The 54,586-nt window shown below is 64.5% G+C and carries 54 protein-coding genes, 1 pseudogene and 1 riboswitch (2 of these 56 only partly in view); of the genes and pseudogenes, 35 read left to right on the top strand and 20 right to left on the bottom strand.

All coding sequences use genetic code 11. From position 1 onward, the window contains the following. Positions 1-993: the 5' portion of a catalase family peroxidase gene (locus ACZ50Q_RS00540; protein WP_464080208.1), read on the bottom strand. 231 nt of this gene lie to the left of the window's left edge; only the first 993 of its 1,224 coding nucleotides appear in the window; it begins with the start codon at positions 991-993; the stop codon falls past the left edge of the window. A 199-nt stretch (positions 994-1,192) separates the two neighbouring features. On the opposite strand from ACZ50Q_RS00540, the gene ACZ50Q_RS00535 reads away from it, so the two are divergent. Next, positions 1,193-1,708, top strand: coding sequence for a sigma-70 family RNA polymerase sigma factor (locus ACZ50Q_RS00535; RefSeq protein WP_464081930.1), 516 nt, complete (start codon positions 1,193-1,195; stop codon positions 1,706-1,708). Then, a complete protein-coding gene (locus ACZ50Q_RS00530) occupies positions 1,705-2,442 on the top strand; it encodes an anti-sigma factor family protein (protein ID WP_464080207.1) in 738 nt (245 codons plus the stop codon). The genes ACZ50Q_RS00535 and ACZ50Q_RS00530 overlap by 4 nt, the downstream gene beginning before the upstream one ends. Positions 2,443-2,542: 100 nt before the next feature. On the opposite strand, the gene ACZ50Q_RS00525 is transcribed toward ACZ50Q_RS00530, so the two are convergent. Further along, a complete protein-coding gene (locus ACZ50Q_RS00525) occupies positions 2,543-2,875 on the bottom strand; it encodes a hypothetical protein (RefSeq protein ID WP_464080206.1) in 333 nt (110 codons plus the stop codon). 462 nt (positions 2,876-3,337) lie between these two features. Here ACZ50Q_RS00525 and ACZ50Q_RS00520 point away from each other — a divergent pair, with 462 nt between their 5' ends. The 5 genes from ACZ50Q_RS00520 (at position 3,338) to ACZ50Q_RS00500 (ending at position 10,219) form a co-directional block, all read left to right on the top strand. Continuing rightward, positions 3,338-4,486 carry a PIN domain-containing protein gene (locus tag ACZ50Q_RS00520; RefSeq protein ID WP_464080205.1) on the top strand — a complete coding sequence of 383 codons (1,149 nt, stop codon included), beginning with the start codon at positions 3,338-3,340 and terminating at the stop codon, positions 4,484-4,486. Between the two features lie 391 nt (positions 4,487-4,877). Next, the gene (locus tag ACZ50Q_RS00515) at positions 4,878-6,311 is read left to right on the top strand and encodes a hypothetical protein (protein ID WP_464080204.1); all 1,434 of its coding nucleotides are present in this window, start codon (positions 4,878-4,880) and stop codon (positions 6,309-6,311) included. Between the two features lie 5 nt (positions 6,312-6,316). After that, entirely contained in the window at positions 6,317-7,267 is a 951-nt protein-coding gene (locus ACZ50Q_RS00510; RefSeq protein WP_464080203.1) for a phosphoribosyltransferase-like protein, read from the top strand. A gap of 3 nt (positions 7,268-7,270) precedes the next feature. Further along, on the top strand, positions 7,271-9,274 hold the full coding sequence (locus tag ACZ50Q_RS00505; protein WP_464080202.1) for an ORC-CDC6 family AAA ATPase: 2,004 nt from the start codon (positions 7,271-7,273) through the stop codon (positions 9,272-9,274). Continuing rightward, the gene (locus ACZ50Q_RS00500) at positions 9,275-10,219 is read left to right on the top strand and encodes a hypothetical protein (RefSeq protein WP_464080201.1); all 945 of its coding nucleotides are present in this window, start codon (positions 9,275-9,277) and stop codon (positions 10,217-10,219) included. Positions 10,220-10,655: 436 nt separating this feature from the next. Here the strand turns inward: ACZ50Q_RS00500 and ACZ50Q_RS00495 are convergent. The 6 genes and pseudogenes from ACZ50Q_RS00495 to ACZ50Q_RS00470 all read right to left on the bottom strand — a co-directional run. Next, a pseudogene (locus ACZ50Q_RS00495) lies at positions 10,656-11,076 on the bottom strand (transposase); the annotation flags it as partial. Between the two features lie 38 nt (positions 11,077-11,114). Then, a complete protein-coding gene (locus ACZ50Q_RS00490) occupies positions 11,115-11,429 on the bottom strand; it encodes a helix-turn-helix domain-containing protein (protein WP_464080200.1) in 315 nt (104 codons plus the stop codon). A 41-nt stretch (positions 11,430-11,470) separates the two neighbouring features. Beyond that, positions 11,471-11,902, bottom strand: coding sequence for a hypothetical protein (locus tag ACZ50Q_RS00485; protein WP_464080199.1), 432 nt, complete (start codon positions 11,900-11,902; stop codon positions 11,471-11,473). A 119-nt stretch (positions 11,903-12,021) separates the two neighbouring features. Further along, positions 12,022-12,660, bottom strand: coding sequence for a class I SAM-dependent DNA methyltransferase (locus ACZ50Q_RS00480; RefSeq protein WP_464080198.1), 639 nt, complete (start codon positions 12,658-12,660; stop codon positions 12,022-12,024). Positions 12,661-12,711: 51 nt separating this feature from the next. Continuing rightward, a complete protein-coding gene (locus ACZ50Q_RS00475; protein WP_464080197.1) occupies positions 12,712-13,038 on the bottom strand; it encodes a hypothetical protein in 327 nt (108 codons plus the stop codon). Positions 13,039-13,160: 122 nt separating this feature from the next. Beyond that, positions 13,161-14,354, bottom strand: coding sequence for an acetylornithine transaminase (locus tag ACZ50Q_RS00470; protein WP_464080196.1), 1,194 nt, complete (start codon positions 14,352-14,354; stop codon positions 13,161-13,163). A gap of 228 nt (positions 14,355-14,582) precedes the next feature. Here ACZ50Q_RS00470 and ACZ50Q_RS00465 point away from each other — a divergent pair, with 228 nt between their 5' ends. From ACZ50Q_RS00465 to ACZ50Q_RS00420, 10 genes are all read left to right on the top strand, one after another. Further along, entirely contained in the window at positions 14,583-15,548 is a 966-nt protein-coding gene (locus ACZ50Q_RS00465) for a Bug family tripartite tricarboxylate transporter substrate binding protein (protein ID WP_464080195.1), read from the top strand. A 207-nt stretch (positions 15,549-15,755) separates the two neighbouring features. Beyond that, positions 15,756-16,529 (top strand): SDR family oxidoreductase, encoded by a 774-nt coding sequence (locus ACZ50Q_RS00460; protein WP_464080194.1) that lies wholly within the window; start codon positions 15,756-15,758, stop codon positions 16,527-16,529. A 25-nt stretch (positions 16,530-16,554) separates the two neighbouring features. After that, positions 16,555-16,818 carry a hypothetical protein gene (locus ACZ50Q_RS00455; protein WP_464080193.1) on the top strand — a complete coding sequence of 88 codons (264 nt, stop codon included), beginning with the start codon at positions 16,555-16,557 and terminating at the stop codon, positions 16,816-16,818. A gap of 100 nt (positions 16,819-16,918) precedes the next feature. Further along, positions 16,919-17,827 carry a LysR family transcriptional regulator gene (locus tag ACZ50Q_RS00450; protein WP_464080192.1) on the top strand — a complete coding sequence of 303 codons (909 nt, stop codon included), beginning with the start codon at positions 16,919-16,921 and terminating at the stop codon, positions 17,825-17,827. Between the two features lie 210 nt (positions 17,828-18,037). After that, a complete protein-coding gene (locus tag ACZ50Q_RS00445; protein ID WP_076518128.1) occupies positions 18,038-18,820 on the top strand; it encodes a transporter substrate-binding domain-containing protein in 783 nt (260 codons plus the stop codon). A 16-nt stretch (positions 18,821-18,836) separates the two neighbouring features. Then, entirely contained in the window at positions 18,837-19,505 is a 669-nt protein-coding gene (locus tag ACZ50Q_RS00440; RefSeq protein ID WP_076518129.1) for an amino acid ABC transporter permease, read from the top strand. Beyond that, positions 19,502-20,158 carry an amino acid ABC transporter permease gene (locus ACZ50Q_RS00435; protein ID WP_076518131.1) on the top strand — a complete coding sequence of 219 codons (657 nt, stop codon included), beginning with the start codon at positions 19,502-19,504 and terminating at the stop codon, positions 20,156-20,158. Before ACZ50Q_RS00440 ends, ACZ50Q_RS00435 begins: the two co-directional genes overlap by 4 nt. After that, positions 20,139-20,870, top strand: coding sequence for an amino acid ABC transporter ATP-binding protein (locus tag ACZ50Q_RS00430; protein WP_076518132.1), 732 nt, complete (start codon positions 20,139-20,141; stop codon positions 20,868-20,870). Before ACZ50Q_RS00435 ends, ACZ50Q_RS00430 begins: the two co-directional genes overlap by 20 nt. Before the next feature lie 146 nt (positions 20,871-21,016). Continuing rightward, complete coding sequence (locus ACZ50Q_RS00425; RefSeq protein ID WP_076518134.1) at positions 21,017-21,199, top strand: CsbD family protein; 183 nt, start codon at positions 21,017-21,019, stop codon at positions 21,197-21,199. Between the two features lie 58 nt (positions 21,200-21,257). Next, positions 21,258-21,386: an entericidin A/B family lipoprotein gene (locus ACZ50Q_RS00420; protein ID WP_076518136.1), complete on the top strand. Its 129-nt coding sequence runs from the start codon at positions 21,258-21,260 to the stop codon at positions 21,384-21,386. Between the two features lie 79 nt (positions 21,387-21,465). On the opposite strand, the gene ACZ50Q_RS00415 is transcribed toward ACZ50Q_RS00420, so the two are convergent. Then, a complete protein-coding gene (locus ACZ50Q_RS00415) occupies positions 21,466-22,605 on the bottom strand; it encodes a DSD1 family PLP-dependent enzyme (RefSeq protein WP_464080191.1) in 1,140 nt (379 codons plus the stop codon). A gap of 264 nt (positions 22,606-22,869) precedes the next feature. On the opposite strand from ACZ50Q_RS00415, the gene ACZ50Q_RS00410 reads away from it, so the two are divergent. The 4 genes from ACZ50Q_RS00410 to gluQRS all read left to right on the top strand — a co-directional run bounded on the left by ACZ50Q_RS00410 (position 22,870) and on the right by gluQRS (position 27,759). Continuing rightward, positions 22,870-23,832 carry a TAXI family TRAP transporter solute-binding subunit gene (locus ACZ50Q_RS00410; RefSeq protein ID WP_076518139.1) on the top strand — a complete coding sequence of 321 codons (963 nt, stop codon included), beginning with the start codon at positions 22,870-22,872 and terminating at the stop codon, positions 23,830-23,832. 234 nt (positions 23,833-24,066) lie between these two features. After that, entirely contained in the window at positions 24,067-26,091 is a 2,025-nt protein-coding gene (locus ACZ50Q_RS00405) for a TRAP transporter permease (RefSeq protein ID WP_464080190.1), read from the top strand. Positions 26,092-26,337: 246 nt separating this feature from the next. Then, complete coding sequence (locus tag ACZ50Q_RS00400) at positions 26,338-26,796, top strand: Smg family protein (protein ID WP_076518142.1); 459 nt, start codon at positions 26,338-26,340, stop codon at positions 26,794-26,796. Positions 26,797-26,880: 84 nt separating this feature from the next. Next, complete coding sequence (gene gluQRS / locus ACZ50Q_RS00395; protein ID WP_464080189.1) at positions 26,881-27,759, top strand: tRNA glutamyl-Q(34) synthetase GluQRS; 879 nt, start codon at positions 26,881-26,883, stop codon at positions 27,757-27,759. Between the two features lie 75 nt (positions 27,760-27,834). Here the strand turns inward: gluQRS and ACZ50Q_RS00390 are convergent, their stop codons facing one another. Then, on the bottom strand, positions 27,835-30,459 hold the full coding sequence (locus ACZ50Q_RS00390) for a GDYXXLXY domain-containing protein (protein ID WP_464080188.1): 2,625 nt from the start codon (positions 30,457-30,459) through the stop codon (positions 27,835-27,837). 62 nt (positions 30,460-30,521) lie between these two features. On the opposite strand from ACZ50Q_RS00390, the gene ACZ50Q_RS00385 reads away from it, so the two are divergent. The 5 genes from ACZ50Q_RS00385 (at position 30,522) to ACZ50Q_RS00365 (ending at position 36,819) form a co-directional block, all read left to right on the top strand. Continuing rightward, positions 30,522-33,182: a DNA topoisomerase III gene (locus ACZ50Q_RS00385; RefSeq protein ID WP_464080187.1), complete on the top strand. Its 2,661-nt coding sequence runs from the start codon at positions 30,522-30,524 to the stop codon at positions 33,180-33,182. 130 nt (positions 33,183-33,312) lie between these two features. Further along, positions 33,313-34,371 carry an ABC transporter substrate-binding protein gene (locus ACZ50Q_RS00380; RefSeq protein ID WP_464080186.1) on the top strand — a complete coding sequence of 353 codons (1,059 nt, stop codon included), beginning with the start codon at positions 33,313-33,315 and terminating at the stop codon, positions 34,369-34,371. Further along, complete coding sequence (locus ACZ50Q_RS00375; RefSeq protein ID WP_464080185.1) at positions 34,371-35,141, top strand: ABC transporter ATP-binding protein; 771 nt, start codon at positions 34,371-34,373, stop codon at positions 35,139-35,141. The genes ACZ50Q_RS00380 and ACZ50Q_RS00375 overlap by 1 nt, the downstream gene beginning before the upstream one ends. Positions 35,142-35,170: 29 nt before the next feature. Next, the gene (locus ACZ50Q_RS00370; protein ID WP_092577125.1) at positions 35,171-36,025 is read left to right on the top strand and encodes an ABC transporter permease; all 855 of its coding nucleotides are present in this window, start codon (positions 35,171-35,173) and stop codon (positions 36,023-36,025) included. A gap of 14 nt (positions 36,026-36,039) precedes the next feature. Next, positions 36,040-36,819, top strand: a complete 780-nt coding sequence (locus ACZ50Q_RS00365; protein WP_464081929.1) for an SDR family oxidoreductase — start codon at positions 36,040-36,042, stop codon at positions 36,817-36,819. Positions 36,820-36,843: 24 nt separating this feature from the next. Here ACZ50Q_RS00365 and ilvB read toward each other — a convergent pair whose 3' ends face one another. Next, the gene (ilvB, locus tag ACZ50Q_RS00360; RefSeq protein WP_464080184.1) at positions 36,844-38,667 is read right to left on the bottom strand and encodes a biosynthetic-type acetolactate synthase large subunit; all 1,824 of its coding nucleotides are present in this window, start codon (positions 38,665-38,667) and stop codon (positions 36,844-36,846) included. A 93-nt stretch (positions 38,668-38,760) separates the two neighbouring features. Here ilvB and ACZ50Q_RS00355 point away from each other — a divergent pair, with 93 nt between their 5' ends. Continuing rightward, entirely contained in the window at positions 38,761-39,231 is a 471-nt protein-coding gene (locus ACZ50Q_RS00355; RefSeq protein WP_076518156.1) for an Lrp/AsnC family transcriptional regulator, read from the top strand. A gap of 22 nt (positions 39,232-39,253) precedes the next feature. Here the strand turns inward: ACZ50Q_RS00355 and ACZ50Q_RS00350 are convergent, their stop codons facing one another. Next, positions 39,254-40,174 (bottom strand): bestrophin family protein, encoded by a 921-nt coding sequence (locus ACZ50Q_RS00350; RefSeq protein ID WP_092577129.1) that lies wholly within the window; start codon positions 40,172-40,174, stop codon positions 39,254-39,256. A 106-nt stretch (positions 40,175-40,280) separates the two neighbouring features. Between ACZ50Q_RS00350 and ACZ50Q_RS00345 the strand changes: the two genes are divergently transcribed. From ACZ50Q_RS00345 to ACZ50Q_RS00335, 3 genes are all read left to right on the top strand, one after another. After that, positions 40,281-40,880, top strand: a complete 600-nt coding sequence (locus tag ACZ50Q_RS00345) for an SET domain-containing protein (protein ID WP_464080183.1) — start codon at positions 40,281-40,283, stop codon at positions 40,878-40,880. A 111-nt stretch (positions 40,881-40,991) separates the two neighbouring features. Next, a riboswitch (FMN riboswitch) is annotated at positions 40,992-41,145 on the top strand. Positions 41,146-41,257: 112 nt separating this feature from the next. Next, a complete protein-coding gene (gene ribB / locus ACZ50Q_RS00340; RefSeq protein ID WP_464080182.1) occupies positions 41,258-41,977 on the top strand; it encodes a 3,4-dihydroxy-2-butanone-4-phosphate synthase in 720 nt (239 codons plus the stop codon). Between the two features lie 139 nt (positions 41,978-42,116). Beyond that, the gene (locus tag ACZ50Q_RS00335; RefSeq protein ID WP_464080181.1) at positions 42,117-42,809 is read left to right on the top strand and encodes a TetR/AcrR family transcriptional regulator; all 693 of its coding nucleotides are present in this window, start codon (positions 42,117-42,119) and stop codon (positions 42,807-42,809) included. Positions 42,810-42,818: 9 nt separating this feature from the next. On the opposite strand, the gene ACZ50Q_RS00330 is transcribed toward ACZ50Q_RS00335, so the two are convergent. From ACZ50Q_RS00330 to ACZ50Q_RS00305, 6 genes are all read right to left on the bottom strand, one after another. Beyond that, the gene (locus tag ACZ50Q_RS00330) at positions 42,819-43,325 is read right to left on the bottom strand and encodes a nucleoside 2-deoxyribosyltransferase (RefSeq protein WP_464080180.1); all 507 of its coding nucleotides are present in this window, start codon (positions 43,323-43,325) and stop codon (positions 42,819-42,821) included. A 5-nt stretch (positions 43,326-43,330) separates the two neighbouring features. Next, the gene (locus ACZ50Q_RS00325; protein WP_464080179.1) at positions 43,331-43,894 is read right to left on the bottom strand and encodes a flavin reductase family protein; all 564 of its coding nucleotides are present in this window, start codon (positions 43,892-43,894) and stop codon (positions 43,331-43,333) included. Between the two features lie 7 nt (positions 43,895-43,901). Beyond that, positions 43,902-44,360, bottom strand: a complete 459-nt coding sequence (locus ACZ50Q_RS00320) for a nuclear transport factor 2 family protein (RefSeq protein ID WP_076518175.1) — start codon at positions 44,358-44,360, stop codon at positions 43,902-43,904. Positions 44,361-44,423: 63 nt separating this feature from the next. Beyond that, the gene (locus ACZ50Q_RS00315) at positions 44,424-45,035 is read right to left on the bottom strand and encodes an NAD(P)-dependent oxidoreductase (RefSeq protein ID WP_464080178.1); all 612 of its coding nucleotides are present in this window, start codon (positions 45,033-45,035) and stop codon (positions 44,424-44,426) included. Positions 45,036-45,290: 255 nt separating this feature from the next. Continuing rightward, a complete protein-coding gene (panE, locus tag ACZ50Q_RS00310; RefSeq protein WP_464080177.1) occupies positions 45,291-46,217 on the bottom strand; it encodes a 2-dehydropantoate 2-reductase in 927 nt (308 codons plus the stop codon). Between the two features lie 102 nt (positions 46,218-46,319). Next, positions 46,320-47,234: a DedA family protein/thiosulfate sulfurtransferase GlpE gene (locus ACZ50Q_RS00305; protein WP_464080176.1), complete on the bottom strand. Its 915-nt coding sequence runs from the start codon at positions 47,232-47,234 to the stop codon at positions 46,320-46,322. A gap of 464 nt (positions 47,235-47,698) precedes the next feature. On the opposite strand from ACZ50Q_RS00305, the gene ACZ50Q_RS00300 reads away from it, so the two are divergent. The 5 genes from ACZ50Q_RS00300 (at position 47,699) to ACZ50Q_RS00280 (ending at position 53,763) form a co-directional block, all read left to right on the top strand. After that, positions 47,699-48,730, top strand: coding sequence for a BMP family protein (locus ACZ50Q_RS00300; protein ID WP_464080175.1), 1,032 nt, complete (start codon positions 47,699-47,701; stop codon positions 48,728-48,730). Beyond that, positions 48,727-50,256 carry an ABC transporter ATP-binding protein gene (locus tag ACZ50Q_RS00295; protein ID WP_464080174.1) on the top strand — a complete coding sequence of 510 codons (1,530 nt, stop codon included), beginning with the start codon at positions 48,727-48,729 and terminating at the stop codon, positions 50,254-50,256. The genes ACZ50Q_RS00300 and ACZ50Q_RS00295 overlap by 4 nt, the downstream gene beginning before the upstream one ends. A 49-nt stretch (positions 50,257-50,305) precedes the next feature. Next, a complete protein-coding gene (locus tag ACZ50Q_RS00290) occupies positions 50,306-51,379 on the top strand; it encodes an ABC transporter permease (RefSeq protein WP_076518183.1) in 1,074 nt (357 codons plus the stop codon). Positions 51,380-51,389: 10 nt separating this feature from the next. Beyond that, complete coding sequence (locus ACZ50Q_RS00285; protein ID WP_076518185.1) at positions 51,390-52,340, top strand: ABC transporter permease; 951 nt, start codon at positions 51,390-51,392, stop codon at positions 52,338-52,340. A 142-nt stretch (positions 52,341-52,482) separates the two neighbouring features. Further along, complete coding sequence (locus ACZ50Q_RS00280; RefSeq protein ID WP_464080173.1) at positions 52,483-53,763, top strand: amidohydrolase family protein; 1,281 nt, start codon at positions 52,483-52,485, stop codon at positions 53,761-53,763. Here the strand turns inward: ACZ50Q_RS00280 and ACZ50Q_RS00275 are convergent. Both ACZ50Q_RS00275 and ACZ50Q_RS00270 read right to left on the bottom strand, forming a co-directional pair. After that, positions 53,738-54,124, bottom strand: a complete 387-nt coding sequence (locus tag ACZ50Q_RS00275) for a RidA family protein (RefSeq protein WP_464080172.1) — start codon at positions 54,122-54,124, stop codon at positions 53,738-53,740. The two genes, ACZ50Q_RS00280 and ACZ50Q_RS00275, sit on opposite strands and share 26 nt — an antisense overlap. Then, positions 54,121-54,586, bottom strand: partial view of an NAD(P)/FAD-dependent oxidoreductase gene (locus ACZ50Q_RS00270; RefSeq protein WP_464080171.1) — the 3' end only. 698 nt of this gene lie beyond the right edge of the window; 466 of the gene's 1,164 nt are visible here — the last part of the coding sequence; its start codon lies beyond the right edge, outside the window; its stop codon occupies positions 54,121-54,123. Before ACZ50Q_RS00270 ends, ACZ50Q_RS00275 begins: the two co-directional genes overlap by 4 nt.

The following is a 54,586-nucleotide window of genomic DNA, read 5'->3' as shown; positions in this document are numbered from 1 at the left end:
GACAGTCGGCCGGTCCGCCGGCCACTGGCGCGTTGCGTCGTTAGTGGAATCGCCGGGTTGTCCCAACGTGAGCAACAGACGCCAGCGCAACGGCCCTTGCGTCAGGCGCTGTTGCAAATCGCTTTGCAAATAGTCGGCATCGTGCCCCGGCTGCGCCACAGGCGCCGCCGCCGCGTCCAACGGCACCAACTGCCAACGCACCGGCTGCCGCTTTCCGTTTCCATCGATCAGGTAGAACGCGTTCAGGCCGTAATAGTTTTCGGTGGCGTAACTAGCCGAAGGCTTGGCGGTCTTGGCCCACGCGCGGAATGCCCCCGTTTCCGGATGCGCTGCGAAAAACGCCTGCATGCGCTGCGGATCAGGCTTGCCCGTCTTGGGATCGGGCCGGCCGGCAAGCTGCTGATCGTAGAACGCCTGCGGTGTCGACAGCGGAAACACCGGCATGCTGTTCATGCCGGTTCGCCACTGCTCGCCATTAGCCGACGTGAACATCAAGGCAAAGCTGCGGATCGGCACGCTGGAGTCCGACGCGTAAGGATTGCCGCCGGGCAGTGCCAGCCGTCCCACCACCGGCGTGCTGCCCGGCGCGAACACCGAGGCGGTGGATAAGTCGTGTGCCGCACCGCTGCTTTCAAAGCGGCCGATTACACAGACGCCTTTGGCGTGGTTACGCCGGAAGCCCTCGTGGATGCCGCTGTTGGCTTCCAGGGCGTTCACGATGCGATCGGGCGTCAGGCGCTGCGGGTCGAGCCAGCCGCCCACGTAGGCGAACGCGGCGCCAGAAGCGAGCACGATGGCGCCGATTGCGGAGAGACGAAGGAGGGTTTGGGGGGTGGAGAGCGGCCGGGGCTTCTGGGGCCGGTCTTCCGAGGGCTGGCCACCTGCTTGCCGCGCACCCGGTGGTTGGCTATTCGGTGGCAGGCGGCCCGGTGGCTGGCTTCCCGGTGGCGTTTGACCCGGCGGCGGGCCGTTGCGGTCAGATCCTGGTTGCATAAGGCTCCTTGCCCGTGGGGCGATGAATACCCCTGTAGGACGCCGCGCAAAAAAAGTTATTCCCCGATGGAATAAACCCGCCGGCTCGGCGTCTTAATGGATTGACCTGTAAGCTGGTTGCGCAGGCCTGTCCCAGGAACCCGCCATGATTCAACCGGTCCGCGTGCCGCCCGACGCGCCGGCATCCCTCGACGACGAGATGCCAGCGGAAGAACTCTCCGACGCCGTGCTGCGCCAACTACTGCCGCGCCTGCGGCGTTTTGCGCTGCGCCTTACGCGCGATGGGGTTGCGGCCGACGACCTGGTGCAATCCACCTTGGAAAGAGCGCTCACCCGCTGGCGAGGCCGCCGTCCGCAAGGCGACGTGCGCGCGTGGCTCTTCACCATCCTGTACCGCCAATTCCTGGATTCCCAACGCCGCTCGCGCCGCTATGCGCGGCTGCTGTCATGGTTTGCCGGCTCCGACGCCGCCGCGCCGTCGGCCGAGCGCGAGGTCATCGCGCGATCTTCCCTGGATGTCTTCGAACGCCTGCCCGAGGCGCAGCGCACGCTGCTGTGGCTCGTCAGCGTGGAAGGCATGAGCTACAAGGCCGTCGCCGATGTTTTGGACGTACCGCTGGGCACCGTCATGTCGCGCCTGTCCCGCGCGCGGAGTGCCTTGCGTGAATTGCATGAGGGACAGGCCGGCGAGGCTCGTCTGAGGATATTGAAATGAAAGAACGCGCTATTGATGATCTGACGCGTAATGCGTATGTGGACGGGCAGTTGGATCCGTCGCAGTTGCAGGAACTGCAGGCGTATTTGCGGGCGCATCCTGATGAGGCGCAGGAGCTGGAGGCGTGGCGTCGGGATGCGCAGCGGCTGCGGGAAGGGGCTGGCGGGGAGAGTTTGCCGGGTAATCCTGCGTTGGATCCTGTTGCGGTGCGTGCGGGGCTAAGGGTTCGCACGCGGCGGCGGATGGCGATGGTGGCTAGTTTCGTTGTGGCGGTGGCGATTGGCGGCGTCACAGGATGGAGTGCTCGCGATACGGCCTTGGCGAATCGGGTGCTGCCGATGCAGGATGCGATGCAGGCTTATCGGTTGTTTGCGTCAGCGGATGCGCCGCAGCCGGATGTGCGTGCGGATGCTGGGGATTTGCAGGGGTGGTTGGATGAGTATTTTGCGCATGCGGAGCGGTTGCCTAATTTGAGCGACAGCGGGTTCAGGCCTGTTGCTGCGAGATTGTTGGCTACCGATCAGGGGCCGGCGGCGCTAGTCATCTATGAGAACGCGGGGCAGCGCGCTACGTTCTATATCCGGCCGCCTGGGCCGGGGGGGCAGTTTCTGGCGCAAGGCAGTCGGAGGGATGGCGAGCTGGTGGCGCGGTATTGGTCGGGGCAAGGGTACAACTATGCGTTGGTGACGGCGGGGGATGCTCGCGGTCAGAAGGTGCAAATGGGTGAATCGTGACGCGTCGGAAAGGTTGACGCCTTAGATCGCGCACGTTTTCGTCGAAATCTAACGGCTCGGGCCTGTCGCACATCGCGGCAGGCCCGAGTCGCTTCTGCACTTATTGAATCGACGCGGGTGCGTCATGCGTGGGATCGGTGCAATCGGCGTCTTGTGCGCAGGCTCGTACCGATTCCAGCATGGCGTCGGTCATGGCCCCCAGGTGGTCACACAGGCCTTCGACGCCGCCCATCAATGCGGCCACGGTCCACGCGTCCAGCGGCTGCGCGCCGGTCGCTTCCGGTTCAGATGCGCTGTTGCCGATGAGGCGAGCGATCGACGCGATGGCGTAGCGAGCGCGGTCGATGTTGTAGAGGTGGGATAGAGGCACCAACCCGAGTTCGGGATTAGTGTCGACGGACCACGGGTTTTCGGTGAGGGGGTGGGATTGCATGGGCTTCCTCCGACGATATGGAAATCCCGCTGCCCCACTTCCAAATGGGGCGGGCGGGCACAGGACAAGGTTGGAAGACCGGATCGTCGGAACCGGCGTGCGACTAGCGCACCCCTGCCGAGGCCCGCCCATTGGGGCGTGCAAAGGCGTGCTGACTTGGAGGTCAACACCGACGAATTCACCGGCTTCCACACCGGGCTACCGTTGGTGGCGGTAGTCGGGGGAGTATACGGCGCGAAACAGGTCCTTTCGTGAATAGAGATAAATTCGCGACGGGCTGATCGAGCGGGTGTGAGCGTAAGGCCATTTTGTGCCCGCTGAGATCACCGACGCGGGTCCCAGGATGAACGATTTTTGCGCGCCCTGGAGCCATTGCGACCTACTTTCTGCGTCGCTTACCCATTGGGCTCATTCGTTTGGTAGCATATCGCGCGAACGACGACTCCTTTGCCGAGATAGATAATGCCGACCGGACATCCAAAAGCTTCAGAAATTTGGGACGGAACTGTCTCGTTTTTTTCGATCGACACCGATCTAATTCAAGCAGCCGGATACCGATTCAGTGAAGGAATACTTGGGCTGTTGCCTAAAGTAACGCCCGCGACGATAAAATTACTTATTACTGAGATCGTCGCAAGGGAGATCATTGCCCATCTACTCAAACCGGTCGCGGAAGCGCATGAGAAAGTTCTAGGTGCTGTCGCTGTACTGAAGAGAGCTGGCGATATACCGACGGGTGAAATTGCAAACCTATTCGCCCAACTTGATGTAGTAGCGTCAGCCCAAACCACGTTCCGCAATCGCATTGAGAAATACGTTGCGGAGATTCGCGGCGGTATCCTCCCCATTGAAGGAAATGATCTCGCCGCTCGCTTGTTCGAGCTTTATTTTAATATCAGCCCGCCTTTTGAAGAAAAAAAGGATAAGAAAGCTGAGTTTCCGGACGCAGCCTCGCTATTATTGCTCGAGCAGTACGCAGACAACGAAAGCACCTTGGGGATAGTGGCGTCGAAAGACGGCGGGGCGAAGCGATTCGCTGAACATTCTCTGAACCTTTATCACGTCGAATCGCTTGACGAATTAAGCGAGCTATTCCAGGCAACCGGCGCTCACGCGGAAGCAATAACCGCGCATCTTCGTAAATCCGTAGACAATCTAGATTCTGAACTCTATGAAACATTGCACAATGCGCTAATTGAGCATGTGCAAGAAGCGGAATGGGACGTTGAAGATGCGACCTGCTCGATTGTGTCGCGCGTGGAAACGGATTTCATTTCGGCGAACCTCCATAGTTTCAAACTGGATGCTGGATCTACAAAAGTTTGGAATGACATTTCAAACCGCGCGACATGGGTAGTCGAACTATCTGCTCATCTAACTGTCGACGTTGATGTGGACGTGACATTTTATGTGTGGGACTCCGTCGACAAAGAGGAACTAACGCTGACATCAAGTACCGTCAATGTCATGCACGAGGTTCAAGTTAACGCATTTGTAACGTGTTCAGACGCGCTGGACGACACGGATCCAGCCAAGTGGAGTTTTAATGTCGATATCGCGCGCGGAGACTACCGGGTAAAGGTGGGAGAGGTAAATCCGGATATGGGTTAACTAAAATAATCCTGCAGTGGTTCGGCGTCTGCCCCACAGCAGTAATAGTCCTTTGATCCCCTAGAGGCCCGAACGTCCGGAATATGGGATTGGCCCGACGGAGCCACTGAAAAGCTAGTAACACTTCCGAGGCTAGCAATTGACAAGTAGGTCCGTCCGACCGTCTACCGGACCGGACTTTCGACTGCTCTTCTTCCCGGCGATTTTTTCTGCAATGCCACCGGCCCAGCGTACTTTGTCGCGGTATGCCCACTGTCTCTCGCGGAACGGTTGTTGTAGCATCCTAACGTCTTCAAAAGTTCTAGAAATTCAGTGACCAACTTCGCCCCCCCCCACTTGGGAATTGGGCTGCAAAGCCAAATCTTTTCGCCCGATACGGTTGAGCGCGCACATGCGATCTGCTGATCGTCGCCGCTCGCCCGTATGCGCCAGAGAGATTGGGTGTTCGACGATCCCGGAGGCGGCATCGCAACGCCCGGATTCGATCGATACAACCCTTCTTTTGGAAGATCTAAAGCGACGATATCGCACCTCGGGGGCGCCGGTAGCCGTCACCTTCCGCGACCTAGCGTCTTGGGTACGCCCGGGAGATCAGCTTACCCATCAAATTCATCCGTATCCCGCAAAGCTACTTCCGCATATCGCGAATTTCTTTGTCCGTGCTAGTTCCCTTTGCACACCGGGACAAAGAGTCCTCGACCCTTTTTGTGGTTCAGGAACTGTCGGACTCGAAGCGTCGTTGGCGGGGATGAGCCCAATTGTCGCGGACGCGAATCCATTCGCCCTCCTACTGACAAAGGTCAAAACCACGCCATACGCGACCGTTGACCTGACAGAGGCGGCGCGACTTCTCCGGAAGAGGATTTCTAGATTACGTACCGCTAAGCCTGTTCCCGTCGTAAATGAGAACTTATGGTACTCACCTTCTAAAAAGGCTGGCCTCGAGAGGATCTTACGCGCGGTGATGGAGGTGGAAGACGAGGATCTGCGCGATTTTTTTAGAGTTTGTTTTTCCGTGGTTGCGCGCCGGCTAAGCTATGCCGATCCCGCTGTTAACGTACCCGTCCGAATAAAGGAAAAACCTTCCCTTTCCGTGTCAGCGAACGGCAAAGTCCGCGAGCATCTTGCGTGGCTTGAATCTGTGTCGCCAGTTGAAGAGTTCAACAGGGTCGTACAGCTCAACATTGGGCGCGTACGGGCAGCCAATTTTGCCCTACCTGGCAGGATGCGCGCGGGAGTGGTTGGCACTGATGCGCGGCAGTTAGTCGACGCTCACTCCCACCGATTGCCTGCGGCGTCAGTTCCACTGACTGTCACCTCCCCACCCTATGGGAGTGCGCAGAAGTATATAAGGGCGTCGAGTTTGGCTCTTAATTGGCTCTCCTTGTGTTCGCCCGGTGAGCTTGCCTCTCTCGAAGGCAGATCAATCGGTAGGGAACACCTATCGACGAGAAGTGGAATGAGGGCAGATCATAGGACAAACGATCTCTCGCCAGATTTTCAAAAACTCATTGAACGCATACGCGCCAAGAATAGTATTCGAGGGGCGATCACAGAGACCTATTTTAAAGAACTAGGCGATGCTTTGTGCGAGATATGGAGAGTGACGGAACCCAACGGGCACGCAGTGCTAGTAATAGGGAATAACACCGTAGCAGGTTATCAGGTGGATAATGACTGTTTCGTGACAGAGATTATGCTCGAGCTCGGATTTTCCTTAGAACTTGCCCTCGTAGATCGCATCCATTCAAGAGGATTGATGACTGCACGCAATACAAGTGCCGCTATGATTGCGGGAGAAACTATCTTGATGTTCCGGAAATAAAGATAATGAATTCGGATATTGATCGTATGTTGCAAACCCTCGTCGAACACGCGTGGGACCGTGAAGTGACGTGGAGTCAAGTCCAAGCCTGGATGGCGAACTTTACAGGCCAGACCGCTACGGTTGATGATGAACGAGAACATGGTCTGATTGCACTTACTCGCTTCATCTATTTTGGAAAGCGGCTGGTTCGGGAGATGCTTCGTTCCGTGTACCGGGACCAATTTGAGGCCCCCCTTATTCAGCGCCTCCGTCGAAACAGTAATGACACCCGGGATGCTACGTTACTCTTTTCCCAATTTGAGCAGGAGCTGAAGTCCACCCGTTTTATTGGTGTAGGCAACCCTTCTGAGAGCGGCTCGCATCTCTTATATTATTTTCGTCAAATTAACCGCCTTTCAAAAGAGCTCTTTGTTGATCTCGCGGCGGCGTTCAATGAGGTTCGGCCGGGAGGGCGAACTGCCGCATTGCAGGCGAACGACTTATCTGCGTCTCGATACGTATTCTTTGACGACGTGGTAGGGTCCGCCGAGCAATCGACACTCTACTTGTCCGCAAAGCTCCGTCGAATCAGGAAAGCTAATCCACATCTTGACCTGCGATTTATGTGTCTGTTTGCGACTACTCAAGGGTTGCGGACGTTAAATGATCAAAATATGTTTGATGGTAAGGCAAGTTGTCTATTCGAATTGGATGATACATACAAAGTATTCAATGATACACAGCGCTATTTTCCCCGCGAACTTCTGAGGACCTTCAATAATCGTACCTTCGAACGAATGGTTCGGCATTACGGCCAGGTTCTATTTCCGAACCATTCCGCAGGGTATAAAGAGGGGCAGCTTATGCTTGGGTTTACGCACAACACTCCGGATAACACCCTGCCAATTTATTGGAACGAAGGGCGCCATACTCCCTGGAGCCCAATCTTCGTTCGCTACGACAAGGTCTATTAAGCCATGTACCCAGTAGACGACTCCAATCCTTTCGCCCTAACGCGCGCGTCGGAATACACAGACAAACAAATAAATGAACTTTGGGTCGACGTTGGCGGGAGCCGAATGACCACTATTTTGGAGCCGCGCTCACTCGAATCAAAATATATTCTTGGGGGCAAAGGAACAGGGAAGACACATTTACTCCGCTATCAAAGCTATCAGGTATCTCGCCAGCGACAGCCAAAAAAGACCGGCCTTTCTATCGTGGAAGAATCAGGGTGTCTAGCGGTCTTCCTTCGAACTACGAATATTGACGCACCGCGGTTTGAAATGGCGAGTGGCGCTGCTCCCGCCTGGCAGCAGTTGTTTTCGACTCATCTTGAGCTTCGTTTGGCGGAATTGGCTTTTGACGCCCTATTAGATGTCAAACGAAGCAGTTCAAACGATCGCTTTGACGATAAAGCGCTAATCGATTTACTCGCGAAGAACATCGGAAGCTCAGACGAGGGATTTCGAAAAGTTGGCAACATTGACGACCTCCTGGAATGGACACAGGATTGGTTGCGAAGAATTGACGATGCGATCAACGCTGCCGCATTTTCTGAAAAAGTGGATCTTCATCTTCCGTTTTCTATGGGCGGCCTCAGCCTACCACTTGGTGCGGCGCTGAAGCAGTGGCATCCGAAATTTCGGAGTTTGCACCTCATTTATGTTCTCGATGAAATTGAAAATTTCACCGTTCGGCAGCAAGAGGTTGTCAACACATTAGTTCGATATGCGGAGGGACGAGCCTCTTTTCGTCTCACCGGACGGTTATATGCTAGAAAGACGTTGGCGACAGTGTCCGAAGGGGAGGAGAATCGAGAGGGCTCAGAATTCTCTGTCATCCGATTAGACGAGATTCTGCGATCTTGGAAGAATTATTCAGAATTTGCCAAAAAATTCATCGCGAAGCGTATCGGGGGCAGCCACGGAGTATCCGCCGCATTCGATCCTCGAGAGGCTTTTGAAGAGACTGATTTTGAGGAATATGTCGAGCGCCATTCCATGGCGCTAGCCGACTCTAGGTTTATTAAGCAGTTCCGCGAGGCTGCAGCCAAGAGTGCGATTCCCCAATTGTTAGATTCGTCGGTAGTGGATAATGTCATTGAAATATTGACGGCGGAGTTGCCGCCACTTTTCCAACGTCTGAATGTGCTGCTCTTCTGCAAAAAGCTCCGGCGTACCGGAAGTCCTGTAGCTGTCGCTAAAGGCATCAGAGAAGATTACCTCGAATTTCGCGACAGAGGACCCACTGATAAGTCGTCGTATCGCACAGCACTTGGGCATTGGAAACTGGACATATTCGCGCAGATTTGCAGGGAATCCAAGAGACGTGACGCAATGATTCCCTATGCCGGATTTAATTCATTAGTTGAGATCTCGTCACACAACCCCCGAAACCTTTTAGTGTTGCTAGCCAAGGTTTATGAAATAGCTAGCTTTAAAGAAATTGACATCCGAGCCGGCAATAAAATTCCCGTCGAAATTCAGTCGGACGCAGCTATCGAGGCAGCAAGATTCGTGTTTGAGAGCGATTCGAACTATGGACAGGCTTCTATTTTCGCCAGGGAGGCCACGATTCGACTTGCTGAAGTTCTCAGAACGGCAAGATATGCTCTCAACATCCCCGAAGTTTCTCCCCTTGCTGTTAGCTTTAACAACGACGAGCTGACTACGGCAGGCCGAAGAATGCTCGAATTTGCGATCAACTATTCCCTGATTCAAGAAATTTCGGAGGGAAGGATCGATAGAAATAACCAGTTAATTCGTCGCAAGATACAACTTAGTCCGATGCTTTCTGCTCGGTGGGGGCTCCCCACTGCGCGTAGAGGCGACATCAGTCTAAGCGGCGAAGTTGTCAACGCGATTTTTGATCAAAATTCAAAGGATTCTTTTGAACACTTGCTGAAGAACCTCCAAAACAGATGGAATTTGCCTTTTACACCAGCATCGACGGATTTAAGGCAGGAGGCTTTGTTTTAAATGGAATACTCGCTGTTCTATCGCAGAAGCATTCAGGTTGACCGATTAAGAAAGGAGTTAGGACGATTTGACGTTCTCATTTCGGCGTACAATTCTAGTGATAGGGTTAAGACGGCATTCGATCATATTGAAGCAAGAGAGAAAGTTTGGCTCGTTCACCCTGAGTATCAATACACGCCAATCGAGTATCCGCTGGGACACGCCGTCGTCTCGCCGACAATGGGAGACGAAGTCGCTCAAATTAACCAGCTGCTAAACGCCACCCCCGATCTGCAAACGCGTTCTCTATGTATAGACATAACCGGATTTATGAGGAACTCGCTCGCGTTCCTGATTCCGAAATTGGCCCATGTCGGAGTCAAATCTTTCACGGCTATTTACTCAGAGCCCATTCATTATTCAAAACAGGAGGAAACTCAGTTCGCCACGACTACCTCAGACGTCGTTCGCCCTATAAGGGGTATGTACGGATCTCCTGGCAGCGGGAAAAACCATCTTCTCCTAGGCGTCGGCTATGACCACCAGCTGATCAGCCAAGTTTTTTCATATAAGAACAACGTAATAACACATCCTCTCTTTGCTTTCCCGTCTCTCAGCGCAGATATGTATCAGCAAAGTGCACTTCGTGCGGAAAAGAGCGGTGAAATAGTGCTGAAGGACGATTGGATTAACAACCGCTTCTTCGCACCAGCGAACGATCCTTTTGCAACCGCAGCTATGATTAGCGAGCGCGTGCGGCACATAGACCGACAAGGTAGTGGGGAGAACATTTTCTTGTCGCCTCTCTCGACAAAAGCTCAAGTGCTCGGTATGAGCCTCTATTGGCTGTTGGAAGGAAGAGCGCGCGGTAGGTGCGCAATTCTGCTACCCGAATGCTTAACCTACTCCCGTGAAACGAGTAGTGGACTTAAACGCCTTTGGTCGTACGAAGTGGAGTTAACCTAACGGGACATTCCTCTCAGCGCGAGAATGCCTCATGTTCAGGGGTCGCGGACAAGCGCTTCAGCCCGGAACGGCTCGATGTTGGCGTGGAAGTGGAGACGGAGGGGCTCATGAATCACATCACCTCCGGCATTTCCCACATATCCGGCGAGCCAGGAGAATGGCCTCAATGCGACCATGGCGCACTAATCTCTCCCGTCGGCCTTGAAGCTAAGCCAATCCGGGGAATCCGGAAATCCATGCTAGGTGTTTTGAACTAGGATTAGATCTTCAACATCAAACATTGCGTAGAAGGCGATGTCATTTGAGATAAACCAGTCGCGGTCATGACCAAAGATGCCTGACAGGGGAACTCTTTCTACGTAACCCGCATCCAGGAAATCGGCCTAATAGCCCTTTAACCTGTCTGTATTTTTTGGGCGATGCGTTTTAAAGGTTGTTATCCCCGCGCCCCAGCAAACCGTTCGCCGTACAGCGTAGCAAGCGGGTTTATAGGCGGCTTTCCAGTCGAAGGCGCCCTAACGGACTTGGCCAGTACATTGCGTAGCGCCTGCCATAGGAGCTTGATGGAGGCCTCATCGTTGGGAAAGTGCCCCCGTGTCTTGATGAACTTGCGTAACTGCGTGTTCAAACTTCCTATGGCGTTTGTTGTGTAAATCACGCGCCTGATGTCAGGGGGGGGGAGACGAAGAACGGTGTGACGTTCTCCCAGGCCCGCAGCCAGGCTTGGACGATCGTTGGGTATTTGATGATCCCAGGGCCCATCGGCGAACGTTTGCAGCGTGCTCGGCCGTTTGTTCGATGGCGGCGGCCAAAGCCTTGCGGTCCCTCCCCCCGTAATCCGGCCTGTTGCGGATCAGACGCGCTCGCGGATTCCAGTAAGGTCCCTTATGGCGCCCTAGACTTCCGCCAACCGCTCTACCGTATCCGGAAACTTCTCAACTAGGCGAATCAGAAGCGCCGCCTGCGCATTCGGCTTTGCCCGTCCTTGCTCCCAATTCTCGACCGTCCGAGGATTGGTCCGGAGATAGTGCGCAAACACCTGCCTCGACAGCTTCAACCGTTCACGCAACGCCAACAAATCTTCTGCCGTCACTTCGGGTGCAGGCTTCAGTTCAACCTTATGCGTGCGCAGCGTCCGCTTGCCTTCCCGCGCCTCCGCTAGCGCCTCAAACCCTTCAGCGATCTCCAAGTACAAGTCACGCTTCTTCATACCCTAATCTTCCTTTCGTATTCGAGCATGCCCTTGAGCGCCTATTTCGCTCTGGCGGACAGATCCTTCATTTCGTCCTTGTCGAACAGGGTAAACAGCCAAAACTGCGACCCGCCGTCCCACCAGTAGTAGATGACTCTGAGACCGCCGCGCTTGCCTTTGCCACGGCGGGGATCGCCGTGGCGCAGCTTGCGCAGCCCCCCTGTGCCCTCAATGACGTCACCCGCTGCGGGGTGCTTCATCATTGCGTGTTGCAGGTCAAGAAAAGCGTCGTCATCCAGGTACTCGGCCCGATAGCGCGAGAACGCGAGAACGCGGGCAATTCTATGAACAGAGCTTTCATCAATATACGTAAGTTGCGTATAAATAGCAACTGCATGGAGGTTGGCCACCATGCCTGGACACGCTGAGTGCTCGCGAGCCACGGCCGGCGAACGTGCTCGGCGTCCAGGCAGCGGCAGGGAGCCGCTCATTCTGGCGAACCATCCTTCATTGATGAATTCTGCAGGCGCCAATATCAGACGATGGAGCAGTGCTTTCCGCTCAACCCATTCATTCCTGATGCGCCTGCCTGCTTGATGTAGACCTCGCCTCAGCGTTCCAGGCGAGTCATTTCCCTAGCTCCAACTCGTTTCGCCAACCACACCGTCGCCCCTCCACACCCGGCATCCTCCACCACATGCCGCACAACCTCGAACCCATTTGCGGCCAGCAAGCCACGGTACTCCGCCCCCTCCAAACTCCCGTGATACAGCGGCCTCCCTTCAAACTCCCCAATCACCTCACCCAACCCCGGCCCACTCGTAAACATCAACACCGCCCCCGGCGCAGCCAGCCGCCCGAACTCCCCGAACATCCCCCGTTGATCCTCTGGCGACAAATGAAAGAAGCTATGCCAAGCGATCAACCCATCAAACGGTCCCGCAATGGGCATCTTGCGCATATCCGCAGCAACCCACTCATGCCCAGGAAACGCCGCCTTCGCCCGGTTCAATAGCGGCACCGACGTATCCACACCCGTAACCCGGCGCCCACGCTCAATCAGATACTGAGCAATCGGCACCCCAAACCCGCACCCAATATCCAGCACCCGCGGACTCGCTCCCGGCAGCAGCGCCAGAAACGCATCCAGCCACGCGCGCTCGATCAGCCCCGTCCCACGCTGCCGCACAAACGCGTCGGCATGATCCCGATAGATCGACACCACATCATCAGCAGGCGACTTGGACATCTTCAAACTCCCGTAACGTCGACCGAAAAACTCAGACCCTCGGCGAGCGCATCAACCGCAAACGCCAGAATCCCCACGGAAGCACTCCCAAGCCTCCGCTTCAATATCCTCAATCACCACCCCATCCTCACCCGCGATGGTGAACTGCTCCTGGCTATCGCCAATACTCCCCGCCCCATCCAACCCCAGCAGCAGCGCATACATCGTGTCCCGCAGCGCCAGATCCAAAACGCCACGCACACCGTCAAGCTGCGCCGCCGACAACCCCAGCCCCCGCACCTTGGCCGCGACGGCACTCCCGCCATCCGCCGCCATGAACGTCTCCAACAGCTCACCGCGCAGCGCATTCCAGTTGCCGACAAATTCCTTCGCGTCCATTCGATTCCCTTAACGTGTCCCAACCCGCAGCCGCAAAACCAACCCCAACCGCGATCCAATCAACCAGAAAAAACAAGGGCCGCATAATCGCGGCCCCTGCGTTCACTACGTTCTAACCTTCATCAAGCCTTACGCACCTGCGCAATCAGCGCGTCCAGTTGCTTCAGCATCGAATCCACTTCCTCGGCCGTCACATTCAGCGCGGGCATGAAGCGCAGCAGATTCGGACGCGGCGCGTTCAGCAGCAGACCTTCCGGCGCCTGATTACGCGCAGCCTCGACAATCGCGGGACCATCATCACGATCCATGACCAGCGCGCGCAGCAGACCCATGCCGCGTTCGCCCTTCATGCCGTACTTGGCGGACAGGGCCAGCAGGCCTTCGGAGAGTTGCTTGGCGCGGGCATTGACCGAGTCCATGAAGCCCGGCGCGACCAGCGCGTCGAACACGGCAACGCCAACGGCGGTGGTCAGGGGGTTGCCGTTGTACGTGCCGCCTTGGTCGCCGTGCTGGAACACGCAGACGTCCTGGCGGGCCAGGAGAGCCGCCAGCGGCACGCCGCCGCCGATGCCCTTGGCCAGCGTCATGATGTCGGGGATGACGTCGGAGTGCTGGTAGGCGAACATCTTGCCGGTGCGGCCCATGCCGGTTTGGACTTCGTCGACGATCAGCAGCAGCTGGTTTTCATCGGCCAGCTTGCGCAGGCCCTGCATGAATTCCTTGGTGGCGGGCAGCACGCCGCCTTCGCCTTGGACGGGTTCCAGCATGATGGCGACGGTTTTGTCGTCGATCAGCTTGCGCACGGATTCCAGGTCGTTCAGTTCGGCCTTGGGGAAGCCTTCGACCTGCGGGGCGAACATCTTGTCCCAGCCCGGCTTGCCCGACGCGGACATGGTGGCCAGGGTGCGGCCGTGGAAGCCGTGGTTCATGGTGATGATCTTGTAGGCGCCGTTCTTCTTGACCTGGCCCCACTTGCGCGCCAGCTTGATGGCGCCTTCGTTGGCTTCGCCGCCGCTGTTGGCGAAGAAGACGCGGTCAAAGTCCGACGCGCCGGTCAGGCGCTTGGCCAGCTCGATGGACGGGATGTTGTAGAACGCCGGCGACGGGTTCATCAGCTTTTGCGACTGTTCGACCAGCGCGCGCTGCATTTCGGGCGCGGAGTGGCCCAGGGTGTTCACCGCCCAGCCCTGCACGAAGTCCAGGTATCGCTTGCCCGCGTGATCCTCCAGCCAGGATCCCTTGCCGCTGACGAACACGAGGTCCGGGCGGGAGGTGATCTCCATGAGGGTGTCGACGTTGAACTGGCTGAATTCCATGGCGGTTCCTGCGGGATGTAAGGACAGGGGATGAGGGAAATTTCGGGGAATTCCCCGGGGGGAAGCGCGAAAAGGCAAATGTAGCACCGACGGGGGGATGCTATCGTGACGCTACCCCCCCAATCTGCCCCGGGCCGGCCTCATAAGGGCTGCCAGCGCGGGCGCTCTATTTTATGCAGGCGATGCGCCCCTCGCGCGCAGTCCGCCGTCGCTTTTTACTGACCAATCATGAAACGTATTCTTTCCAGTCTTGCCGCTGGCCTGGCGTTGGCCGCCGCCATGGCCCCCGCCCACGCGGAATTTCCCGACCGTCCCATTCGCCTGATCGTGCCGTTCCCGCCCGGGCAGGCGACCGACATCTTCGCCCGCGCGCTGGCCGAGAAGCTGGGCGCGGCAGTCAAGCAGCCTATCGTGGTGGAGAACCGCGCGGGTGCGGGCAGCAATATCGGGATGGAGCAGGCGTCGCGCGCCGCGCCCGATGGCTACACGCTGGTGATCGCGGGCAGCGCCGCGGCGGTGAACCAGACGCTGTACAAGAACATCAATTACAGCCTGACCAAGGATTTCGCGCCGGTGTCGGGCGTGTTCTCGGTGCCGCTGATGTTCCTGGCGACGCCGGCGTCAGGCATTACGTCGCTGCAAGAGCTGGTGAAGCAGGCCCGTGCCAATCCGGGCGAGCTGGCTTATGCCAGCGCGGGTATCGGCGGCACGCAGCATTTGTCGGCCGAGATGTTCAAGGCGGCGGCGGATATCGACATTCGCCATATTCCGTACAAGGGCAGCGGTCCGGCGCAGGCGGATTTCCTGGGGCACCAGGTCCCGCTGATGGTGGATTCGGTGACGGCGGGCCTGCCGCACGTGCAGAGCAAGAAGGCGGTGGCGCTGGCGGTGACGACGGCCAAGCGGCTGCCGCAGTTGCCGAATGTGCCGACGGTGGCGGAGTCGGGTTATCCGGGCTTTGAGGCGATTGGCTGGGCGGCGGTGCTGGCGCCCAAGGACACGCCTGCGGAGATCACCAACGCGCTCAGCAAGCAGATCGGGCAGGTGTTGAATACGCCGGAGATGCAGAAGTTCTTCCGGGATCGTGGTGCGGAACCGATGCCGCTGACGCCTGAGGCGACGGGGAAGTTTATTGCCTCGGAAGTGGATAAGTGGGGCAAGGCGGTCAAACAGTCGGGCGCGCAGGTGGATTGAGCGCGGGTTGCGATTGACGTTGCTGGAAGCCGTCCCTGGATAAGGGACGGCTTTTTTATTGCCGGTTATTGGACACCGCCAACCCCGCGCGCCGCGATTGGGCGGTTTTTCTGGATGATCCATCCAGCCCTAGCCGGTTTATCGCCCCACCACGCTTGCCTAAGCTCGAATCTCCATCGACACGTGAAACACATGAAGGAGATTTCCATGGCGGACCATACGATCAAGGGCAAGGTCGCGATCATTGCGGGCGGGGCGAAGAACCTGGGCGGGCTGATTGCGCGCGACCTGGCCGAGCAGGGCGCCCGCGCGGTGGCGATCCACTACAACAGCGCGGCGTCCAAGGCCGATGCCGACGCGACGGTGGCGGCGGTCCAGGCGGCGGGCGCGAAGGCCGTGGCGCTGCAGGGCGATCTGACGACGGCCGCGGCGGTGGAGAAGCTGTTTGCCGATGCGGTGGCCGCGGTGGGCCGGCCGGATATCGCGATCAATACGGTGGGCAAGGTGCTCAAGAAGCCCTTCACCGAGATCAGCGAGGACGAATACGACGAGATGACGGCGGTAAATTCCAAGACGGCGTTCTTCTTTCTGCGCGAGGCGGGCCGGCACGTGAATGACAATGGCAAGGTGTGCACGCTGGTGACGTCGCTGCTGGGCGCGTTTACGCCGTTCTATGCGGCGTATGCGGGCACCAAGGCGCCGGTGGAGCATTACACGCGCGCGGCGGCCAAGGAGTTCGGGGCGCGGGGGATTTCGGTGACGGCGGTGGGGCCGGGTCCGATGGATACGCCGTTCTTCTACCCGGCCGAGGGCGATGATGCCGTGGCGTATCACAAGACCGCGGCGGCGCTGTCGCCGTTCAGCAAGACGGGGCTGACGGATATCGAGGACGTGGTGCCGTTCATCCGGCATCTGGTGAGCGACGGCTGGTGGATCACGGGGCAGACTATCCTCATCAACGGCGGCTATACGACCAAGTAGGCGACATAGGACGAAGGAGAACGGCATGCATGTGGCGATGGTCATCGGAGGCGGGGCGGTGCTGCTGGGCGTGTTCCTGCTCTTCGGCAAGCTGTGGGGCAGCGACGCGGCGGCCCTGGCCCTGGCAGCAAAGGCGTTCATCCCCGTATGGCTGGTGGTGGCGCTCATCAATATGTGGGTGGGCGTTACGCACGCCGGCTATAGCGTGCGCGAGGAATTGCCGATCCTGGTGATCGTGTTCCTGGTTCCGGCGGCGCTGGCCGCATTGGCGATCTGGCGCAACGGCTGACAAGGGCCGATGTGAATGCGGCTATGCTTTTGATGCCTTGCGTGCGCGCCCGGGCAACGGGATGGCGCACGCTTTCCTTTTGCATTTGCACAGGCCGCCCATGGACCGATTCGATCAGTACCGCGTGTTCGCGCAGGTTGCCGCGATGGGCAGTTTCATCAAGGCGGCCCACGCGCTGGACGCGCCTCGCGCCTCGGTGTCCGCCGCCATCCAGCAACTGGAATCCCAGCTGGGCGTGCGGCTGCTGCATCGGACGACTCGGCAGGTGCGGCTGACGGCCGATGGCGAACAACTGCTGGAGCGGGTGCTGCCGCTGCTGGCCGACGTTGAAGACATCGATCAATTGTTCCAGGCCAGCGAGCGCCAGGCGTCCGGCCGGCTGACCATCGACGTGCCCAGCCGCGTGGCGCGGCGGCTGATCGCGCCGCAGTTGCCCGGGCTGCTGCGCCGCCATCCGCGCCTGCAGGTGGTTCTCAGCGCCACCGACCGGGCCATCGATCTGGTGCAGGAAGGCGTGGATTGCGCGGTGCGTATTGGCGCCTTGCACGACAGCAGCCTGGTGGTGCGGCCGTTGGGCAGCATTTCGCTGATCAATTGCGCCAGTCCGGGGTACCTGCGCGAGCACGGCGAACCGCAGCGGCCGGAAGACCTGCTTAATGGTCACTGGGCGGTGGGCTATGCGTCGCCCAAGACCGGACGCGAGCTGCCCTGGGAAACCCGGTTGCCCGACGGCGGCGTGCGCGAGGACCCGGTGCGCAGCCGGGTGATCGTGAACAATGCCGAAAGCTATATCGCGTGCTGCCTCGCCGGGCTGGGCCTGATCCAGATTCCGCGCTTCGACGTCCAGCATCTGCTGGATGCGGGCGAATTGGTGGAGGTCATGCCCACGGCGCGCGCGGCGTCCATGCCGGTGTCGTTGCTGTATCCCCATCGCCGCCAGCGGTCGCGGCGTCTGACCGCGTTTCAGGAGTGGTTCGAAGGCTTGATGGCGGCCTACGTGGACGCCTGAGCAGCGCGGACGGCAGAGCCGGTCCAAACCGGTGCGAAGGCGCCCGTCCGCGGCGCATCGGCTGCACCAAAAGTGGGCATTCAAGGGACCGCCCGGCGCCGCCTCCCCACGTTTGAACATGGCATGGAACTTGCGTTGACTCTCTTTGTATACCGACTTGGTGTGCAACGCAGTGCCCGCCCGGGCATTGTGGGCCCTGGAGAGTTCCTCATGAAACGCAGAACCCTGTTGCTGTCCCTTTGCGCCGCCGCCAGCATCCTGGCCGCGCCCCTGTCGCACGCCGACGCGCTGGACGATATCGTCAAGGCGGGCGTGATCAAGATCGCCGTGCCGCAGGATTTCCCGCCGTTCGGTTCGGTGGGCGCCGACATGAAGCCGCTGGGCTATGACATCGACACCGCGCAGCTGATCGCCAAGCAGCTGGGCGTGAAGCTGGAACTGGTGCCGGTCACCAGCGCCAACCGGATCCCCTATCTGCAGACCAAGAAGGTGGACCTGGTGATCTCCAGCCTGGGCAAGAACGCCGAGCGCGAGAAGGCCATCGACTTCTCGGACGCCTACGCGCCGTTTTTCAATGGCGTGTTCGGCCCGGCCGACCTGAAGGTGGCGTCGGCCGCCGACCTGGCGGGCAAGACCATTGGCGTCACGCGCGGCGCGGTGGAAGACATCGAGCTGACCAAGATCGCGCCCGAGTCCGCCACGCTCAAGCGGTATGAGGACAACAACGGCACCATCACCGCCTTCCTGTCGGGCCAGGTGCCGCTGATCGCGACCGGCAACGTGGTCGCCGCCGCCATCCTGGCGCGCAATCCGCCCAAGAAGCCGGAGACGAAGTTCCTGATCAAGAATTCGCCGTGCTACATCGGCCTGAACAAGGACGAGCCCAAGCTGCGCGCCCGCGTGAACGACATCCTGGCCGCCGCCAAGCGCGACGGTTCGCTGTCGACGATCTCGCAGAAGTGGCTGGGCGCAGCGCTGCCCAAGGACCTGTAGGCTGGGCGCGGCCGTCATGGCTTACCAGTACGACTTTTCCTCGGTGTTCGAGTACACGCCGGTGCTGCTGAAAGGCATCGGCGTGACGATCGAACTGATCGCGTTCGGCGCGGTGGCGGGCGTGGCGCTCGGCATCGCCTGCGCATGGGTGCGCACGCAAGGCCCCGTGTGGCTGCGCGCGCCGGTCACCGCCTATATCGAGCTGATCCGGAACACGCCGTTCCTGATCCAGCTTTTCTTCGTGTTCTTCGGCCTGCCGTCGCTGGGTATCCAGCTTGGGGAAATGCAGGCCGCCTGCCTGGCGATGGCGCTGAACCTGGGCGCCTACAGCGCCGAGATCATCCGCGCCGGGATCGACGCCACGCCGCGCGGGCAGTACGAGGCCGGCGCCAGCCTCGCGCTGTCGCGCCTGCAGGTGTTCCGGCACATCGTGCTCAAGCCGGCGCTGATGCGCATCTGGCCCGCGCTGTCCTCGCAGATCGTCATCGTGATGCTGGGGTCGGCGGTGTGTTCGCAGATCGCGGCGGAGGACCTGACGTTTGCCGCGAACTTCATCCAGTCGCGCAACTTCCGCGCGTTCGAAGTCTATTTCGTGACCACCGGAATCTATCTGGCGCTGGCGGTGCTGTTGCGCCAGGTGCTGCGCATGACGGGCCGGCGCCTTTTCCGCAGGGCGGCAAGATGATCGAGTTCTCTACCTGGGACATCGTGCGCAACCTGCTGCTGGCGGCGCGCTGGACCATCGTGCTGTCGCTGGCGGCCTTTGCGGGCGGGGCGCTGATGGGATTGCTGGCCCTGATGATGCGTACCTCGCGCGTGGCGCTGATGCGCCGCGCAAGCTGGGCCTATATCGAACTCTTCCAGGGCACGCCGCTGCTCATGCAGCTATTCCTGGCGTTTTTCGGGCTGTCGCTGATTGGTGTGGAGGTGCCGCCGTGGCTGGCCGCGGGAGCGGCGCTGACGTTGTGGTCGGGCGCTTTCCTGGCGGAGATCTGGCGCGGCTGCGTAGAAGCCGTGCCCAAGGGGCAGTGGGAGGCGTCGGCGAGCCTGGCGCTGGGCTATGTCCAGCAGATGCGCTACGTGGTGCTGCCGCAGGCGCTGCGCATCGCCGTCGCGCCGACCGTGGGCTTTGCGGTGCAGATCGTCAAGAGCACCGCGCTCACCTCCATCATCGGCTTCACCGAACTGTCGAAGGCGGCCACGGTGATCACCAACGCCACCTTCAGTCCCTTCACCGTCTATGCCTGCGCGGCGCTGATCTACTTCGCGCTGTGCTGGCCCCTGTCGCGCCTTAGCCTCCGGCTGGAAAGGAAGTTGCATGCCCCTCATCGCCCTTGAAGACGTCCGCAAGAAATTCGGCGACAACGAAGTCCTGAAAGGGGTGACCCTGCGCGTCGATCCCGGCGAGGTCATCGCCATCATCGGCAAGAGCGGGTCGGGCAAGAGCACGCTGTTGCGATGCATCAACGGGCTGGAGCAGATCGACGGCGGGGCGATCATGGTGGCCGATGCGCAACTGGGCAATGACGAACTGCGGCTGCGCGCGCTGCGGCTGAAGGTCGGCATGATCTTCCAGCAGTTCAACCTGTTTCCGCACCTGACCGTGGGACGCAACGTGATGCTGTCGCCCATGGTGGCCAAGCGCATGCCCGAGCGCGAGGCCGCGGACATGGCCCGCGCCATGCTGACCCGGGTGGGGCTGGACCACAAGTTCGACGCCTGGCCGGACGAGCTGTCCGGCGGGCAGCAGCAGCGGGTGGCAATCGCCCGCGCGCTGGCGATGCAGCCGCTGGCGCTGCTGTGCGATGAAATCACGTCGGCGCTGGACCCGGAGCTGGTCAACGAGGTGCTGGCGGTGGTGCGCGAGCTGGCGGCCGACGGGATGACGCTGTTGATGGTGACGCACGAAATGCGGTTTGCGCGCGAGGTCTGCGACCGCGTGGTGTTCATGCACCAGGGACGGGTTCATGAGATCGGTCCCCCGGAAACGCTCTTTACCGCGCCCGCCACGCCTGAATTGCGCCAATTCCTCGGAATGACGAATCTTTAAGCCGGCAGGTAAAAATGCACCACATGTCCTGGTGCGCATGGCTCTATCGCGGGTGCGGTGCGGTTTCTATATTCAGGTTGTCCGCCGCCGGACTTCGGGTTTCCCCGGCGCGGGTTCACCCCACCTGAGACCTGAGGAGCGATGACATGGACAAGGACCGCATCAAGGGCGCCGCCAAGGAAGTCAAGGGCGCGATCAAGGAAACCGCGGGCAAAGTGACGGGCAGCACCCGCACCGAGGCCGAGGGCAAAGTGGAAAAAGCCGAGGGCAAGGTGCAGCGGAATGTGGGCGAGGCCAAGGATCAGGCACGGGACTTGCTGGACAAGTAATTGCGGCTGCCAGTCGGCATGAACCGCACTGTCCAATGAACGCCCGAAGGAGAAGAACATGACCCACCGAATTTGGCTTGCACTGATGCTGGCGATCACCGCCGTGACGGCCGGCTGCAACACGATGGAAGGTGCCGGCAAAGACATCGAACGAGGCGGGGAGAAGATCCAGGAGCAGGCCAAGTAGGCGCGGCCAGCTGCACACGAGGCCGGCGCGATGCATTCGCGCCGGCTTTTTCTCGTCTGTAAAAAGGGGACGCGCCCCCTCAGCGCGAAAAGCCGCGCGCCGCGATCTCCCAGATGTCCTCCACCACGCCGTCGCGCACGACCACCAGCCCGTCATGCAGGTTGAAGGTCGGATCGACGTGCGAGGGCACCAGGCGCAGCACGGCCCCCAGCGCGGGCGCCTGCGCCCCCGGCTCGACCCGCACGACGCCGTGCTCGTCGTTGATGGCGGTGTAGGTCAGGCCCGGCCCGCCAAAGATGGCGGGCGGCCCGCATTCCGCCGTGGTCGACTTCAGGCCGGCATCCAGGATCACCCGGTCCGGCGCGGGCACGCTCATGACCGTGGACAGCACGAACAGGCTGTTCTGGAACGCCAGCGGGCCGTCCCATTCGTTGGCGCCGTAGTCGCCATCCATGAAGGCATAGGAGCCCGCCTGCAATTCGGTGTAGACGCCGCTGGCCGCATCGAACTCCACGCTGCCGGTGCCGCCGCCGGTGATCGTGTCGCACGCGATGCCGCTTTCACGCAGCAGTTGCGCGTAGGACGCCGCGATGCGGGCCGCCTGGCGGCACACCTGGGCGCGCTCTTCGCGCGTGCGCAGGTGCTGGACCGAGCCGTGATAGGCCTGCAGGCCCGCGAAGTTCACGCCCGGCAGGTCGCGCGCCTGCTGCGCCAGCGCCAGCACCAGGGCGTCGTCCGACACCCCGCAACGGCCCTGGCCGACGTCCACCTCGACCAGCACATCGACCTGGGCGCCCGCCTGGGTCACCGCCTGCGACACCTGCGCCAGGTTCTGCGCGTTGTCCACGCACACGCTGATCTTGGCCACGCGCGCAAGCTGCCCCAGCAGCGCCAGCTTGGCCGCGCCGACGACTTCATTGCTGATGTGGATGTCGCGCACGCCCGCCGCGACGAAGGGCAGGGCTTCGCTGACCTTCTGGCAGCAGATGCCGCGCGCGCCCAGCGCAAGCTGGCGCAGCGCGATTTCCGGGCACTTGTGCGCCTTGGCATGCGGCCGCAGCGCCACGTCGTGGCGGTCGGCCCAGGCCTGCATGGCGCGCAGGTTGGCCTCGAACGTGGCCAGGTCCAGCACCAGGCTGGGCGTGTCGACGCGGTCCAGCGGATCGCCCGGCTGCGCGGGTGGGGGCAGCGCAATGCCGCGTATGACTTCCTGGGACATCCTGATGACTCCGTAGTCTGACTGCTTGAGATGTAACGCACGCATAACCAAAGCGGGACCACCCATAACCAAACGGGCGATGCACCCCCAGGTAAACGATAGCCCCGTAACCATTGGCTACCAGTGGCCTACATGACAGAATTTCATCATGAAAACGGCCCCCAAGGGGAGGCCCATTTCCGGCGCGCCAGCCAGGTGCGCCGGCGATGACAAGACGAACCACGTCACCCGATTGACCTGTCAACAAATTCCGGAGAAGCACGCATGAAACTCAAGCAATGGATCACCGCCCTGACCGTCGCGGTCGCCGCCGTGGGCGCCACCGGCGCCGCGCAGGCCCAGCAGTTCTTCCGCATCGGCACGGGCGGCACCGCCGGCACGTACTACCCCATCGGCGGCATCATCGCCAACGCCGTGTCGCAGCCCGGCAAGCTCGTGGCGACCGCTGTCGCCTCCAACGGCTCGGTGGCCAACATCAACGGCATCCTGGGCGGCTCCTTCGAAGCGGGCTTCACGCAGTCGGACGTGGCGTACTGGGCCTATAGCGGCACGGGCACCTTCGAAGGCAAGCCCAAGGCCCAGGACCTGCGCCTGATCGCCACCCTGTATCCGGAAAGCATCCACCTGGTGACGCGCAAGGGCGCGGGCATCAAGAGCGTGGCCGACCTGAAGGGCAAGCGCGTATCCATGGACGAGCCGGGCTCCGGCACGCTGGTCGACGTGCGCCTGATCCTGGGCGCCTATGGCATGACTGACAAGGACATCAAGGCCGAATACCTCAAGCCCAACCAGGCTGGCGACAAGCTCAAGGACGGCGGCCTGGACGCGTTCTTCTTCGTGGGCGGCGCCCCCGCCGGCGCCATCGCGGAACTGGCGTCCAGCGGCGCCGGCATCGAGATCGTGCCGCTGGTCGGCCCGGAGATCGACGCCCTGCGCGCCAAGCAGGAGTTCTTCACGCCCGACACCATTGCCGCCAACACCTACCAGAACGTCGGTGAAGTGAAGACCATCTCGGTCAACGCACAGATGGTCACGTCGGCCAAGCTGCCGGAACAGGTCGTGTATGACGTGACCAAGGCGCTGTACAGCGACGCCACGCGCAAGACGCTGGACAACGGCCACGCCAAGGGCAAGCTGATCACGCGCGAAAACGCCATCAAGGGCGCAGGCATCCCGTTCCACCCGGGCGCCGAGAAGTTCTACAAGGAAATCGGCCTAATGAAGTAGTCCCCCCCCGAGCGCCTGCGGCGCTTCCCCCCAGGGGGCGCCGGTGGCGGACCGGCGGAGCCGGATCCGCGCGGCCTGGCTTGGGCGGCCAACGTGCTTTTTGGGTGTTGGCTGTTTTTGTGGGTGGGCGGATCGTTGCAAGTCTTTATGTGGCGGCGTTGGCTTTTGCGCCGCCTTTGAGCAGGGCCGCCGATGCGCGGCCCTGCTTGTTGAGTCATCTTGAGAATCACCGCGATGCAAATCGACCACGAAAAAACCCAGCAACTGGCGGAGAAGTACGATTCGGAGATCCGCTTCCGGCCGCTGGACAAGACCGCCACCTGGATCGTGTCGGGCCTGCTGGTCACGCTTTCGATCTTTCATTACTACACCGCCGGATTCGGCCTGCTGCGTGAAGCCACGCACCGCGGCGTGCACCTGGCTTTCGTGCTGAGCCTGATCTTCCTGGTGTTCGGCTTTTCCAAATCGCACTACCAGCGCGAGCCCAAGTCGACCTGGTACGCGCCGGGCGGCATTCCGCTGTACGACTGGATCATCGCCATCGCGCTGGCGCTGTCGGTGATGTACATCCCGTACATCTTCGAAGACCTGGCGTTTCGCGTGGGCAACCCGCTGCCCATCGACGTCTTCATGGGATCGATCCTGCTGATCGGCCTGCTGGAGGCCACGCGCCGCGCCATGGGTTGGCCGCTGCCCATCATCGCGCTGGTCTTCATGGCCTATGCCATGTTCGGTCCGTACTTCCCCGGGCTGCTGCAGCATGCGGGCAACACCTGGTCCCAGATCGTCAACCACATGTACCTGACGAGCCAGGGCGTGTACGGGGTGGCGGTGGGCGTGGTGGCGACCTACGTGTTCCATTTCGTGCTGTTCGGGGTGCTTGCGACGCGCATCGGCCTGGGGCAGCTGTTCCTGGATGTGGCCTCCACGATCGCGGGACGCTACGCCGGCGGCCCCGCCAAGGTGTCGGTGTTCGGCTCGGCCATGTTCGGCATGTTGTCCGGTTCGTCGGTGGCCAATGCCGTCACGGTCGGCTCGCTGACCATTCCCGCCATGATCCGCATCGGTTATCCGCGGCACTTCGCCGCGGGCGTCGAAGCCGCCAGCAGCACCGGCGGCCAGATCACGCCCCCGATCATGGGCGCGGCAGCCTTCCTGATGATCGAGTTCCTGGGCATCCCCTACCAGCAGATCGCGATCGCGGGCATCTTCCCGGCGTTCCTGTATTTCTTCGGCATGTTCATGCAGGTGCATTTCGAGGCCAAGCGTGAAGGCCTGCGCGGCCTGACCCCCGAGGAAATGCCCAAGCTCAAGCAGTCTTTCAAGATGCGCTGGCCGACGCTGATCCCGCTTGCCCTGCTGATCGGCGTGCTGGCCAGCGGACGCACGCCGTATCTGGCCGCGTTCGCCGGCATCACGGGCTGCATCGTGGTGGGCCTCTTGAACCCGTCGCAGCGCCTGCGCCTGCGCGACCTGTACGAGGCCTTCGAAACGGGCGCGAAGTACGCCCTGGCCGTGGGCGCGGCCGCCGGCACGGTCGGCATCGTGATCGGCGTGGTGACCCTGACCGGCGTGGGATTCAAGATTTCCTTCATCGTGATTTCCGCGGCCCAGGCGATCGCCGGCGGCGCGGCCATGGTGATTCCCGACGCGCTGGCCAACGTGCAGACGCTGACGCTGATCGCCGCCCTCGTCATGACGGGCCTGGTGTGCATCCTGATGGGTTGCGGCATTCCCACCACCGCCAACTACCTCATCATGGTGGCCGTTGCCGCGCCCACGCTGGTGCAGCTGGGGGTGCAGCCCATCGCCGCGCACTTCTTCGTGTTCTATTTCGGCATCCTCGCGGACATCACGCCTCCAGTGGCGCTGGCGGCCTACGCGGCGGCGGGCATGGCGGGCAGCGATCCCTTCAAGACCGGCAACACGGCGTTCAGGCTGGGCATCACCAAGCTGATCGTGCCGTTCGTCTTCGTGTTCTCGCCGTCGCTGCTGATCTCGGTGCAGGGCTTCACGTGGTACGACTTCTTCGTGACCCTGTTTGGCTGCATGATCGGCCTGGTGCTGCTGTCGGCCGCCTTCTCGCGCTACATGCTGGTGACCATGAAAAGCTGGGAGCGGTGGCTGTGCACCGTGGGCGCGCTCCTGTCGATTGTGCCGGGACTGTTCAGCGGCCTGATCGGTCTGGCGATCTGCATTCCGGTGTTCATCCGGCAACTGGCGGAACACAAACTGGAGAACGCCCCGAAGTCGGCCTGAGGTCGCGGCTACACGCTGCGGGATAAAAAAGGGGCGCACCCTTGCGGTGCCGCCCCTGTCTGCTGAATTGACTATTTTGTCAGCATTTGGCGGGAAAATGCGCCCGCTTTGTGGCAAGGTGACGTCCTACAACATTCCGCCTTTTGCCCGGTTGCCCGGCAAATTAAATCGGCGTAAAGTAAAATTCATGTTTGCTGGTCTGCCGATATGCGGGCCGACTGTGCAAACAGGCACAAACTGCGCCATATGTTCGATATCCTGGTCTATCTGTTCGAGAATTACTACACGCCCCAGGCCTGTCCTGCTGCCGATGTGCTCGCCAAGCGGCTTGCTGCCGCCGGATTCGAGCACGAAGACATCGACGACGCGCTCGGTTGGCTGTACGGGCTTGCCGAGACCACCGAACGGTGCGTCGACCTGGCCCAAGCGCCCTCGTCCGGCACCCGGATCTACACCGACAACGAATACCAGCAGCTCGGCACCGAATCCATCGGCTTCATCGCCTTCCTGGAATCGGCTGGCGTGCTGCCCGCGCCGCTGCGCGAAATCGTCATCGACCGGGGCCTGGCATCGCCGGAGACGCCCGTGCCGCTCTCCAAGATTAAGATCATCGCCCTCATGGTTCTCTGGAGCCAGGAAGCCGAGATCGACAATCTGGTCCTGGAAGAGCTGCTCGACGAAGACGGCGGACGTCTGCTGCATTGAGCACGCCCCGGCTGCCCGGGCGCTGCTTTCCGCATTTCCTCCCCGCGCGCTTGGCCGCGCGGGCTTAGCCATGTACCCATTCCATTGAATTACGTCGGCCGCTTCGCTCCCAGCCCCAGCGGCCCGCTGCACGCGGGTTCGCTGGCGACCGCGCTGGCAAGCTGGCTGGACGCGCGCGCCCAGGGCGGGCGCTGGCTGCTGCGGATCGAAGACGTCGATACCCCGCGCACGGTGCCGGGCGCGGCAGAGGTCATCATGGGCCAGCTGCACGCGCTGGGCCTGGACTGGGATGGCGACATCATGTGGCAGTCCCGCCGGGGCGACGCGTACCAGGCCGCTTTCGACGCGCTGGCCGCGCAAGGGCTCATCTATGGCTGCGGTTGCACGCGACGCGAAATCGCCGATTCGGCGTTGCGCGGCCAGACCGCGCCCGGCGCCGACGGCGAGCGGCCCTATCCGGGCACCTGCCGCCACGGCCTGCCGCAAGGACGGCAGGCCCGCGCCTGGCGGCTGCGGGTGCCGGACGGCGTGGAACGCTTCGAGGACCGCTGGCTTGGGCCGCAGGAGCAGGACGTCGCGCAAGCGGTCGGAGACTTCGCGCTGCGGCGGGCGGACGGATTATGGGCGTATCAACTGGCGGTGGTGGTGGACGACGGCGCGCAGGGCGTAACGGACGTGGTGCGCGGCGCGGACCTGCTCAGATCCACCGCGCGCCAGCGCGTGCTGGGGCGTCTGCTGGGCCTGCCTGCCCTGCGCTACCTGCATGTGCCGCTGATCCTCGACCCCGCCAGCGGCCTCAAGCTGTCCAAGCAGAATGGCGCCCCGGCCATCGACGTCAGCGCGCCGCTGGCGGCCTTGCAGGACGCCTGGCGGGCCTTGGACTTTGCCCCGCTGCCGGCCGCGGGCGTTGCGCCGTTCCTGCGAGAGGCCACGGCGCGCTGGGCCGCGAGATTTCCGGGCTGAACGGCCGGACCGCGCCGAGTCCCGTGCGGGCGCGCGTACCGGCGCAATGTCGCGAACGGGCCGCGCCGGCCCCGTCTACAGGGGCTGCAGGTCAGCGCCCAGCATCCTCACCAGCAAGGCTTCCCCGTCGTCGGCCACGCGAAGCTCGCCGTAGCGGGCGACCTCATAGCGCGCGGCCTGGCCTTCGGGGAAGAAGTACGCGTTGGTGACGATGCGCACGCCGTTGTCGCGCACCCGGTAGCGCAGCGGCACTTCGGTCTCCGCGTGCGGATGAACCTCGGGCTGGATGCGCACCGCCTGCGCCACGCCGCGCGCGTCGGGCGTCAGCATCACATAGCCGTCCGGCTCATAGCCCATGACGGTGTCCGGGTCTTCCTGTTTTCCCCCGAGCCGCAGCCGCGTCACCTCGCGCCCCGCCGCAAAATTGAGGGCCATGTAGTCGCCCTGCATGAGCGAGCGCGGATCCACCGGGACCAGTTCCAGGATGACGACCTTGCCGGACGACAGCAGCTTTTCCCGCTGCCAGATGCCGAGGTTGGCCGCCAGGAGCACCAGGGCAAGCCCCCCCAGGATGCCCGCCGTGCGCCAGCGCAGCGCGCGGGACACGGGCGGCATCTGACGGGCATGGGCCGGCTGCTGCGTGCGCATCAGGCGCGGCACCAGCCACACCGCGACGCGCAGCACGAAGAGCAGCAGCGCCGCGCCGCCCAGCCACAGCGCCTTCTGCAGCAGCGGCAGCTCCAATTGGTAGTAATAGACGCCCAGGTAGACCAGCAGGCTGGCGGCGCCGAAGATCATGACGCGCGACTGGTTCAGGCCAAAGCCCAGCAGCAGCCACGCCAGCGCGAATCCCACGCCGGGACTGGGCAGCCAGAACAGCGCCAGCAGCAACAGGCCGATCGGAACGCCCCAGGTGACGCCTTTGGTCAGGAGATGACGGCGCGGCCACAGCACGGCCAGCGCGGCGGCCATCGGCAGCAGCGCGCCCGCGACGATCAGGATGGCGGTGCGCGGGGCAAGGTGCCAGATGGCCGGCAGCTCGGTGACGGCAACGCCGCTTGCCAGCCAGACCATGCCCTGCACCGACAGCAGAAAGGCCCAGGCCAGCGGCTGCAGCGCATGGCCGCGCCGGGCGCCCACGCGGTGGCTGACGGTGATGATGACCGCCGTGGCCCAGGCGCCGATCACACCGATGGGCAGCCACAGAAAGGTGGCCCCGGCCGCCTCGAAGTGGATCCAGGCGTCGGTCAGGTCCTCATGCATGAGATCGGGCGCCAGCCCGCGCCAGATGAGGGCCGCGCTGGCCAGGGCGATCAGCAGGCCGCTCAGGAAGCGCAGGATCACATCGGGACCCAGCGCATAGACCGCTGCCGCCATCAGCAGCACGAAGAAGCTGGCGCTGCCGAATGACGTGGAACTGGAGAGGCCGAAGATGATGAGGATCTGCCCCGCGAAGGCCATGGCCGTGCCGCACTGCCGCCAGAAGGGACCGGCCTCGCTGCGCAGCACCGCCACGCCCCCCGCGCACAGCACCAGTCCGGCCACCAGGGCGCCGCCTTCGGAGTTGATCAGGCCGGAGAACGCAACGAAGACCAGCAGCAGCCAGGTGGCAAGCCAGGCGCTCAGGCCCAGCAGGCACTGCACGTACCAGGGCGGTTCCGCGCGCGGCACAGCGGCCGGCGCAAGCTGCGCCACCGGCGCGCTGGAATCGGCGGGGTCCACCGCATTGCCCGCCGAGGCGGCCGAAGGCTCGGCATCGGCGGCGGGCAGGGCGGCCGCCGGTTCGTTGCTCAGGCCGCGCAGCCAGCGCGCGGCCACGACGGCCTCGGCCATGAGCAGCGCGGCAAGCGGCAGCGCGGCCCACACGCCCGGCTCCAGCCGCCACAGCCATTCGCCCACCACCCGCAGCGACACACAGATGACGCCGGCGGCCAGCATGGCCAGGATGACGAGGTCGCGCCTGCCGCGCTGATAGTACAGGCCCAGTCCCAGGGTGGCGGCCACCCAGGCGATGCCGTTGTAGGTACCGAGCCCGTCGACGATGGCGTCGCCGAACATCAGGGCCAGCACCAGCACGCCGATGGCGATCGCGGCCAGGATGCGCGGCCCGAAGAACGTGCTCGCGCGCCAGCGGCGCGCGGCCATTTCCCAGCCAAACAGCAGCAGCATGTTCAGGCCGGCCATGAAAAGGCTGGGCAGGCCCGGCCCGCCGAAGATCATCAGCCAGGTGAACACCCGTTCGCCCAGCCACAGCGCCGCCGCCAGATTCAGCACCAGGGCCCACAGCAGCCACACGGACTGGCTGCCCGCGGCAAGCGCCCAGGGCAGCAGCAACACCGCCCACCACGCGAACAGTTCCCAGGTGTCGGCCCCGGTCTGGTAAGTTTGGCCTAGCAGCGCAAGCAGGGCGCCGAGCAGGATGCCGGCCAACGCCAGCAGCGCACCAGGTATGCTGCGGCGCACGCCGGGCCGGGCGCGCAGGCGCAATCCGGACCACGCCGCGGCCAGTGCGCTAACGGCCAGAAGGCCTTGCGCGCCGGCGAAACGCTGCATTTTTGTCATGTCCTGCCAGTTCGCCGCAACCCAGCAAACCGCTGCGCTGCCCAGCAGCAAAACGCCCAGCCACAAGGTGCTTTGCGCCAGAAAATGACGCCAAGCGTGCAGTTCGGATCCCGCTTGCCTTTCAGTGCCGACTTGCATCTGGCGAATCTCCGATCTTATTATCCGCGCTGATACGGCGGGACTACCGCCACTGGAAACACATGAATAAAACGCTGATTATTGCCGAGAAGCCCTCGGTGGCCCTTGATATATCACGCGCCTTGGGAGGCTTCGCGCGCGAGGGCGACTATTTTGAAAGCGAACGTTACGTTCTCGCTTCCAGCATCGGCCATTTGCTCAGCTTGGTCGCGCCCAACGATCCGGTCAAGGGGAAGTGGAGCTTCACGCACCTGCCCGTGATTCCGCCTGCCTTCGAACTGGGCCCGACCGACAAGAAGTCCGCCGAACGTCTCAAGCTGCTGGTCCGCCTGGCCAAGCGCAAGGACGTGGACGCCATCATCAACGCCTGTGACGCGGGGCGCGAAGGCGAACTGATCTTCCGCTACATCATTCAGTACGCGGGCGTGAAAAAGCCCATCCAGCGCCTGTGGCTCCAGTCGATGACGCAGGCCGCCATCCGCGAAGCCTTTGCCAACCTGCGCGACGATTCGCAGCTCAAGCCCCTGGAAGCGGCCGCGCGGTCGCGCGCCGAGGCCGACTGGCTGGTGGGCATCAACGGCACGCGCGCCATGACCGCCTTCAACAGCAAGGACGGCGGCTTCTTCAAGACGCCGGTCGGCCGGGTGCAGACGCCCACGCTGGCCATCGTGGCCGAGCGCGAAGAACGCATCCGCCGCTTCGTGCCGCGCGACTACTGGGAAGTGCGCGCCACCTTCGTCGCGGCCGCCGGCCTCTATGAAGGCCGCTGGATCGATCCGCAATTCAAGAAAGACGAACGCGACCCCGAAAAGCGCGAATCGCGCCTGTGGTCGGCCGCCGCCGCGCAAAGCGTGGTGGCCGCCTGCCGTGAACAGCCCGGCAGCGTGACCGAGGAATCCAAGCCGTCGAGCCAGGCGTCGCCGGCCCTGTACGACCTGACGTCGCTGCAGCGCGAGGCCAACGGCCGCTTCGGCTTTTCGGCCAAGACCACGCTGGCGCTGGCGCAGACCCTGTACGAACGCCACAAGGCGCTGACGTATCCGCGTACCGATTCGCGCTATCTGCCCGAGGACTACATCGCCACGGTGCAGGAAACGATGCGCGCGCTGGCGCAAGGCGGCTCCAACACCGTGGGCGGCCTGTCGCGCCATGCGCAGACCGTCGTCAGCCAGCAGTGGGTCAAGCCGAACCGCCGCATCTTCGACAACAAGAAGGTGTCGGATCACTTTGCCATCATCCCCACGCTGCAGATCCCGCACGACCTGAGCGAAGCCGAGGCCAAGCTCTACGACCTGGTGCTCAAGCGCTTCCTGGCGGTGTTCTTCCCCGCCGCGGAATACCGCGTCACGACCCGCCTGACCGAAGTGCAGGGACACCGCTTCCGCACGGACGGCAAGGTGCTGGTCAACCCGGGCTGGCTCGCCGTGTACGGCAAGGAAGCTCAGGGCGAGGACGCCAACCTCGTGCCCGTCGGAGACGGCGAGACCGTGCGCACCGAGGAAGTCGAAGCCGTCGGCCTGTCGACCAAGCCGCCCGCGCGTTTCAACGAAGGCACGCTGCTGTCGGCCATGGAAGGCGCCGGCAAGCTGGTGGACGACGAAGAGCTGCGCGAAGCCATGTCCGAGCGCGGCCTGGGCACGCCGGCCACGCGCGCGGCCATCATCGAAGGCCTGCTCAACGAAAGCTACCTGCGTCGCGAAGGCCGCGACCTGGTGCCTACCGCCAAGGCGCGTCAGCTCATGACGCTGCTGTCGGGCCTGGACGTCGCCGAACTGACCTCGCCCGAACTCACCGGCGAATGGGAGCACAAGCTCAAGCAGATCGAGCAGGGCGGCCTGGGCCGCGAGGCCTTCATGCGCGAGATCGCGCAAATGACCCAGGTGATCGTCAAGCGCGCCAAGGAATACGAGCGCGACACGGTGCCGGGCGACTACGCCACGCTGCAGACGCCGTGCCCCAAGTGCGGCGCGGTGGTCAAGGAAAACTACCGCCGCTTCGCCTGCACGGCCTGCGACTTCTCCATCGGCAAGCATCCGGGCGGCCGCACGTTCGAGCTGCCGGAAGTCGAGGAACTGCTGGCCAAGCGCGAGATCGGTCCGCTGCAGGGCTTCATCAGCAAGATGGGCCGGCCGTTCGCCGCCATCCTGCGCATCAGCGACGAGTACAAGCTGGAATTCGACTTCGGCCAGAACGACGAGGACGACAGCGAAGCCGTGGACTTCTCCGGCCACACGCCGGTCGGCGCCTGCCCGAAGTGCCAGTCGCGCGTGTTCGAGCACGGCATGAGCTACGTCTGCGAAAAATCGGTCGGTCCCGAAAAGACCTGCGATTTCCGGTCGGGCAAGGTCATCCTGCAGCAGGAAATCTCGCGCGAGCAGATGGAAAAGCTGTTGACCAACGGCCGCACCGACCTGCTCGACGGCTTTGTCTCCAGCCGCACGAACCGCAAGTTCAAGGCCTTCCTGGTGCGCCAGCCCGACGGCAAGATCGGTTTCGAATTCGAGCCCCGTCCTGAAAAGCCCGGCCGCGCGCCGGCCAAGACGGCGGCAAAGACCGCGACCAAGACCGCCGCGAAGAAAGCGCCGGCCAAGAAGGCGGCCGTGAAGAAGACGGCCACCAAGACAGCCACCAAAACCGCAACCAAGACGGCAACCAAAACGGCGACGAAAACCGCCGCCAAGAAGGCCGTGAAAAAGGCCGCGCCCAAGAAGACCGCGGCCTAGCCTGATTGCTGCGGCCCGTTCGCCGCCATGCTCAACGCCCGGGAAACCGGGCGTTTTCCATTGTTGGGCAGCAATCGCTAAGGTATTGTTGACGCCAAACAGCTGCATCCCAGACACATCCGAGGACGACATGACCCGTAGTTCCGCCTTCACCTCCCGCCGCCGCGTACTGGCCGCGGCGTCCGCCCTGGCCGGCATCGGCCTGCTCCATGGACGCGTCGTGCTCGCCCAGCCCAAGCTGGGCAAGGTCGTGTATGGCCAGGGCAGCATCGACCCATTTTTCGCGGCCGGCTACGTCGCGCTGAAGCAGGGCTTCTTTGGCGAGGGCGGCCTGGACGTCGAGTACCTGAATTCGCAGAGCGGCCCGCGCACGAACCAGCTCCTGGCTGCCGGACAGATCGCCTTCGGCGCCACCGCCGCCACCGCCGCGCCGGCGCTGACCATCGCGGGCAAGCCCGCGGCGCTGGTGTTCGGCTTTGACCGCAAGCTCACGTACGCCAACGTCATCGTGCGCCGCGAAGACTTCGAAAGCGGCAAGATCACGTCGCTCAAGGACCTGGCGGGCAAGCGCGTTGGCGCGACGCAGCCGCAGTCCAGCACCTGGCTGATGGCGCTGTACCTGATGCAGAAGGCCGGCGTGGCCGACAAGGTCGACATCCGCCCCCTGGGCGACCTGGCGACGATGCTGGGCGCGCTCAAGACCGGATCGGTCGCCGCCAGCATGGCCACCATGTCGATGATGGAGCAGGCCCGCCAGGAAGGCTGGGGCGTGCCCATCTTCGACGCCACCACCGAAGCCTCATGGAACGAGTTCATGGGCGGCGACGTGCCCGGCATCGCGGCCCTGACGCTTGAAAGCACCATCCAGAAGCGGCCCGAGGTCGTGCAGGCCTTCGTCACCGCCATGGTCAAGGCGCAGGACTTCATCACGGCCAACAGCGCGGCCGCCGTCACGGACGCCATCTACGACGATTTCTTGAGCGCCTTCCCGCGCGCCGCCATCGAGAAGACGCTGGGCGTCTACAAGGAAACGGTGTTCCTCAAGGACAACATCATCACCGAAGACGCGTACAACCGCATGACGGCCATCATGGGCGACGGGCGCCAGTTCTCGAACGATGAGATCAAGACCGTGCCGTATTCCCGCTGCGTGAACATGAGCTTCGTGCGAAAGGCCCGGGGCCTCTGATGATCACGCTGGACAAGGTGGGCAAGGCGTACCAGTCGCGCCAGGGCACCACGCACGCCGTCGGCGAGGTCAGCCTGACCATCGAGCAAGGCGAATTCGTCTCCATCGTGGGCCCCTCGGGCTGCGGCAAGAGCACGCTGCTCAACATGATCGCGGGCTTTCTGCGTCCCACCACGGGCGCCATCCGGGTGGACGGGCGCCTGGTGGACGGGCAGGTGCCGCCCGCGCTGGGCTACATCTTCCAGAAGGACACGCTGCTGCCGTGGTTCAGCGTCAGGAAGAACGTGGCGCTGGGCCTGAAGTTCCAGGGCGTGCCGGCCGACCGGATCGAACGCCGCGTCGCCGAACTGCTGGAGCTCGGCCACCTGAGCGCCTTCGCGGATGCCTATCCGCACCAGTTGTCCGGCGGCATGCGCCGGCGCGTGGCGCTCTTGATGAGCCTGGCGGTCGAGCCGCGCATCCTGCTGCTGGACGAGCCCTTCGGCGCGCTGGACACGCACACCAAGACGCACCTGCACCGCGAGCTGATGGAGATCTGGCGCAAGCTGGGCCAGACCATCGTGATGGTCACGCACGACCTGGACGAAGCCATCCTGCTGTCCGACCGCGTGGTGGTGCTGTCCGGGCCGCCCAGCCGCGTGCTGCTGGACGAGCGCATCCGGATCCCGCATCCGCGCGACGTCTTCACGCTGCGCGAGACGCCGCAGTTCGTCTCCCACGTGCAAAGCCTCTGGAGCGTGCTGGGCCAGCAGTTCCGCGCCGCCGCTTGACCCGACACGCCGATACGCCGATACGCGCCATGAATTCGATAGACTCCGCCGACACCCTGCAGGACCAGCTACGCCTGGACCGCCGCGCCAGCGCCGCGCGCCGGGTGCGCATCACCCTGTGGCAGGTTCTCATCCTGGCCATCATCCTGGGCTCCTGGGAAACGCTCACGCGCATCCCCTGGTTCACCCAGAACACGCTCTTTGACCCCTTCTTCATCAGCCAGCCCTCGCGCGTGGCCGTGCGTCTGTGGGAATGGCTGCAGCCCGGCCCGCGCTCGGTCTGGCCGCACCTGTGGCTGACGCTGCAGGCCACGCTGGTGGGCCTGGTGGTGGGCGTGGGCAGCGGCTTCGTGGTGGGCATGACGCTCAGCCGCAGCCGGTTCCTGGCCGACGTGTTCAACCCCTTCATCGTGGCGTTCAACTCCATGCCGCGGATCGCCTTCGTGCCGCTCATCACCATGTTCTTCGGGCTGGGCCTGGCGTCCAAGGTGGTCACGTCATGGTTCGTGGTGTTCTTCCTGGTGTTCTTCAACACCTACAAGGGCGGGCGCAGCGTGGAACGGGAACTCGTCGACTTCTGCCGCACGCTGGGCGGCTCGCCGCGCCAGATCCTGTGGCGCGTGCGGATTCCCACCGCCGCCGCCTGGACCTTCGCGGCGCTGCCCAATGCCATCAGCTTCGCGCTGATCGGCGTGGTGCTGGCCGAATTCGTGGGCTCCACCACGGGCATGGGCTACCTGATGATCACCGCGCTGGCGACCTTGAACGCCACCGACATGTTCGCGGCCGTGACGCTGCTGTCCATCGTCGGCATCGCGCTGGTTTATTGTGTGACCTGGATCGAACGCCGGCTCTTGCACTGGGCGCCGGAGTTCAGGGAATGAACGAGACGCGAACGATGAAGACACTGCCTTATCTGCGCAATTTCGACCTGACGGGACAAGTCGCGCTGGTGACCGGCTCGGCCCGCGGGCTGGGCTTTTGCATCGCGCGCGCGCTGGCGGGATGCGGCGCACGCGTGCTGATCAACGGCCGCAACGTCGAGGCGGTCGACGCCGCGGTGGCGGAGCTGACCGGCGCCGGCCTGGACGCGCACCCGCTCCCCTTCGACGTGGCCGACGATGCGGCAATGGCGCAGGCCTTCCAGCGCATCGACAGCGAGCACGAACGCCTGGACATCCTGGTCAACAACGTGGGCGCGCGCAACCGCAAAACGCTGCGCGACACCAGCCCCGCCGAAATCCGCGAACTCATCGACACCGATCTGGTGGCGGGCATGCTGCTGGCCAAGTACGCGGCCGAGCGCATGATGCGCCAGGGCGGCGGGCGGCTGATCGCGATCACGTCGGTGGTGGGCGAACTGGCGCGTTCGGGCGACGCGGTGTATCCCGCGGCCAAGCAGGGCCTGACCGGCATGGTGCGCGCGCTGGCGGCCGAATTCGGCGGGCACTACATCACCAGCAACGCCATCGCGCCGGGCACGTTCGCCACCGAGACCAATGCGGACATGGTCGCCGACCCGAAGTTCGGCCCGCGCATCGCCGCGCGCAATCCGACGGGACGCTGGGGCGAGCCCGAAGAAATCGCGGGCGCCGCCGTGTTCCTGGCGTCGCCCGCGGCCTCCTATGTGAACGGTCACGTGCTGGTGGTGGACGGCGGGCTGTCGATCCAGTTCTGAGGGCCGCGAAAGCGGGGCAACCGCTCAGGTCGTCTCGTCCTGATACCAGACGCCTTCGGCCAGCATCATCTTCTGATGGCCATGCCCGGCCGGCATCATCGGGAAGCAGTTTTCCTGCGCCGTGACCGCGACGTCCAGGAAATACGGACCGTCATGCGCCAGGCATTCGGCCAGCGCGGCGTCGAGCTGGGCGGGGTCGTCCACGCGCGCCGCGCCCCAGCCGAAGGCACGCGCCAGTGCCACGAAATCCGGCAGCGACGCGTTGTAGCTGTGGCTGTAGCGCCCGCCGTGGATCAGTTCCTGCCACTGGCGCACCATGCCCATGTAGCCGTTGTTGCACAGCACGACCTTCACGGGCGTCTCGTGCTGCATGGCGGTGGACAGCTCCTGGATGTTCATCAGCACCGACGCATCGCCGCTGACGCAGACCACCGTCTTGTCCGGATGCGCCACCTGCGCGCCGATGGCGGCGGGCACGCCGTAGCCCATGGTGCCCGCACCGCCCGAGGTCAGCCAGCGGTTGGGGCGGTCAAAGCGCAGATACTGCGCGGCCCACATCTGGTGCTGGCCCACGTCCGTGGAGACGATGGCATCGCGGCCCGAAAGCGCGGCGTTCAGGCGCGACATCAGGTGCTGCGGCAGGATGGCGTCCGGCGCGGGCTCATAGCCCAGGCAGTCCTGCGCGCGCCAGGCGTCGATGCGCTTGAACCAGGGCGCCAGGCGCGCTGGCTCCAGCGGCGCATCGCCCAGCTCGGCGCGCAGCGCGCGCACCAGCGGCAGGCAATCGCCCACCAGCGCCACGTCCACGCGCACCACCTTGTTGATCGAGGCGGGGTCGATGTCGATATGGATCTTGCGGGCGTGCGGGCAAAACTCGGACAGCTTGCCGGTGATGCGGTCATCGAACCGCGCGCCGATGCAGACCACGAGATCGGCGTTGTGCATGGCGAGGTTGGCCTCGACCGTGCCGTGCATGCCCAGCATGCCCACGAACTGGGGATCGGACGCGGGAAAGGCGCCCAGGCCCATCAGCGTCAGCGTGCAGGGCGCGCCGGTGTGGCGCACCAGGTCCGTGAACGCGGCGCAGGCCTCGGGGCCGGCGTTCACCAGCCCGCCGCCGCCATAGAAGATGGGACGCTTGGCCTGCGCGATCAGCGCGGCGGCGCGGCGCACGGCCGACTGCGGCAGCTTGGGCGCCAGCTTGCCGGACTGGCGGCGCGCGCGCAGCGCGGCCAGCTTGTGCTGCGAGGGCAGGTCCAGGCCGTCATCCGCGTCGCGCGGCACGGCAAGCTGCACGTCCTTGGGAAAATCCACCAGCACCGGGCCGGGCCGGCCCTGGCGGGTCAGTTCAAAGGCGCGGGCCACCACGTTCGCCACGTCGTCGACGGCGCGGATCTGGGTGTTCCACTTGGTGACGGAACGCGAGATGCCGATGGCGTCGCATTCCTGGAAGGCGTCGGTGCCGATGGCGGCCGTGGCGACCTGGCCGCTGATGCACAGCACCGGGATCGAATCGCACATGGCATCCAGCAGGCCAGAGGTGGTGTTGGCCATGCCGGGGCCCGAGGTGACGAACACCACGCCAGGGCGGCCGGTGGTGCGGGCGTAGCCCTCCGCGGCATGCACGGCGGCCTGCTCGTGGCGCACCAGCACGTGGCGCAGGCGCGGTTCGGCGTACAGGGCGTCGTATAGGGGAAGGACCGCCCCGCCGGGATAGCCGAAGACCGTATCGACGCCGTGCGCAATCAGCGTGTCGAGCAGGATCTTCGCCCCATTGGCAGGGGCGGTTTCGGTGGCGGCAAGCGCGGCGGCGGCGGTGGGGTGCAGGCGATCGTTCATGCTATCCATCTTATTCGTAGACCCGGAGAATTTTTATCTTCTTTTCCACGGATAACCGCCGGACGGAGTAAATTCATCTTTGATTTGGAGGAATCAAAGAAAATGAACCTGGACAAGTTCGATCTGGCCATTTTGAAGGTGCTGCAGGACAACGCGCGCGCCAGCCTGAACGACATCGGCGCGGCGGTGGGCCTGTCATCCACGCCCTGCTGGAACCGCATCAAGCGCATGGAGAGCGCCGGGGTGATCCGCGGCTACACGGTAGACATCGACCCGGCGAGCCTGGGTTTCATGGACACCGTCATCGTCCACGTCACGCTCGAAAGCCACAGCGAAGAGACCCTGTACGAATTCGGCCGCGCGCTGGCGCAGATTCCGGAGGTGCTGGAGGCGTTCCTGGTGTCGGGCGACTACGACTATTACATCCGCATCGCCGTGCGCGACACCCGCGACTACGAGCGCCTGCTGCGCGAACAGCTCTACCGCATCCCGGGCATCCGGCACAGCAAGTCCTGCTTCGTGCTGCGCCGGCTCAAGGAAACCAAGCTGCCGCTGACAGGGCCGGCGGCGTAGGCCGCCCCCCGGCACGACGTCCCTAGCGCAGCACGTAGTCCACCGGCACCGCGGGCTCGGGCAGCGGCCGCACGCCCAGGCCTTCGAGCAGGTCGATCTCGATTACGCGGGCCAGCGCCGACAGCGGCAGGTCGTTTTCGTCCGCGCCGAAGGGGTCTTCCAGCTCGTCGCCCAGCGCGTCCAGGCCGAAGAAGGTGTAGGCGACGATGGTGACCGCGAGCGGCGTCAGGAATTCCAGCGTGCCCACCAGGCCGAAAGGCAGCAGCAGGCAAAAGAGCCACGCCGTGCGGTGCAGCAGCAGGGAATAGGCGAACGGACAGGGCGTGAACTTGATGCGCTCGCACGCCGCCTGGATCGCGGCGCATTGCGCCACGCGCTGGGTCAGGGCCTGGTACAGGATGTCGGTGAGTTCGCCCCGCCGCAGGCAGGCCGCGAGGTCGCGGTTGATCGACATGAGCAGGGCGTCAGGCACGTTGCGGCATCCGGCCAGCGTATCCAGTTCGTCCTGCTGCACCCACGGGCGCACCGCCTCGACCATGTCCTGGCCGCGCAGCCGCGCCGCCAGTCCGTAGCCGAAACCGATGCAGCGCCGCACCAGCCGCTCCTGCACGGGATTGGCGGTGCTGGCCGCCAGCAACACCGCGCTTTCGCGCGCCAGGCTGCGCGCCTGCACGACGAGGTCGCCCCATTGCTTGCGGGCTTCCCACCAGCGGTCGTAGCAGACGTTGTTGCGAAAGCCCATGAAGACCGACAGCGCCAGCCCGAAGAGCGAGAAGGGCACCGCGGTCAGGTGCGCCGGAGAGAAGAACTGGCGGTGATACATCCACACCACCACGCAGGAGAGCAACGTGATGACGATGATCCTGCTGAGAATGCGGGGGATGATGGAACCGCGCAACACAAAGAACAAGGCCAGCGCGGAAGGCCGCGGACGGACGATCATGATGAATATCAAGCAAGGGACAAGGCGGCGCTCACTATACGCCTGTCCTCGCGCAAGAATGCCACCGATATAATTCTGTTTCGTCTCACCGCCCCCGCCCAATCCAATGACCAACGAAGACACCCCGATCAAGCCCTGGTACGTGGTCCGCCGCTCCAAGCTGCACGGCAACGGCGTCTTCGCCGCCCGCAAGATTCCCGCAGGCACGCGCATCATCGAATACGGCGGTGAACGCATCAGCGCCAAGGAAGCCGACCGCCGCCACCCCACCAACCCGGACGATCCCTTCCACACGTTCTTCTTCGCGCTCAGCTCCGGCCGCGTCATCGACGGCGGGGACAACGGCAACGACGCCCGCTGGATCAACCATTCGTGCCAGCCCAACTGCGAGGCGCAGGAAGGCAAGCACGGCAAGCGCGTCTACATCGTGGCGCTGGACGACATCCCTCGCGGCACGGAACTGTCCTACGACTATGGCCTGGTGCTGGACGGGCGCATCACCAAGGCGTTGAAGGAAGGCTACCGCTGCCTGTGCGGCACGCCCCCGTGCCGCGGCACGATGCTGGCCCTGCCGGCCAAGAAGGCCGGCAAAGCCGCCAAACGGACGACCAAGAAGACGGCCGAAAAGACGGCCGAGAAATCGGGCAAGAAGGCGCCCGAGAAAGCGGCCACGAAGGCCAAGCCGCCCGCGCCCGCGTCCGCCTGAACGGCGCCCCGGGCCAGTCTCCCGTTTTCCGAAGACCACAACTGCAATAAGCATATTCAATCCCGCTCCGCGGACAGGCGTACAATCGACCGGTCGTTAACACGACATGCAGTACGTCTTCAGGGCGGGGTGCAATTCCCCACCGGCGGTATGCCATGCAATGTGGCGAGCCCGCGAGCGCCCGGCCTCCTTCAAGCGGCCGGGGTCAGCAGACCTGGTGAGATGCCAGGGCCGACGGTCATAGTCCGGATGAGAGAAGATGTGCCGGCACACACTCGGCTGCCCCGGGCGCGATGGCGTCCGCCTGGCCGTATTGCGTTCGGCTGTCGATTAGCCCTGAAACGTTTTTCGCCCCATCCTTTTGCGAGAGCGTTTCAATGTCCCACGTTGCCTTTACCCAGCAGTCTCCCCTCCCCAGTCTTGCGTCGCAGCCCTTTGCCGCCCGTTTGCAGCGCGCGCTGCACCATCTGCGCCTGGGCCGTCCCGTCATCCTCATGGACGACTTCGACCGCGAAAACGAGGCCGACCTGATCGTCGCGGCCGACAAGCTGACCGTGCCCGTCATGGCCCAGCTCATCCGCGACGGCAGCGGCATCGTCTGCCTCTGCCTGCCCGGCGACACGCTGGACCGCCTGGCGTTGCCGCCAATGGTCCCGCGCAACCAGAGCCGCTTTGCCACGGCGTTCACCGTGTCGATCGAAGCCCGCGAAGGCGTGAGCACCGGCGTGTCGGCCGCGGACCGCGTCACGACCATCCGCGCCGCCATCGCGCCGACGGCGCAGGCCGACGACATCGTCAGCCCCGGCCACGTGTTCCCGCTGCGCGCGCAGCCGGGCGGCGTGCTGACGCGCCGCGGCCACACCGAAGGGTCGGTCGACCTGGCCGTGCTGGCCGGCCTGCGCCCGGCCGGCGTGCTGTGCGAGCTGATGAACGCCGACGGCACGATGATGCGCGGCGCGGCGCTGGAGCGCTACGCCGCGCAGCACGGCCTGGTCGCGCTGACCATCGCGGAACTGGCCGACCATCTGCAAAAGCAGAAAGACGGCCAGGCCGAATTCCTCGATGACGAGGTCCTGGAGATGGCGGCCACCGTCTGACCGGCAGCACAGGGCGTGCGCGAAAGCGCGGGCGAGCGATGGCATAATCCGCCCAACGCGGCAGGGAAACGATACGGATCGCCTGCCGCGACGTTTATGAGCCATTGCTCACGTTTGATACTCGCCTTTCGCCGCACCCATGACCGCCATCCCCCAGCCCCGGAAATCGCCGCGCCAGCTCAGATCCCAGCACACCGTCGACACCATCCTGCAGGCCACGGCTCGCGTTTTGGCCGCGCACGGCTATGCCGGCACCAATACCAACCTGATCGCGGAAACGGCGGGCGTCAGCGTGGGCTCGCTCTACCAGTACTTTCCCAACAAGAACGCGCTGATCGCCGCGCTGCACGACCGGCACGACAACCAGATGCTGGACGTGATCGACGACGTGCTGAACGGCAATCCGGCGGCCACCCTGCGCGAACGCGTGGGCGCGATTGTCCAGGCGATGCTGCATGCGCATCTGCTGGAGCCGGCGCTGCACCGGGTGCTGGAAAGGGAGTTCCCGCTCTTTGATCTGCCGCGCGAGCACAGCCGCGCCGACCAGGACATCCACCGCCGCATGCGGCACCTGCTTGAACTGCACCGCGCCGAAATCGCGCAATCGGACCGCGATCTGGCGACCTATGTGGTGCTGCGCATCATGGAATCGCTGGTGCACGCGGCGGCGCTGGAGCCGCCGGCGGGCTTCACGCCCAAGCAGCTGGAAGGCGCCGTGGTGGACGCGGTGATGGGATACCTGGGTGCGCCGCCCGCTGCGGCGCCGCGCAAGGCCGCCAAGACGCCGCGGACCGCGAGCCCGGCAAAGAAGGCAACGCCTCCCCGCGCCTAGGCCGCGGGCTCAAGCGCGCGCGCGGGCCATGCTGGCCAGGCAGTCGGCGGGGCCGCCCGTCACGACGTGCGCGCTGCACGCCAGCATCAGATTCAGGTTCAGGCCGAAGTCCTCGACGGTGTGGCCCTGGGCGTCGACCATGCGCGAGACGCCGTCGTCGGCCGCCGCCCCCACGGCCACCTGGTCGATGAGCGAGCCCGCCTGGCTGGTGTAGGCCCAGACGGGCTTGCCGCAGGCGATGGCGTAGCCGACCTCGAAGGCCGTGCCCGAGTCGGGCTCGGCGCCGCGAAAGGGATTGAGGTTCGCCATCACCATGTCGGCGCGGCGTATCAGCGCGATATTCGCCTGGTAGATCCACTGCGCCAGCGCCGGGCCCGACAGCCCGGCCGGCGCGGCGTTGTCCAGCGGGAACAGGCCCTCGAAGCCGTACGTCGCGCACAGGGTCTTGAGGCGTTCGCCGTGCGCCACGGCATCGGGCAGAAAGACATCGAACCCCGCCAGATAAACGCTGCGCATGGCCCTTACTCCGGTTCGGCGACGTTGAAGGCTTCGCCGGTGGCGAAGAACGAGCCGCCGGCCACGTAGTGCACCGAACGGCGCGCGTCGTCCGGGAAGTGCCAGCGGTTGCCCGAGAACGCTTCCGGCGCCGCCCACGCGGCCACGACCTCGCCGATGAAGAGGTCATAGGCCTGCTGGTTGTGCGGCTCGGGGATGACCTTGCATTCCAGCCATCCGAGGCAGTCGCTGATGAGCGGCGCGCCGATCTTGCTGGCCGCGAAGGTCGTCAGGCCGCTGGCCTGGAACTTGTCTTCGTCGCGGCCCGACTGCGAGCCCACCCGCAGCGTGGCGCTTGCCTGCGCCCGCGACGGGATGCACAGCGCAAATTCGCCCGAGGCCTCGATCAGTTCGCGGGTATAGGTGCTTTTGTCGACCACGACCAGCATCTTGGGCGGGCTGAAATCCAGCGGCATGGCCCATGCCGCGGCCATCACGTTGCGCGCATCGCCATGCGCGCTGGTGACCAGCACGGTCGGGCCGTGGTTCAGGAGGAGGTAGGCGCGGGGCAGGTCGACGGGTTCGATCATGGGCGGCCTAGAACATGCCGTTCTTGTTGGCGGGGTTTTCGGGGATCTCCTGGCTCACGTCCCAGTGCTCCACGATCTTGCCGTCTTGGACGCGGAAGATGTCGACCACGGCCTGGCCGCGGTCTTCCGGCGAATCGCGCCACAGGTTGTGGATCATGACGAGATCGCCTTCGGCGATGACGCGCTTGATCTCGACGATGGCCTGCGGGTGCTGTTCGAAATAGCGCGGAAAGAAATCCACCATCGGCCCGACGCCGTCCTGCATGTACGGATTGTGCTGGGTGTAGGTCGGGCCGACGTACCGGCGCACGGCTTCGTCGATGTCGCGGTCCTGGAACATCATGCGGAAGAACGCGACGGCGATGTCCTTGTTCGACTGCGGCTCGGCCGCAAGCGCCGGCGCGGCCGCCACGCAACTGGAGGCGACCAGCAGGCAGGCGGCCAACGATTTCCACTTCATACGCATACAGGACTACTCAGGTGACGCCGACTGGCGGCCTGCCAGTTTACAAACAAACGCGGCCGATCATCAGTACCCGACGGTGTAACGGCGGCGCGAATGCCGGGGCGTCTCGACTTCGTCGGCCAGGGCGATCGCGTAGTCTTCCATCGAAATCCAGCTCTTGCCTTCCTCGTCCGCGAGCAGGTGGTCGTCGCCCACGCGGAAGGTGGCGGTGCGCTCGCCCGGTTCAAAGATCGCCGACGGCGACAGGAACGTCCAGTTCAGCACCTTTTCCTGGCGCAACGCATCCAGGAACACCACGCCGGCGCGCGCTTCGGGCTTGTAGGCGTCCGGGAATTCCGGGGTGTCGATCAGCATCTTGCCGGGCGCCACCAGCAGGCTGCCCGCGCCGCCCACCACCAGCAGGCGCGGCACGCCCGCGTTCTTGACGGCGGCCAGCAGCGGCTTGGCGTCGGTGGACACAAAGCGCGTGGCGCTGATTACGGCATCGTGACCCGCCAGGATCGGCGTCAGGCCTTCGGGGTCGGTGGCATCGCCCTGGCGGACGGTGAGGCCCGGCTGTTCGTTGACCTCGGCGGGATTGCGGGCGATGCCCGTCACCTCGTGGCCGCGCTTGAGCAGTTCGTCCGCCACGCGCGAACCCACGCGGCCGGTAATTCCGATCAATGCGATTTTCATGGTCTTGCTCCTTGCAGGAATGGGCCGGTCGCGGCCGCCACGGGATGGGGCGGAACAGGCGCCGGCGCAGGCAAAGCCATACTATTCGGCGCAATCCGATCAAAAAACCCTCAAACCGGGAAGAGTTTTTTGCATTTCATGCACCAATACCCGGGAGATCGGCCGTCAGGCGCGGGCGGGCGGCGCGCGCCCGGCGCTCCCCGCAATCCAGTGTGCGCCCGGCGGCCCCGCTTGAACAGGGGCCGCCCGCCCCGGTCAGCGCGCGGCGCGCTGCGCCTGGTACACCTGCAGATGCGAATACGCCACGCGCAGATAGGTGGCGTCCACGCCCAGCGTGCGGGCGCGGCGGACCATGTCGCCCACGATGTGGTCGGCCTCGACCGGCAGGCCCTGGCGCAGGTCGCGGAACATGGAAGCGGTCATGGGCTGGCTGCGGTCGGACAACAGCTTCTGCACGGCGGCGTCGGCCTCGGGCCGCACCGCATGGCCGGAGGCGGCCGCGACCGCCTGCGATTCCTGCAGCAGGCTGAGCAGGATGTCCACGCCGTCGTCCGTGGACGCGATCTCGCCGACCGAGCCGCGCATCAGGCAGGTGGCGGCGGCCAGCGTCGTCAGCATGACGTATTTTTCCCAGATGTCCTGGTAGATGTTTTCGCTGAGGCGGCTGACGTATTCGCCGCCCGCCAGCGCCTGCTCCAGCGCGATGCAGCGCTCGCTGCGGGCGGGGCCGGCGCGTTCGCCGAACACGAGGTTGGCATGCTTGCCCAGGTGGACGACTTCGCCGTCGGGGCCGAGCGTGGCATTGATCTGGCACAGGCCGCCCAGCACGCGATGCGGTTCGAATTCGCGGTCCAGCACGTCATACTGCAGCACGCCGTTCATGATGGGCAGCACCGCGGTATCGGGGCCCACCGCGGGGCGGATGGCCTCGATGGCGCTGTCCAGGTCGTAAGCCTTGCAGGACAGCACCACCACGTCGTAGCTGTCCTGCAGCGTCTGCTGCGTGACCAGCTTGGGGTGCAGCGTGGCATCTCCCAGCGGACTCTGGATGCGCAATCCCTGCTCGCGGATCCGCGCGGCGCGCGGCTCGCGCACCAGGAACGTCACGTCCGCGCCCGCTTGCGCCGCGCGCCCGCCGAAGTATCCGCCGGTGCCGCCGGCGCCCAAGAACAACAACCGCATGCCTGTCTCCTGTTGGCTGCCCGCGTCGGACGCGGGCCGATGAAAGAATTATGCGCCCGGACCGCCGCGCGGCCCATCGGCCGCGCCCACGCGCCGGACGGTTCAGGCCTGCTGCTGGCGTTCGGTCCAGGCCTCGTATCCGCCGCGCAGGGCCCAGATCTTGCGGTAGCCGGCGGCGCGCAGGCGCGAGGCGAGCAGCGCGGCCGAGACCTCGTTCGGGCATGCGCAATAGACCACGATGTCGGCGTCGAGCGCGCCCGGATCCAGCGCGGGCAGCGGCTGCTTCAGATCCACGGCCACGGCGCCAGGGATGCGCGCCCCGTCGCGCTGGGCCTCGGGCCGCACGTCGAAGACCAGCGCATCGCGCCCGTCCTGGCGCCACTGCATCAGCTCGTCGACCGACAGCCGCGGAATGACGCGCAGGCTGCGCAGTAGCAGCCGGCGGCGCAGAAAGCGCGCCATGATGTAGAGGGCCAGCACGGCCGCCAGCACCGCCAGTCCCACCGGGCCATAGGTGCCCAGGACGTCCAGCACGTCGTTGACCACGCTGTGGAAGAGGCCGCCCAGCAGCAGCGCCGAGCCTACCCAGACCAGCGCGCCGGCCAGGTCATAGACGAAGAAGCGGCGATAGGGCGTGCGGGTCAGGCCCGCCATGACGGTGGACAGGGCGCCCGCGCCCGGCAGGAACTTGCACACCAGCAGCGCGCGCACGCCGATGCGCAGGTACAGGCGCTGCGTCTGCCGGATGCACGAGTCCTGCGACAAGGACAGCTTGCAGACCACGCCCAGCAGCCGCGACCCGTAGCGCCGCCCGGCCCAATACCAGAGGCTGTCGGCGATGAGGCAGGCGGCCGTGGCGGCCAGCAGGGGCACGATCCATCCGGCCGCGCCCGCCAGCGCGCCGGCCGCGATGATCATGGGGTAGGCGGGCACCGGCAGCCCGGCCTGCTCGATCAGGACGTTGGCGAACACCAGCCACCCGCCGTACTGCTCGAGCAGCAATTGAATGTCTTGCATGGGTCTTCCTGCTTGCCGCGCACGTCGCGGCTCCTGCGCGGAATTTTAGGCGCGCGCCCTCGCGGACGGACCATAGACCCTGCGCCCCGCGCGGCAACAGACTGTTCCCTTGCCATGGACACCGGCGTCATCCCGGCGCAGTGTCCACCTATTGGGACACCGCGCACCACATCGGTGCAACCAATCCCCGCGAGGGTGCCTATAATCCTGCCCGGCCATCAGGTTTCCCCGACTTGTCGCAGGAATGCCCCGTGGCATACAAATTGCTTCGCCAGGACAGGCGGCGAACCCGACCATTCGGACGGGTGCGCCTCCTGGCGCTCCCATCCGATGACCGATCCCACGCCCCCGTTTCCGCACGTTCGCCCCGGCATCATGGCCGCCAGCGGCAGCGGCCTCCTTGCAGCGGGCGGCGCCTCCCCTCATCTCCATTACCTGTCCTTCCCCGCGTAGGAGTCACCTGCATGAAATCCCTTTCCCTTTCTTCCGCTGGCGGCATCGCCCGCCGCGGCCTGCTCAAGCTGGCCGCAGCGGCTGCCGGCGCGCTGATGTTCTCGGGCGCGGCCCTGGCCCAGGCGCCCGCCAAGACCAAGGTCGCCGCCGTCTACACGGTGCCGGTCGAACAGCAATGGGTCTCGCGCATCCACAAGGCCCTGTCGGCCGCCCGCGACCGCGGCGACATCGACTACACGTTCTCGGAAAACGTCACCAACGCCGACTACGAGCGCGTGCTGCGCCAGTACGCCGAGCAGGGCAACAAGCTGATCGTGGGCGAGGCGTTCGCCGTTGAAGCCGCGGCCCGCAAGGTCGCCAAGGACTATCCGCAGACCGCCTTCCTGATGGGTTCGTCGGGCAAGCCCCAGCAGCCCAACTTCTCGGTGTTCGACAACTACATCCAGGAACCCGCGTACCTGACCGGCATGATCGCCGGCGGCATGAGCAAGACCGGAAAGATCGGCCTGGTCGGCGGCTACCCCATCCCCGAAGTGAACCGCCTGATGCAGGCTTTCATGGAAGGCGCCAAGGAAACGAACCCGAAGGCCGAGTTCACCGTGACCTTCATCGGCTCGTGGTTCGATCCCCCCAAGGCCAAGGAAGCCGCCTTCGCCATGATCGACAAGGGCGCGGACGTGCTCTATGCCGAACGCTTCGGCGTGTCGGACGCCGCCAAGGAACGCGGCAAGCTGGCCATCGGCAACGTGATCGACACCCAGCCGCAGTACCCCGAGACGGTCGTCGCCTCGGCGCTGTGGAGCATGGAACCCACCATCGACGAAGCGCTCAAGCAAGTGAAGGCCGGCACGTTCAAGGCCGCTGACTTCGGCCAGTATTCGCTGATGAAGCACAAGGGCTCGTCGCTCGCGCCGCTGGGCACCTTCGCGCAGAAGATCCCGGCCGACCTGGTCGCCAAGGTCCAGGCCAAGGAAAAAGCCATCCTGGACGGCAGCTTCACCGTGAAGGTCAACGACAAAGAACCCAAGTCCACGGCACGATGAACCAAGCGCCTCTCGCCCTGCAACTGACGGGGATCACCAAACGCTTTGGCAGCCTCACGGCCAACGACGATGTCTCGCTTACGCTCCGGCAGGGCGAAGTGTTGGCCTTGCTGGGCGAGAACGGCGCCGGCAAATCGACCCTGGTGTCGATCCTGTTCGGCCACTACGTGGCCGACGCCGGCCGTATCGACGTCTTCGGCAAGCCCTTGCCCGCCGGCCGCCCCGACGCCGCGCTGGCGGCGGGCGTGGGCATGGTGCACCAGCATTTCACGCTGGCCGACAACCTCACCGTGCTGGACAACATCATGGTGGGCACGGAATCGCTCTGGAAGCTGGCATCGGGCCGCGGCCAGGCCCGCAAACGCCTGGTTGAACTGGGCCAGCGCTTCGGCCTGGGCGTGGACCCGGACGCGCGCGTGGGCACGCTGTCCGTCGGCGAAAAGCAGCGCGTCGAGATCCTGAAAGCGTTGTACCGCGGCGCCCGCGTGCTGATCCTGGACGAGCCCACCGCGGTGCTGACGCCGCAGGAAGTGCAGGACCTGTTCGCCACGCTGCGCGGCTTTGTCGACGAAGGCCTGGCCGTAATCTTCATTTCGCACAAGCTGGACGAAGTGATGGCCGTGTCGCGCCGCGTCGCCGTGCTGCGGCAGGGCCGGCTGGTGGCCGAGCGCGACACCGCGGACACCAGCCCGGCGGAACTGGCCGAACTGATGGTGGGCCGCAAGGTCGTCATGCCGCGCGCGCAAGCGGCCTCGGCCGCCGAGCAGGCTGCGCCCGTGGTGACCCTGTCCCAGGTGACCGTGCGCGACAGCCGCGACGGCGCGCCCCGGCTCGACAGCCTGGACCTGGTTGTCCACACCCATGAAATCGTGGCCATCGCCGGCGTGGCCGGCAACGGCCAACAGGCGCTGGTGTCGGTACTGACCGGCCTGCGCCAGCCCTCGGACGGCACGATCCGGCTGGGCCCGGAACACGCCGCCGCGCCGACCACCCCCGCCGGCTGGACCGCCGCGCGCGTGGGCCGCATCCCGGAAGACCGGCACGGCGAAGGCATGATCGGCGACAGCCCCCTGTGGGAAAACGCCATCGTGGAAGACCTGAAAGACAAGCGCTTCGCCCGCCACGGCCTGATCCGCGCCCGCGCGGGCAAGGCGTATGCGGCGTCGCTCGCCAAGCAGTTCGACGTGCGCGCCGCCTCGCTCGACGTGCGCACGCGCAGCCTGTCCGGCGGCAACATGCAGAAACTGATCCTGGGCCGCACGCTCGCGCGCGAGCCGCGCCTCATCGTGGCCGACCAGCCCACCTGGGGCCTGGACATCGGCGCGGTCGCCTACGTGCGCGAGCGGCTGCTGGCGGCGCGCGCGCGCGGCGCGGGCGTGCTGCTGGTGTCCGAAGACCTGGAAGAAATCTTCGCCCTGGCCGACCGCATCGCCGTGCTGTGCGGCGGCAAGCTGGTCGCGATCAAGCCGGTGGCCGACTGGACGCCCGCCACCGTCGGCCTGGCCATGACGGGAACCCGGGCGTGACGGGCCGTCCCGTCCTGCCCGGCTTTCTTCACAACTGAGCATCACTCGCATGAAACTGATCCTGGAACGCCGCCCCGAGCCCAGCCGCCTTGCGCTGGCCCTGGCCCCGATCGCGGCCATCCTCTTCACCCTGGCGGTCTGCACGCTGCTGGTGGCCTGGGCCGGCGCCCCCGTCGGCCGCGCCTATGCGCTGTTGTTCGAAGGCGCGTTCGGCACGCGCTTCGCGCTGTCCGAAACGCTGACGCGCGCCACGCCGCTGATGCTGACCGGCCTGGCCTGCGCCGTGGCCTTCCGGGCCCGTTTCTACAACATCGGCGCCGAAGGCCAGCTCTATCTGGGCGCGCTGGCGGCCGTGGCGGTGGGCGGCCTGCACGGCGGCACCGGCTTCGACCTGCCCGTGCCCGTGCTGTTTGCCGGCATGATGCTGGCGGCCGCGCTGGCCGGCGCCTTGCTGCTGCTGATCCCGGCCGTGCTGAAGACACGCCTGGGCGTGGACGAAGTGGTGACCACGCTGCTGGGCAACTTCATCGTGCTGCTGTTCGTGTCCATGATGCTGGACGGCCCGATGAAGGATCCCATGGCCATGGGTTGGCCGCAGTCCGTGGCGCTGAACGGCGACCTGGAGCTGGGCAAGCTGATCGAACGCACCCGCGCCCACACGGGCCTGCTCTGGGCCGCGGGCCTGGCGCTGGGCCTGTGGCTGCTCAACCGCTACACGGTGTTCGGCTTCCAGATGCGCGCGGTGGGCGCCAACGCCCACGCCTCGCGCTTCCTGGGCCTGCCGGTGAACCGCGTGATGCTGGGCACCGCCATGCTGTCGGGCGCGCTGGCGGGCTTGGCCGGCGCCATCGAAGTGGCGGGGCGCACCAGCTACGTCACGCTCGACATGTCGCCGGGCTACGGCTACACGGGCGTGGTGGTCGCCATGCTTGCGGGCCTGCATCCGCTGGGCGTGATCCTGGCCAGCATTTTCGTGGCCGGCATGCTGGTGGGCGCCGACAGCATGAGCCGCGCCATCGCCGTGCCCAACTACATCGCCGACGTCATCGTCGCCACCTCGTTGCTCGCCATGCTGGTCGCGACGCTATTCGCGCAGTACCGCCTGCGCCGCAACAAGGCTTGAGGAGCACGCCATGGAATGGATGGATTTGATGAGTTCCGCGGCCTTCTGGGTCGCCGTGCTGCGCCTGGCCACGCCGCTGATCCTGGGCACGCTGGGCGTGCTGCTGTGCGAACGCGCCGGCGTGCTGAACCTGGGCATCGAAGGCATCATGGTCGCCGGGGCCTTCACGGGCTGGCTGGTCGTCTACCTGGGCGCGCCGCTCTACGTGGGCGTGCTGGCGGCGGCGCTGGCCGGCGCCGCATTCGGCCTGCTGCACGCGGTGCTGACCGTGCCGCTGGGGCTGTCGCAGCACGTCTCGGGCCTGGGCGTGACCATGCTGGCCACCAGCCTGAGCTACTTCGCTTATCGCGTCACTTTCCCCAGCGTCAACACGCCGCCCACGATCACGCCGTTCGCCGAAATGAAGTTCCTGGACGGCATTCCGCTCATCGGACCCGTGCTGGCCGGACAGACGCCCATGACACTGATCGCGCTGGCCGCGGTGCCCGTGCTTGCGTGGGTGCTGAACCGCACGCCGGTCGGCCTGGCAATCCGCATGGTGGGCGAGAACCCCGCCGCCGCCGAAGGCCAGGGCCTGTCCGTGACGCGCCTGCGCATTGGCGCTATCGTGGCCGGATCGGCGCTGATGGGCGTGGCGGGCAGCTTTCTCACGCTGGCGGCGTTCAATGCGTTCTTCTTCAATATGGTCAACGGCCGCGGCTGGGTCTGCGTGGCGCTGGTGGTGTTTGCATCGTGGCGGCCCGGCAAGGCGCTCTTGGGCGCGCTGATCTTCGCGTTCTTCGACGCGCTGCAACTGCGCCTGCAGCAGGGCGGGGCGGCACTGCCGGGCCTGCCGGAACTGCCGTACCAGGTCTACCTGATGCTGCCTTACATCCTCTCCATCCTGGCCCTGGTGTTCATGGCGCGCCGCGCCGCCTACCCGCAAGCCTTGATGAAACCGTATCGCAAAGGCGAGAGGTAGAGCCCCCCCCGAGCGCTACGCGCTTCCCCCAGGGGCGTCGCGACGGACCGGCAAAGCCGGCTCCGTGCGACCCCGATAGGGGGGCACCGGCTCACGCGCCGAGGCAGGGATGCGGCAACTGAAATTTTTGCAAGGAACTCGCATGTTCGACCTGATTCTTAAGAACTGCACGCTGCCCGACGGCCGCAAGAACATCGACATCGGCGTGGCCGAAGGCCGCATCGCCGCGCTGGAACCCGCGCTGAAAGCCGAGGCCGCGCAGACCGTGGATGCCGCCGGGCAACTGGTGACCTCGCCCTTCGTCGACGCGCACTTCCACATGGACTCCACGCTGTCCTTCGGACTGCCGCGCGTGAACCAGTCGGGCACGCTGCTCGAGGGCATCGCGCTGTGGGGCGAATTGAAGCCGCTGCTGACGCAGGAAGCGCTGGTCGAACGCGCGCTGGCCTATTGCGACTGGGCCGTGGCGCGCGGCCTGCTGGCCATCCGCTCGCACGTGGACGTGTGCGATCCGCGCCTGCTGGCCACCGAAGCGCTGCTACACGTGCGCGAAAAAGTGAAGCCCTACCTGGACCTGCAGCTCGTCGCCTTTCCGCAGGACGGCGTGCTGCGCGCCCCCGGTGCGCTGGACAACCTGAAGCGCGCGCTGGACATGGGCGTGGACGTGGTGGGCGGCATTCCGCACTTCGAGCGCACCATGCAGGACGGCGCCGAATCCGTGCGCATCCTGTGCGAACTGGCCGCCGAACGCGGCCTGCGCGTGGACATGCACTGCGACGAAAGCGACGACCCGCTGTCACGCCACATCGAGACGCTGGCCTATCACACGCAGCGCCTCGGCCTGCAAGGCCGCGTGACGGGTTCGCACCTGACGTCCATGCACTCGATGGACAACTACTACGTGTCCAAGCTGATCCCCCTGATCCGCGAGGCCGGCGTGTCGGCCATTGCGAACCCGCTGATCAACATCACGCTGCAGGGCCGTCACGACACCTATCCCAAGCGCCGCGGCATGACGCGCGTGCCCGAGCTGATGGCGGCCGGCGTGCCCGTCGCCTTCGGCCACGACTGCGTGATGGACCCCTGGTACAGCCTGGGTTCCGGCGACATGCTGGAAGTCGCGCACATGGGCCTGCACGTGGGCCAGATGACCGGCCAGGACGCCATGCGCGCCTGTTTCGAGGCCGTCACCACCACGCCCGCAAAAATCCTGGGCCTGGACGAGACGGGCCTGGCGGTGGGCAAGCGCGCCGACCTGGTGCTGCTGCAGGCGCGCGACGCGGTCGAGGCGCTGCGCCTGCGCGCCACGCGCCTGATGGTGCTGCGCGCGGGCAAGGTGGTGGCGACCACGCCGCCCGCCACCGCCACGCTGCACCTGCCGGGCCGCCCTGGCGAAGTCAGCTTTCAGACACCGGCCCGCTGACGTACCCGGGCCGCGTGGCGGCGGTCACGATGATCTCCACCAGCATCTCCGGCCCGGCCAGCCTGGCCTCGCAGGTGGCGCGGGTGGGCATCGCGCGGGGCGGCGCCCATTGCGCCCACACCTCGTTCATGCCGGCAAAATCGCGCTCGATGTCTTTGAGCCAGATCTGCACGGACAGCAGCCGGGTCTTGTCGGTATTGGCCCGCGCCAGATAGCCGTCGATCTTGTCCAGCACGTCGCGCGTCTGCGCGGCGATGCCGCCCTGTGCCGTCGAGGTCACGCCGGCCACATACACGGTGTCCCCGTGGATCACGATGCGGGACAGGCGTTCGTTGGAATCCATTCGCACGATGTCGTTCATTCGTCTTGCTCCTTGGCGGATGGGCTGCGCGCCTGCGCGGCAGCCGGAAAGCGGTCGATCCGGAATGGCGCGATCGGCAGGTCCGTCGCGCCCTTGGTGATCAGGTCGGCCATGATGCGGCCGACGATGGGGCCCAGCTCAAAGCCGTGCGCCGAAAAACCGAAAGCGTGAAAGGCCGTCTCATGCCGGCTGCTGCGCCCGATCACGGGTATCTCGTCGGGCATGGCCGCTTCGATGCCCGCCCAGCCGCGATTCACGATCGCATCGCGCATGTGCGGAAAAAGGTCGACCACCGTGCGCGCGCCTTCGGCCAGGGAGCGGAAATCCAGCTCGGTCCATTCGGCGTCGCGGTCCACCCACGCGCGCCGGCCGCCGCCGATCAGCACGGTACCGTTCGCGCGCTGCTTGAACGACAGCGCGCGGCCGGTGCCCAGCACCACGGGATCCAGGAAGTGGTCCATG

This window comes from Achromobacter sp. T5-5 (assembly GCF_055397965.1).
This window is presented reverse-complemented; position numbering and strand designations above follow the sequence as displayed.

What these genes read in the sequence shown, in the direction of transcription:
- ACZ50Q_RS00380 (WP_464080186.1), top strand. Translation starts at nt 33,313, where the DNA reads ATGACCCGTAGTTCCGCCTTCACCTCCCGCCGCCGCGTACTGGCCGCG.
- ACZ50Q_RS00520 (WP_464080205.1), top strand. Translation starts at nt 3,338, where the DNA reads ATGCCGACCGGACATCCAAAAGCTTCAGAAATTTGGGACGGAACTGTC.
- panE (WP_464080177.1), bottom strand. Translation starts at nt 46,217, where the DNA reads ATGCGGTTGTTGTTCTTGGGCGCCGGCGGCACCGGCGGATACTTCGGC.
- ACZ50Q_RS00450 (WP_464080192.1), top strand. Translation starts at nt 16,919, where the DNA reads ATGGACCGATTCGATCAGTACCGCGTGTTCGCGCAGGTTGCCGCGATG.
- ACZ50Q_RS00505 (WP_464080202.1), top strand. Translation starts at nt 7,271, where the DNA reads ATGTACCCAGTAGACGACTCCAATCCTTTCGCCCTAACGCGCGCGTCG.
- ACZ50Q_RS00435 (WP_076518131.1), top strand. Translation starts at nt 19,502, where the DNA reads ATGATCGAGTTCTCTACCTGGGACATCGTGCGCAACCTGCTGCTGGCG.
- ilvB (WP_464080184.1), bottom strand. Translation starts at nt 38,667, where the DNA reads ATGGATAGCATGAACGATCGCCTGCACCCCACCGCCGCCGCCGCGCTT.
- ACZ50Q_RS00470 (WP_464080196.1), bottom strand. Translation starts at nt 14,354, where the DNA reads ATGGAATTCAGCCAGTTCAACGTCGACACCCTCATGGAGATCACCTCC.
- ribB (WP_464080182.1), top strand. Translation starts at nt 41,258, where the DNA reads ATGTCCCACGTTGCCTTTACCCAGCAGTCTCCCCTCCCCAGTCTTGCG.
- ACZ50Q_RS00445 (WP_076518128.1), top strand. Translation starts at nt 18,038, where the DNA reads ATGAAACGCAGAACCCTGTTGCTGTCCCTTTGCGCCGCCGCCAGCATC.
- ACZ50Q_RS00350 (WP_092577129.1), bottom strand. Translation starts at nt 40,174, where the DNA reads ATGATCGTCCGTCCGCGGCCTTCCGCGCTGGCCTTGTTCTTTGTGTTG.
- ACZ50Q_RS00425 (WP_076518134.1), top strand. Translation starts at nt 21,017, where the DNA reads ATGGACAAGGACCGCATCAAGGGCGCCGCCAAGGAAGTCAAGGGCGCG.
- ACZ50Q_RS00315 (WP_464080178.1), bottom strand. Translation starts at nt 45,035, where the DNA reads ATGAAAATCGCATTGATCGGAATTACCGGCCGCGTGGGTTCGCGCGTG.
- ACZ50Q_RS00345 (WP_464080183.1), top strand. Translation starts at nt 40,281, where the DNA reads ATGACCAACGAAGACACCCCGATCAAGCCCTGGTACGTGGTCCGCCGC.
- ACZ50Q_RS00385 (WP_464080187.1), top strand. Translation starts at nt 30,522, where the DNA reads ATGAATAAAACGCTGATTATTGCCGAGAAGCCCTCGGTGGCCCTTGAT.
- ACZ50Q_RS00530 (WP_464080207.1), top strand. Translation starts at nt 1,705, where the DNA reads ATGAAAGAACGCGCTATTGATGATCTGACGCGTAATGCGTATGTGGAC.
- ACZ50Q_RS00400 (WP_076518142.1), top strand. Translation starts at nt 26,338, where the DNA reads ATGTTCGATATCCTGGTCTATCTGTTCGAGAATTACTACACGCCCCAG.
- ACZ50Q_RS00525 (WP_464080206.1), bottom strand. Translation starts at nt 2,875, where the DNA reads ATGCAATCCCACCCCCTCACCGAAAACCCGTGGTCCGTCGACACTAAT.
- ACZ50Q_RS00515 (WP_464080204.1), top strand. Translation starts at nt 4,878, where the DNA reads ATGCGATCTGCTGATCGTCGCCGCTCGCCCGTATGCGCCAGAGAGATT.
- ACZ50Q_RS00365 (WP_464081929.1), top strand. Translation starts at nt 36,040, where the DNA reads ATGAAGACACTGCCTTATCTGCGCAATTTCGACCTGACGGGACAAGTC.
- ACZ50Q_RS00390 (WP_464080188.1), bottom strand. Translation starts at nt 30,459, where the DNA reads ATGCAAGTCGGCACTGAAAGGCAAGCGGGATCCGAACTGCACGCTTGG.
- ACZ50Q_RS00295 (WP_464080174.1), top strand. Translation starts at nt 48,727, where the DNA reads ATGAACCAAGCGCCTCTCGCCCTGCAACTGACGGGGATCACCAAACGC.
- ACZ50Q_RS00480 (WP_464080198.1), bottom strand. Translation starts at nt 12,660, where the DNA reads ATGTCCAAGTCGCCTGCTGATGATGTGGTGTCGATCTATCGGGATCAT.
- ACZ50Q_RS00325 (WP_464080179.1), bottom strand. Translation starts at nt 43,894, where the DNA reads ATGATCGAACCCGTCGACCTGCCCCGCGCCTACCTCCTCCTGAACCAC.
- ACZ50Q_RS00420 (WP_076518136.1), top strand. Translation starts at nt 21,258, where the DNA reads ATGACCCACCGAATTTGGCTTGCACTGATGCTGGCGATCACCGCCGTG.
- ACZ50Q_RS00465 (WP_464080195.1), top strand. Translation starts at nt 14,583, where the DNA reads ATGAAACGTATTCTTTCCAGTCTTGCCGCTGGCCTGGCGTTGGCCGCC.
- ACZ50Q_RS00320 (WP_076518175.1), bottom strand. Translation starts at nt 44,360, where the DNA reads ATGCGTATGAAGTGGAAATCGTTGGCCGCCTGCCTGCTGGTCGCCTCC.
- ACZ50Q_RS00485 (WP_464080199.1), bottom strand. Translation starts at nt 11,902, where the DNA reads ATGAGCGGCTCCCTGCCGCTGCCTGGACGCCGAGCACGTTCGCCGGCC.
- ACZ50Q_RS00440 (WP_076518129.1), top strand. Translation starts at nt 18,837, where the DNA reads ATGGCTTACCAGTACGACTTTTCCTCGGTGTTCGAGTACACGCCGGTG.
- ACZ50Q_RS00285 (WP_076518185.1), top strand. Translation starts at nt 51,390, where the DNA reads ATGGAATGGATGGATTTGATGAGTTCCGCGGCCTTCTGGGTCGCCGTG.
- ACZ50Q_RS00490 (WP_464080200.1), bottom strand. Translation starts at nt 11,429, where the DNA reads ATGAAGAAGCGTGACTTGTACTTGGAGATCGCTGAAGGGTTTGAGGCG.
- ACZ50Q_RS00335 (WP_464080181.1), top strand. Translation starts at nt 42,117, where the DNA reads ATGACCGCCATCCCCCAGCCCCGGAAATCGCCGCGCCAGCTCAGATCC.
- ACZ50Q_RS00355 (WP_076518156.1), top strand. Translation starts at nt 38,761, where the DNA reads ATGAACCTGGACAAGTTCGATCTGGCCATTTTGAAGGTGCTGCAGGAC.
- ACZ50Q_RS00290 (WP_076518183.1), top strand. Translation starts at nt 50,306, where the DNA reads ATGAAACTGATCCTGGAACGCCGCCCCGAGCCCAGCCGCCTTGCGCTG.
- ACZ50Q_RS00510 (WP_464080203.1), top strand. Translation starts at nt 6,317, where the DNA reads ATGAATTCGGATATTGATCGTATGTTGCAAACCCTCGTCGAACACGCG.
- ACZ50Q_RS00280 (WP_464080173.1), top strand. Translation starts at nt 52,483, where the DNA reads ATGTTCGACCTGATTCTTAAGAACTGCACGCTGCCCGACGGCCGCAAG.
- ACZ50Q_RS00275 (WP_464080172.1), bottom strand. Translation starts at nt 54,124, where the DNA reads ATGAACGACATCGTGCGAATGGATTCCAACGAACGCCTGTCCCGCATC.
- ACZ50Q_RS00500 (WP_464080201.1), top strand. Translation starts at nt 9,275, where the DNA reads ATGGAATACTCGCTGTTCTATCGCAGAAGCATTCAGGTTGACCGATTA.
- ACZ50Q_RS00370 (WP_092577125.1), top strand. Translation starts at nt 35,171, where the DNA reads ATGAATTCGATAGACTCCGCCGACACCCTGCAGGACCAGCTACGCCTG.
- ACZ50Q_RS00415 (WP_464080191.1), bottom strand. Translation starts at nt 22,605, where the DNA reads ATGTCCCAGGAAGTCATACGCGGCATTGCGCTGCCCCCACCCGCGCAG.
- ACZ50Q_RS00410 (WP_076518139.1), top strand. Translation starts at nt 22,870, where the DNA reads ATGAAACTCAAGCAATGGATCACCGCCCTGACCGTCGCGGTCGCCGCC.
- ACZ50Q_RS00430 (WP_076518132.1), top strand. Translation starts at nt 20,139, where the DNA reads ATGCCCCTCATCGCCCTTGAAGACGTCCGCAAGAAATTCGGCGACAAC.
- ACZ50Q_RS00300 (WP_464080175.1), top strand. Translation starts at nt 47,699, where the DNA reads ATGAAATCCCTTTCCCTTTCTTCCGCTGGCGGCATCGCCCGCCGCGGC.
- ACZ50Q_RS00405 (WP_464080190.1), top strand. Translation starts at nt 24,067, where the DNA reads ATGCAAATCGACCACGAAAAAACCCAGCAACTGGCGGAGAAGTACGAT.
- ACZ50Q_RS00460 (WP_464080194.1), top strand. Translation starts at nt 15,756, where the DNA reads ATGGCGGACCATACGATCAAGGGCAAGGTCGCGATCATTGCGGGCGGG.
- ACZ50Q_RS00375 (WP_464080185.1), top strand. Translation starts at nt 34,371, where the DNA reads ATGATCACGCTGGACAAGGTGGGCAAGGCGTACCAGTCGCGCCAGGGC.
- ACZ50Q_RS00455 (WP_464080193.1), top strand. Translation starts at nt 16,555, where the DNA reads ATGCATGTGGCGATGGTCATCGGAGGCGGGGCGGTGCTGCTGGGCGTG.
- ACZ50Q_RS00535 (WP_464081930.1), top strand. Translation starts at nt 1,193, where the DNA reads ATGCCAGCGGAAGAACTCTCCGACGCCGTGCTGCGCCAACTACTGCCG.
- ACZ50Q_RS00330 (WP_464080180.1), bottom strand. Translation starts at nt 43,325, where the DNA reads ATGCGCAGCGTTTATCTGGCGGGGTTCGATGTCTTTCTGCCCGATGCC.
- ACZ50Q_RS00305 (WP_464080176.1), bottom strand. Translation starts at nt 47,234, where the DNA reads ATGCAAGACATTCAATTGCTGCTCGAGCAGTACGGCGGGTGGCTGGTG.
- ACZ50Q_RS00475 (WP_464080197.1), bottom strand. Translation starts at nt 13,038, where the DNA reads ATGGACGCGAAGGAATTTGTCGGCAACTGGAATGCGCTGCGCGGTGAG.